44 protein-coding genes, 1 tRNA gene and 11 pseudogenes (1 of these 56 running past the window's edge) are annotated in these 57,671 nt (G+C 68.7%); 31 read left to right on the top strand and 25 right to left on the bottom strand.

Features of this window, described 5'->3' with window-relative positions; translation table 11 throughout:
• Window positions 1-469 carry the 3' end of an IS256 family transposase gene (locus AC07DS_RS40490; RefSeq protein ID WP_479153767.1) on the top strand. The gene continues 785 nt to the left of window position 1, outside the view, so the window shows 469 of its 1,254 coding nt (coding positions 786-1,254); the start codon falls outside the window, past its left edge; its stop codon occupies window positions 467-469.
• A gap of 55 nt (window positions 470-524) precedes the next feature.
• Here AC07DS_RS40490 and AC07DS_RS40485 read toward each other — a convergent pair whose 3' ends face one another.
• Complete coding sequence (locus tag AC07DS_RS40485; protein ID WP_479153766.1) at window positions 525-1,286, bottom strand: PIG-L deacetylase family protein; 762 nt, start codon at window positions 1,284-1,286, stop codon at window positions 525-527.
• 31 nt (window positions 1,287-1,317) lie between these two features.
• Here AC07DS_RS40485 and AC07DS_RS40480 point away from each other — a divergent pair.
• Window positions 1,318-1,518 (top strand): annotated as a pseudogene (locus tag AC07DS_RS40480) (toxin Doc); the annotation flags it as partial.
• Between the two features lie 138 nt (window positions 1,519-1,656).
• On the opposite strand, the gene AC07DS_RS40475 reads toward AC07DS_RS40480, so the two are convergent.
• The 4 genes from AC07DS_RS40475 to AC07DS_RS40460 all read right to left on the bottom strand — a co-directional run bounded on the left by AC07DS_RS40475 (window position 1,657) and on the right by AC07DS_RS40460 (window position 5,833).
• A complete protein-coding gene (locus tag AC07DS_RS40475; RefSeq protein WP_479153765.1) occupies window positions 1,657-2,574 on the bottom strand; it encodes an NADP-dependent oxidoreductase in 918 nt (305 codons plus the stop codon).
• A gap of 506 nt (window positions 2,575-3,080) precedes the next feature.
• Entirely contained in the window at window positions 3,081-3,377 is a 297-nt protein-coding gene (locus AC07DS_RS40470; protein ID WP_479153764.1) for a hypothetical protein, read from the bottom strand.
• A 75-nt stretch (window positions 3,378-3,452) separates the two neighbouring features.
• A complete protein-coding gene (locus AC07DS_RS40465; protein ID WP_479153763.1) occupies window positions 3,453-5,177 on the bottom strand; it encodes an acyl-CoA dehydrogenase family protein in 1,725 nt (574 codons plus the stop codon).
• Between the two features lie 98 nt (window positions 5,178-5,275).
• Window positions 5,276-5,833, bottom strand: a complete 558-nt coding sequence (locus AC07DS_RS40460) for a PadR family transcriptional regulator (protein ID WP_479153762.1) — start codon at window positions 5,831-5,833, stop codon at window positions 5,276-5,278.
• A 620-nt stretch (window positions 5,834-6,453) separates the two neighbouring features.
• Here AC07DS_RS40460 and AC07DS_RS40455 point away from each other — a divergent pair.
• The 8 genes and pseudogenes from AC07DS_RS40455 (at window position 6,454) to AC07DS_RS40420 (ending at window position 11,524) form a co-directional block, all read left to right on the top strand.
• A complete protein-coding gene (locus AC07DS_RS40455; RefSeq protein WP_479153761.1) occupies window positions 6,454-6,618 on the top strand; it encodes a hypothetical protein in 165 nt (54 codons plus the stop codon).
• A 213-nt stretch (window positions 6,619-6,831) separates the two neighbouring features.
• A complete protein-coding gene (locus AC07DS_RS40450) occupies window positions 6,832-6,954 on the top strand; it encodes a hypothetical protein (protein WP_479153760.1) in 123 nt (40 codons plus the stop codon).
• 553 nt (window positions 6,955-7,507) lie between these two features.
• Window positions 7,508-8,053, top strand: a complete 546-nt coding sequence (locus AC07DS_RS40445) for a cytochrome P450 (RefSeq protein ID WP_479153759.1) — start codon at window positions 7,508-7,510, stop codon at window positions 8,051-8,053.
• 580 nt (window positions 8,054-8,633) lie between these two features.
• Window positions 8,634-9,068, top strand: a complete 435-nt coding sequence (locus tag AC07DS_RS40440) for a cupin domain-containing protein (RefSeq protein WP_479153758.1) — start codon at window positions 8,634-8,636, stop codon at window positions 9,066-9,068.
• A 140-nt stretch (window positions 9,069-9,208) separates the two neighbouring features.
• Window positions 9,209-9,569: pseudogene (locus tag AC07DS_RS40435) on the top strand (nitroreductase family protein); the annotation flags it as partial.
• Between the two features lie 99 nt (window positions 9,570-9,668).
• Complete coding sequence (locus tag AC07DS_RS40430) at window positions 9,669-10,397, top strand: SDR family oxidoreductase (RefSeq protein ID WP_479153757.1); 729 nt, start codon at window positions 9,669-9,671, stop codon at window positions 10,395-10,397.
• 101 nt (window positions 10,398-10,498) lie between these two features.
• Window positions 10,499-11,164, top strand: a complete 666-nt coding sequence (locus tag AC07DS_RS40425) for a nitroreductase (RefSeq protein WP_479153806.1) — start codon at window positions 10,499-10,501, stop codon at window positions 11,162-11,164.
• Window positions 11,165-11,320: 156 nt separating this feature from the next.
• Window positions 11,321-11,524, top strand: a complete 204-nt coding sequence (locus AC07DS_RS40420; protein WP_479153756.1) for a hypothetical protein — start codon at window positions 11,321-11,323, stop codon at window positions 11,522-11,524.
• An 846-nt stretch (window positions 11,525-12,370) separates the two neighbouring features.
• On the opposite strand, the pseudogene AC07DS_RS40415 reads toward AC07DS_RS40420, so the two are convergent.
• A pseudogene (locus tag AC07DS_RS40415) lies at window positions 12,371-13,200 on the bottom strand (IS5 family transposase).
• Between the two features lie 95 nt (window positions 13,201-13,295).
• Between AC07DS_RS40415 and AC07DS_RS40410 the strand changes: the two are divergent.
• The 9 genes and pseudogenes from AC07DS_RS40410 to AC07DS_RS40370 form a co-directional block, all read left to right on the top strand.
• Window positions 13,296-13,526 (top strand): annotated as a pseudogene (locus tag AC07DS_RS40410) (Tn3 family transposase); the annotation flags it as partial.
• A gap of 515 nt (window positions 13,527-14,041) precedes the next feature.
• Window positions 14,042-14,389 (top strand): CU044_2847 family protein, encoded by a 348-nt coding sequence (locus AC07DS_RS40405; RefSeq protein WP_479153805.1) that lies wholly within the window; start codon window positions 14,042-14,044, stop codon window positions 14,387-14,389.
• A gap of 4 nt (window positions 14,390-14,393) precedes the next feature.
• Entirely contained in the window at window positions 14,394-18,548 is a 4,155-nt protein-coding gene (locus AC07DS_RS40400) for an nSTAND1 domain-containing NTPase (protein ID WP_479153755.1), read from the top strand.
• Between the two features lie 321 nt (window positions 18,549-18,869).
• On the top strand, window positions 18,870-19,163 hold the full coding sequence (locus AC07DS_RS40395; protein WP_479153754.1) for a hypothetical protein: 294 nt from the start codon (window positions 18,870-18,872) through the stop codon (window positions 19,161-19,163).
• 288 nt (window positions 19,164-19,451) lie between these two features.
• Window positions 19,452-19,525, top strand: a tRNA-Met gene (locus tag AC07DS_RS40390).
• Window positions 19,526-19,630: 105 nt separating this feature from the next.
• Window positions 19,631-19,810: pseudogene (locus tag AC07DS_RS40385) on the top strand (hypothetical protein); the annotation flags it as partial.
• Window positions 19,811-19,863: 53 nt separating this feature from the next.
• Window positions 19,864-20,235, top strand: a complete 372-nt coding sequence (locus AC07DS_RS40380; RefSeq protein ID WP_479153753.1) for an aldo/keto reductase — start codon at window positions 19,864-19,866, stop codon at window positions 20,233-20,235.
• 254 nt (window positions 20,236-20,489) lie between these two features.
• Window positions 20,490-20,684 carry a hypothetical protein gene (locus tag AC07DS_RS40375; protein WP_479153752.1) on the top strand — a complete coding sequence of 65 codons (195 nt, stop codon included), beginning with the start codon at window positions 20,490-20,492 and terminating at the stop codon, window positions 20,682-20,684.
• Window positions 20,685-20,829: 145 nt separating this feature from the next.
• Window positions 20,830-21,537, top strand: a complete 708-nt coding sequence (locus AC07DS_RS40370) for an HAD family hydrolase (RefSeq protein WP_479153751.1) — start codon at window positions 20,830-20,832, stop codon at window positions 21,535-21,537.
• 152 nt (window positions 21,538-21,689) lie between these two features.
• On the opposite strand, the gene AC07DS_RS40365 is transcribed toward AC07DS_RS40370, so the two are convergent.
• Window positions 21,690-22,563 (bottom strand): IS5 family transposase gene (locus tag AC07DS_RS40365; RefSeq protein ID WP_479153750.1). Its coding sequence is split into 2 segments (ribosomal slippage): window positions 21,690-21,885 and window positions 21,884-22,563, totalling 876 coding nucleotides; the frame shifts between segments, so codons are not numbered across the junction.
• Between the two features lie 945 nt (window positions 22,564-23,508).
• Here AC07DS_RS40365 and AC07DS_RS40360 point away from each other — a divergent pair.
• Entirely contained in the window at window positions 23,509-23,952 is a 444-nt protein-coding gene (locus AC07DS_RS40360; RefSeq protein WP_479153749.1) for a DUF8189 domain-containing protein, read from the top strand.
• A gap of 317 nt (window positions 23,953-24,269) precedes the next feature.
• Window positions 24,270-25,442: a PLL family lectin gene (locus AC07DS_RS40355; protein ID WP_479153748.1), complete on the top strand. Its 1,173-nt coding sequence runs from the start codon at window positions 24,270-24,272 to the stop codon at window positions 25,440-25,442.
• Window positions 25,443-25,698: 256 nt separating this feature from the next.
• Here AC07DS_RS40355 and AC07DS_RS40350 read toward each other — a convergent pair whose 3' ends face one another.
• Window positions 25,699-26,499 carry an N-acetylmuramoyl-L-alanine amidase gene (locus tag AC07DS_RS40350; protein ID WP_479153747.1) on the bottom strand — a complete coding sequence of 267 codons (801 nt, stop codon included), beginning with the start codon at window positions 26,497-26,499 and terminating at the stop codon, window positions 25,699-25,701.
• 1,212 nt (window positions 26,500-27,711) lie between these two features.
• Window positions 27,712-28,227 carry a hypothetical protein gene (locus AC07DS_RS40345; RefSeq protein ID WP_479153746.1) on the bottom strand — a complete coding sequence of 172 codons (516 nt, stop codon included), beginning with the start codon at window positions 28,225-28,227 and terminating at the stop codon, window positions 27,712-27,714.
• Between the two features lie 405 nt (window positions 28,228-28,632).
• On the opposite strand from AC07DS_RS40345, the gene AC07DS_RS40340 reads away from it, so the two are divergent.
• The gene (locus tag AC07DS_RS40340; RefSeq protein ID WP_479153745.1) at window positions 28,633-31,566 is read left to right on the top strand and encodes an AfsR/SARP family transcriptional regulator; all 2,934 of its coding nucleotides are present in this window, start codon (window positions 28,633-28,635) and stop codon (window positions 31,564-31,566) included.
• Between the two features lie 123 nt (window positions 31,567-31,689).
• Here AC07DS_RS40340 and AC07DS_RS40335 read toward each other — a convergent pair.
• Window positions 31,690-31,842 (bottom strand): annotated as a pseudogene (locus tag AC07DS_RS40335) (oxidoreductase); the annotation flags it as partial.
• A 48-nt stretch (window positions 31,843-31,890) separates the two neighbouring features.
• Window positions 31,891-32,110: pseudogene (locus AC07DS_RS40330) on the bottom strand (hypothetical protein); the annotation flags it as partial.
• 183 nt (window positions 32,111-32,293) lie between these two features.
• Here AC07DS_RS40330 and AC07DS_RS40325 point away from each other — a divergent pair.
• Window positions 32,294-33,277, top strand: a complete 984-nt coding sequence (locus tag AC07DS_RS40325; protein ID WP_479153804.1) for an IS481 family transposase — start codon at window positions 32,294-32,296, stop codon at window positions 33,275-33,277.
• Here AC07DS_RS40325 and atzF read toward each other — a convergent pair.
• The 4 genes from atzF to AC07DS_RS40305 are packed head-to-tail and all read right to left on the bottom strand — an operon-like array spanning window position 33,274 to window position 39,996.
• Window positions 33,274-34,935 carry an allophanate hydrolase gene (gene atzF / locus AC07DS_RS40320; protein WP_479153744.1) on the bottom strand — a complete coding sequence of 554 codons (1,662 nt, stop codon included), beginning with the start codon at window positions 34,933-34,935 and terminating at the stop codon, window positions 33,274-33,276. The genes AC07DS_RS40325 and atzF overlap by 4 nt on opposite strands.
• On the bottom strand, window positions 34,932-38,519 hold the full coding sequence (gene uca, locus AC07DS_RS40315) for an urea carboxylase (RefSeq protein WP_479153743.1): 3,588 nt from the start codon (window positions 38,517-38,519) through the stop codon (window positions 34,932-34,934). The genes atzF and uca overlap by 4 nt, the downstream gene beginning before the upstream one ends.
• Before the next feature lie 5 nt (window positions 38,520-38,524).
• Window positions 38,525-39,163: an urea amidolyase associated protein UAAP2 gene (locus AC07DS_RS40310; protein WP_479153742.1), complete on the bottom strand. Its 639-nt coding sequence runs from the start codon at window positions 39,161-39,163 to the stop codon at window positions 38,525-38,527.
• Window positions 39,160-39,996: an urea amidolyase associated protein UAAP1 gene (locus AC07DS_RS40305; RefSeq protein WP_479153741.1), complete on the bottom strand. Its 837-nt coding sequence runs from the start codon at window positions 39,994-39,996 to the stop codon at window positions 39,160-39,162. Before AC07DS_RS40305 ends, AC07DS_RS40310 begins: the two co-directional genes overlap by 4 nt.
• 157 nt (window positions 39,997-40,153) lie before the next feature.
• On the opposite strand from AC07DS_RS40305, the gene AC07DS_RS40300 reads away from it, so the two are divergent.
• A complete protein-coding gene (locus tag AC07DS_RS40300) occupies window positions 40,154-40,837 on the top strand; it encodes a TetR/AcrR family transcriptional regulator (protein ID WP_479153740.1) in 684 nt (227 codons plus the stop codon).
• 25 nt (window positions 40,838-40,862) lie between these two features.
• Here the strand turns inward: AC07DS_RS40300 and AC07DS_RS40295 are convergent, their stop codons facing one another.
• The 4 genes and pseudogenes from AC07DS_RS40295 to AC07DS_RS40280 form a co-directional block, all read right to left on the bottom strand.
• Entirely contained in the window at window positions 40,863-42,431 is a 1,569-nt protein-coding gene (locus AC07DS_RS40295) for an amino acid permease (protein ID WP_479153739.1), read from the bottom strand.
• A 521-nt stretch (window positions 42,432-42,952) separates the two neighbouring features.
• Window positions 42,953-43,574: pseudogene (locus AC07DS_RS40290) on the bottom strand (transposase); the annotation flags it as partial.
• A gap of 288 nt (window positions 43,575-43,862) precedes the next feature.
• The gene (locus AC07DS_RS40285) at window positions 43,863-45,143 is read right to left on the bottom strand and encodes an MFS transporter (protein ID WP_479153738.1); all 1,281 of its coding nucleotides are present in this window, start codon (window positions 45,141-45,143) and stop codon (window positions 43,863-43,865) included.
• Window positions 45,140-46,525 (bottom strand): MBL fold metallo-hydrolase, encoded by a 1,386-nt coding sequence (locus AC07DS_RS40280; RefSeq protein ID WP_479153737.1) that lies wholly within the window; start codon window positions 46,523-46,525, stop codon window positions 45,140-45,142. Before AC07DS_RS40280 ends, AC07DS_RS40285 begins: the two co-directional genes overlap by 4 nt.
• A 50-nt stretch (window positions 46,526-46,575) precedes the next feature.
• Between AC07DS_RS40280 and AC07DS_RS40275 the strand changes: the two genes are divergently transcribed.
• On the top strand, window positions 46,576-46,977 hold the full coding sequence (locus tag AC07DS_RS40275) for an ArsR/SmtB family transcription factor (protein WP_479153736.1): 402 nt from the start codon (window positions 46,576-46,578) through the stop codon (window positions 46,975-46,977).
• Between the two features lie 144 nt (window positions 46,978-47,121).
• Window positions 47,122-47,265, top strand: a pseudogene (locus tag AC07DS_RS40270) (IS630 family transposase); the annotation flags it as partial.
• A gap of 30 nt (window positions 47,266-47,295) precedes the next feature.
• On the opposite strand, the gene AC07DS_RS40265 reads toward AC07DS_RS40270, so the two are convergent.
• Window positions 47,296-48,384 (bottom strand): pentapeptide repeat-containing protein, encoded by a 1,089-nt coding sequence (locus tag AC07DS_RS40265; RefSeq protein ID WP_479153735.1) that lies wholly within the window; start codon window positions 48,382-48,384, stop codon window positions 47,296-47,298.
• Window positions 48,385-48,486: 102 nt separating this feature from the next.
• On the bottom strand, window positions 48,487-50,253 hold the full coding sequence (locus AC07DS_RS40260) for an MOSC domain-containing protein (RefSeq protein ID WP_479153734.1): 1,767 nt from the start codon (window positions 50,251-50,253) through the stop codon (window positions 48,487-48,489).
• Between the two features lie 477 nt (window positions 50,254-50,730).
• Here AC07DS_RS40260 and AC07DS_RS40255 point away from each other — a divergent pair, with 477 nt between their 5' ends.
• Window positions 50,731-50,925, top strand: coding sequence for a hypothetical protein (locus AC07DS_RS40255; RefSeq protein ID WP_479153733.1), 195 nt, complete (start codon window positions 50,731-50,733; stop codon window positions 50,923-50,925).
• A 51-nt stretch (window positions 50,926-50,976) separates the two neighbouring features.
• On the opposite strand, the gene AC07DS_RS40250 is transcribed toward AC07DS_RS40255, so the two are convergent.
• Together AC07DS_RS40250 and AC07DS_RS40245 are read right to left on the bottom strand one after the other, a co-directional pair.
• A complete protein-coding gene (locus AC07DS_RS40250) occupies window positions 50,977-51,531 on the bottom strand; it encodes a hypothetical protein (protein WP_479153732.1) in 555 nt (184 codons plus the stop codon).
• 45 nt (window positions 51,532-51,576) lie between these two features.
• Window positions 51,577-51,936 (bottom strand): annotated as a pseudogene (locus tag AC07DS_RS40245) (transposase); the annotation flags it as partial.
• A 56-nt stretch (window positions 51,937-51,992) separates the two neighbouring features.
• On the opposite strand from AC07DS_RS40245, the pseudogene AC07DS_RS40240 reads away from it, so the two are divergent.
• Window positions 51,993-52,838: pseudogene (locus AC07DS_RS40240) on the top strand (IS5 family transposase).
• A 219-nt stretch (window positions 52,839-53,057) separates the two neighbouring features.
• Here AC07DS_RS40240 and AC07DS_RS40235 read toward each other — a convergent pair.
• Window positions 53,058-54,146, bottom strand: coding sequence for an alcohol dehydrogenase catalytic domain-containing protein (locus tag AC07DS_RS40235; protein WP_479153731.1), 1,089 nt, complete (start codon window positions 54,144-54,146; stop codon window positions 53,058-53,060).
• Window positions 54,147-54,247: 101 nt separating this feature from the next.
• Between AC07DS_RS40235 and AC07DS_RS40230 the strand changes: the two genes are divergently transcribed.
• From AC07DS_RS40230 to AC07DS_RS40220, 3 genes are all read left to right on the top strand, one after another.
• On the top strand, window positions 54,248-55,141 hold the full coding sequence (locus AC07DS_RS40230; RefSeq protein WP_479153730.1) for a LysR family transcriptional regulator: 894 nt from the start codon (window positions 54,248-54,250) through the stop codon (window positions 55,139-55,141).
• A 420-nt stretch (window positions 55,142-55,561) separates the two neighbouring features.
• Window positions 55,562-55,810: a VOC family protein gene (locus tag AC07DS_RS40225; RefSeq protein WP_479153729.1), complete on the top strand. Its 249-nt coding sequence runs from the start codon at window positions 55,562-55,564 to the stop codon at window positions 55,808-55,810.
• 380 nt (window positions 55,811-56,190) lie between these two features.
• Window positions 56,191-56,847: a hypothetical protein gene (locus tag AC07DS_RS40220; RefSeq protein WP_479153728.1), complete on the top strand. Its 657-nt coding sequence runs from the start codon at window positions 56,191-56,193 to the stop codon at window positions 56,845-56,847.
• Window positions 56,848-56,983: 136 nt separating this feature from the next.
• On the opposite strand, the gene AC07DS_RS40215 is transcribed toward AC07DS_RS40220, so the two are convergent.
• A complete protein-coding gene (locus tag AC07DS_RS40215) occupies window positions 56,984-57,568 on the bottom strand; it encodes a hypothetical protein (protein ID WP_479153727.1) in 585 nt (194 codons plus the stop codon).
• Window positions 57,569-57,671 lie beyond the last annotated feature (103 nt).

The following is a 57,671-nucleotide window of genomic DNA, read 5'->3' as shown; positions in this document are numbered from 1 at the left end:
TTGGGTTCACAAGGTCCGCAATGTCATGAACGCGCTACCGAAGTCGGCTCAGCCCGGCGCAAAGAAGGCCCTGCAGGAGATCTACAACGCCGAGGACCGCGACCACGCCGAGAAGGCGATCAAGGACTTCGAGCGCGCCTACGGATCGAAGTGGCCGAAAGCGGCCAAGAAGATCACCGACGAGGCCGACGAACTCCTCGTGTTCTACGACTTCCCCGCCGAGCACTGGGTGCACCTGCGCACGACAAATCCCATCGAGAGTACTTTCAGCGCCGTGAAGTTGAGGACCAAAGTCACCCGCGGGGCCGGCAACCCGGCCGCGGCCCTGGCGATGGTGTTCAAGCTCGTCGAGTCCGCCCAGGCCCGCTGGCGCGCGATCACCGCACCCCACCTCGTCGCCCTCGTCCGGGCAGGAGCCCGTTTCGAACGCGGCGTCCTGGCCGAACGCGACGAGGCTCACGCCGCCTGAACCGAACTATGAGACGGGATGCCGGGGATCAGGTATCGCGGCTGAGGCCGGTGTGTCAGTGCTTCGTCGCGACAGGAGCTTCGGCGAACCACTCCCGCCCCATCAACAGGCCGAAAACGGGAGCCGGTAGGCGAGTCAGGATTCTCATCACGGGGGCCGCCCTGCCTGGCCCGTCGATCTGAGAACGGTGCGCGGCCAGCGCTTCTTGCTTCTGCCGGGCGAACTTCCGCACGTCAATCCGGTGCGTGATGGCCGCGCGAGGGGTGTAAGCGGCCCGCATCGCTTCAGGGTCATAGCGGCGAAGGACACCCATCAGCTGGAGTGCATGCACGACTCGGGCGATCGGCTCGCGCGGCAGCGTCGCCTCCAGTACTCGTGGGACGCCCGCCAACTGAGCGGCGCGCTTGCCGACCTCGTGCACTTTGACATGGTCGCGATGTCCGTAACCGCCGTTGGCGTCATAACTGAGCAGGAGATCCACCTTCTCCTCGCGCAGGATCACGGTCAGCCGCTCGGCGGCATCCTCAGTTTCCGCACGGACGAAGCGCGTGCGGTCCGGAGGATCGGGATAGAGGATCGCGCCATGGCCACTGTCCGCATAGCCCAGATGAACGACGCGATGGACGCCGAGCGCCTTCGCGCTCGCGCGCAGTTCGCCCAGTCGAAGCGTGTCGCCGTCTGATGCGGGGCCCATGAGTCCGTCACAGGCGACCACGATCACCACCCGGTGGCCGTCTGCGACGGCGCCGGCCAGGACGCCACCGGTCAGCATGACCTCGTCATCGGGGTGGGCATGAAAGGCGAGGAGGGTTGCCATGGCGGACATCATGGCACTGGCACTGCATCGGTTGCACACGATTGCGCACCTCGAGCCACTTCCACACCGTAATGGACTTTTTGCCGCTTTTGTTGTGGCTCAGTACATGAATCAGTCCGGCGAAGGTATCGACCCGCCTTACGGTGCTCTGTCTGATCTCGTCCGCAAGGTTCGGGACACCCGTCTGCCGATCTACACCATCGCCGAGACCCTGCGGTCCTGGAAGGTCTGAAGCCGGGGTTGTCCCGGGGCTTCAGGGAGCCAGGAGATGCCCGCCGCCCGGATCACTTGCCGTCCGTCCTGACGGCCTGCATGTCCGCCCTGCGACGTTCGGAGACGAGCAGGACAATGAGCTCCGGCTGCCCGGCGCTCACGCAACCTGGATGACCGTCTTGCCCACCGTGCCCTTCTTCGCGCGGAACGCCTCCGGCGCGCGGTCCAGGGGGTGTACGGCACCGACCAGCGGGCGGAACCGCCCCTCCCGGTACCTGCGAACGACCTCCACGAGGTGACCACGGTCGGGTTCGACGATGAAGTACAGGGCCCGGCCGTCCTCGGGCCGCACGTTCGGGGGCTGGGCGATGCTCACCAGCGTGCCGCCGGGCGTGACCACGGCGGCCGAGCGGTCCAGTACTTCTCCGCCCAGGCCGGCGAAGACGAGGTCGACATGGCCCACCGCCTCCTCCCACCCCGGCTGTTCGAGGTCGACGAACTCCTCCGCGCCGAGTTCCAGGACCCGGTCCCGGCTGCCTGCGCGCCCCGACCCGATCACCCGCGCCCCGGCCTCGCGGGCCATCTGCGTCGCGGCCATCCCCACACCGCCGCCCGCACCGTGCACCAGCACGCTTTGGCCCGCCTCCAGGCGCCCGTGGACGAAGAGGCCCTGCCATGCGGTGAGTCCCGGCATCGGCAGCGCGGCCGCCTCCACGTAGTCGATTCCGGCGGGCAGCGGGGCCAGATTCCGGGCCTCCACCGCCACGTACTCCGCGAGCGAGCCGTCCCGGTTCCAGTCGGTCAGCCCGATGACCCGCTGCCCGACCGAAAGCCCAGTGGTCCCGACCGCGACTTCGGCGACCTCGCCCGAGACCTCGTGCCCCGGGATGACGGGCGCACGGCCCCTGCCGCTCCGGTCGACCCAGGAAGCCGGCCAGGCCAGCTCGTCAGGCGTGAAGGAGGCCGCGCGCACCCGCACGACGGCGTCACCCTCGCCCGCGTACGGGTACGGCGCATCTTCCACGACCAGACCGTCCACAGCCGCATCCCGATCGTGAGTCCGTACGGCCTTCATGGCCGCTCCTTCCGGCCGGGGAAGCCCCCTCCACTCCAGAATGACGGCGGGACACGCACCGGGCGATTCGGCGAGTGCATGCTCGGCATGGGCGGGATCCGTCGGCGGATTCTCGGGCGGGTGGGGGCAGGGCGGTGCACACGTCACGGACGGCTCGGCGGACCACTGCGAGGACCGTGGGCTCATCGCGGACCTGCATGCCGCTGTGGGCGAGCGTGGTGAGGCGGCACAGATCAGCTCCCTTACGGCACCCGCGCGGGCGGAGACGGCGATCGGGGCGTGCTGGGACAGGCCGTAGTCGAGCGCAGTCACGGCGGGGGATGGCGTCTCGCGTACGAGACGACTCGGTGCCGGCGGCGACGGCGCCGTGGATCGCGGCCGGGACGCGGGGGGGGGCGTCGAGCAGCCGGTACCTGCGCGCGGCTGATGCCGAAACTCCCCGCCGCGCCAGGCTCTCAAGAGCCGTGGCTGAGCGACTGCGAGTCAACACCGGAGCGGCCGGGCCGTCACTCCTTGCGGTTGCGCACCGCGAGCACGGCGCCCGCGAGCGCGGCGATCCCGCCGCCGATCATGGACACAACCTGGATCGACGCCTTGTGGTCCACGGCGTAGAACCCCAGCCAGACGAAGGCCACGCCGAACCCCACCACGATCGCGTGCTCCAGCAGCCGGAACCCATAGCCCGCCCACTGGTCGAGGCGCTCACGGCGCAGTTGGCGCTCGACGAGGTCCCGCCGCCACGCGAGGTGGCCCGGGGCGATCTCCTGCCACTTGCGCGCCTCGTCGGCCACGGGGCTCCACACTCACCGGCGGACACCTCGCGGAGTACGGCGGCGGGCGCCGCGCTCCGCGAGGCGGTCCGAGGCCGCGTCGGGGCCTCAGGGCATCATCTCGTACGCCCCCGACAGAGCTTCGACGCGCTGCCAGACGCGCTCCGAACGCGCCTCGTCGACCGCCGGACGTCGGACGGCAGCGAGTGCCCAAAGCTGCTGCTCCTCGGTTGCGGAGTCCTTGCCGTGCAGCTCGACGGCGTGCGCGGAGAAGTCCCGTACGAGGACGGCGAACAATTCGTCGAGGACGTCCGCCTCGACGCCGGCCAGGTCTGCCTGCTCCAGGACCAGCTGCCCGTGGACGACAAGCGCGAAGAGCTGCCCGACGGCGAGGAGCAGGTCGAGGTCCCGGCTCTGCTTCTCGTCGGGAGCGGCCGTGCGGACGAACTCGCAGAGCGCGTCTGCCTGTTCGCGGAACCTGGCGACGTTGGCGAGGTGGGCGTACGCGTCGAAGGCCGGCCGCCAGTCGTGGAAGCGCACCGCGCCGAGGCCGCGGGCGGGCCCCTGCCGGAAGAGGAAGTCGTCGTCGGCCGCGTCGAGGCGGGTCGGGACGGGCTCGTACGCGACCGGGTCGAGCAGGTGGTTGCGCATGAACTTGAGGATCAGCGCCAGGTTGACGTGGACGGTGCCCTCCAGCTTCGGCAGGCCGCGGATCTCGACGGCGGCCTGCGCGAAGTAGTTGTCCTTCTCGAAGCCCTTGGCGGCGATCACGTCCCACATCAGGTCGATGACCTTCTCGCCCTCGGTGGTCACCTTCATCTTCGTCATCGGGTTGAAGAGGAGGTAGCGGCGGTCGTCGGGGCCCGCGGTGCGGAAGTAGTCGACGGCACGGTCGCTGAACAGCTTCATGCCGACGAGCCGGACGTACGCGTCGGCCAGCTCGCGCCGCACGTGCGGGAAGGCGGTGACGGGGCGGCCGTAGAGAATGCGGTTCTGGGCGTGGGTGACGGCCTCGTACATCGCGTGCTCGCAGATGCCGATCGAGGCGGTGCACAGGTTGAACTTGCCCACGTTGACGGTGTTGAGGGCGGCGTCGAAGGCGGCGCGGCCGGTGTGCAGCACGTCTTCCGGGGCGACGGGATAGTCCTCGAGGCGGAACTCACTGACGAACTTCGAGGAGTCGACGACGTTCTTCACCAGGTGGTAGTTCGCGTGACGGCTGTCGGCGGCGAAGAAGACGTAGCCGTCGGGGCCCTCGACATCGGTGCGGCGGCCGAAGACGGAGACCAGCCCGGCCGCATTGCCGTTGCCGATGTAGTACTTGGAGCCGGTCGCCCGGAAGCCGCCCGTGCCGTCGGGCTCCAGGAGCATGTCGGTGGAGTAGATGTCGGCGCCGTGGGCCTTCTCGGACAGGCCGAAGGCGAACACCTCGCCCTGGGCGAGCAGTTCGGCCGCTCGGGCACGGGCGTCGGGGTTGTCGCTCTGCCAGACCGGGCCGAGGCCGAGGATGGTGACCTGCCAGGCGTACCAATAGTCGAGGCCGTAGAAGCCAAGGATCTCGTTGAGGGCGGCGATGCGCGCGGTGTCCCACCGCTTGTCGCCCTCGCCCTCCCCGGCCGCGGAGGCGGGCGTCAGGAAGGTCGCGAAGAGCCCCTCCTTGGCTGCGAAGGCGAGGAAGTCGCCGAGCCAGGCACGGCTGCGGTAGTCCTCGATCAGCCTGCGCTTGCCCCGCTCCTCGAACCAGTCGACGGTGGCGCGCAGCAGCCTGCGGGTCTCCGGGTCGAAGTGCGCGGGGTCGTACGTTCGCGGGTTGAAGAGCAGCGCGTCGGCCATGGGTGCCGCCTTTCGGCTGGGAGGGGGGAGGGTGGGTCCGGGCACGGGTCCCGGGGGCCTGCTCGGCCGGTCGGTGATCGGTGATCAGCGATGGGTGATCAGTGACCGGTGCCGAAGCCGGCGAGTGTGGCGAGGACGTCGTCGAGCCAAGCGATCATCATGCGTTCGTAGGCGACGCCGCCGCGCAGGACGACGTGCTGGAGTTCCCGCTCGGCGTCGGGCGGACCGTCCGCCGGGGGTTCCCCGAAGTCGCGGGCCTCGCCCGCGAGGTAGTGGGCGAGGCGGTCGGTGTGGGCCTGCCGGTGCCGCTCGACCTCGCCGATCAGGGCGGCCGGATCGGCGAAGGCCGCGCCTCGGACCTTCACCGCGAGGTCGTGCCGCACACTCTCGGGCTCGGTCGGTTCGTGGAGCCACGCGGAGAGTGCTTCCCGTCCGGGGCCGGCGACGGAGTATTCCTTCTTGTCCGGACGCCCGTACTGCGGGACGTCCCGGACGTCGACCCAGCCGTCGCTCTCCATGCGCTTGAGCACGCGGTAGATCTGCTGGTGGGTGGCGGTCCAGAAGTACCCGATGGACCGTTCGAACCGCCGGGCCAGCTCATAGCCTGAACCCGGCTTCTCCAGCAGGGACACGAGGATCGCGTGCTCGAGCGCCATGCCCACGATCTTCCTATGCACCTCGTTGCATAGCAACGCTGCCGCGGTGAGACACGGCTCACCCGGTGCAGGTCGCGTAGATCATCGCCGACGGCAGCGTGCCGGGGACGGGGGAACACGGCCGGGCGTGCTCGGTGGCCGCGGTGTCCTCGCTAGAGGACACCTGCCTCACCGAGCGGGCTGTCCAGGAGACGCGCTAGTTCAGCAAGCAGAGACGGCGCCGCGCCGAGAGTACGGGGCCGGTACCCGCCGGTGCCCTCCAGCCTTTCAACACTTCGGCAGGAGAGTTCACCGTCTGCGGACCGGACGACCGCAAGATCCTGACTGAGGTCGGCACCTTCCTCACCGGCCTCGGTGCCGGGCAGCCCTTCCTGCCGGCGGTCGGCGACCGCGGCGTGCACCGCCGTGCCGCTGGCGACCAGCGACCCCGGCAGCACCCGCGCCCTGTACCTCCGGGCCGTGCGACGGGAGTCGGCCGGGGACCGGGATGGCGCCGAAACTCTTTACCGGCAGATCGCCGACCAGCCGGAACTAGCGCGGCGTTCTCGCTCACGCAGGAGAGCGGGCGCGGTGAGACGCAGACGCCCAGCCTGTATGCGGTCCCGCGGAGGAAATGGAACATGACCTTCGCCGTGCCCACCGACTTCTTCCTCCACGGCTGGATACAGGTTCTGCAGCCGGCGGAGGCCGCCACCTGGCTGATCTTGCAGTGGCTGGCGCAGACGATGCCGAAGCGCCATGCCGAGTCCGGCGTGTACCTGTACGCCAACACGCGCAACGACTAATTCCGACTCCGCCGTGACTCCTACGAAGACGCCTGCAACCGGCTCCTGGAGTTCGGACTGGTCCGATACGCCCAGCCGGGTACTGCTGCTGACGCGGATGCTGAGCCATCCTCCGAATCTTCATCTCCGCAGGGGCTGAACGCTGCGCGGGTCGCCGCGTTCCCCCAAGGGGGATGGGGGCCCAGCGATCGCTACGAGCCCGACCGCTACCAGGTGACCGACCGGGGTCTTTCCAAGGACGCCATGGAGAAGTGCCACAAGGAGTCCCTCCTGCGGCGCAGGGCGCTGGAACGACGCTGGGAAGCGAACGCCAAGGCCCCGAAGCAGCAAGACTGATGCGGGCCGACCTGTGCTCTGAAGGCCTTGCCGCTGCTGCGGTGTCGCACCCGGGCGTGGAGGAAGCGTTCACGTTCAGCACGTGTCACACGGTGACGGGCTGGAGCTGATGCCACGGGGCCGGGGGCGGAGCCATTAGCCGTACGGCGGCGTGGCAAGCCGTGACCCGCGGGTCCCCGGGCGCGTTGTCTCCGCGACACGTGCACCTGTTCCGATGCCCCCCGACAGCGGGACTCGTGTGGGTGACGGCCCCGATACCCGCCCGGCGTCGGGGCCGCCGTCGCCTGTGCCCGGCCGCCGACGGCAGCCGCATCTCTATCGGCGGCAGCCGGGTCCCCATGCGAGCGCACGTGCGGGAGCACGAGCTGGCCCGTGAGGAGAGCGAGGCCGCCCTCCGGCGGGCGCGGGAGGCGACAGCCGTCTCACCCGGCCTCGCGCACGGCCAGGAAAAGACACAGCGGTCACGCAGGAGCTGGACGCCTACCTGGCTGACCTGATCGAGACCAAACGCCGCCACCCCGGCCCCGGCATCCTCAGCGCGCTCGCCCCCGAGATGACACCGGCAGACCTGGAAGCCACCGCAGTGCTGCTCCTGGTCGCCGGCCACGAGACCACCGTCAACGCGATCACCAACACGACCCTCACCCTGCTGCGCCACCCCGACATCCTCGACCGCTTCCTGAAGGATCCGGACCTCGCCGTCCCGCTCATCAAGGAAGTACTGCGGTACGAGCCGCCGGTCCAGTTCGTCCCGTGGACCACCGCCCTGGACGACATCGACGTCGCCGGCACCACCATCCCCAAGGGCTCACCGGTCTGGCTCATGCTCGCCGCCGCCAACCGTGACCCCAAACGCTTCAAGGACCCCGACCGCTTCGACCCCGACCGCAAGGACAATGAGCACCTGGGCATGTACACCGGCATCCACTACTGCTTCGGCGCCCCTCTCGCCCGTATCGAACTCCATCTGGCCGTGCCCGAACTGTTCCGCCGGGTCAAACTCTCCCGGCTGCTCGAGGACCCACCTCCCTACCGCGCCAACGCGGTGCTGCGCGGCCCACGCCACCTCCCCGTGGCGATCGAAGGGGTCACGCCCTGACCACCGCCGCCCTTCGCCGGCGCAGCACCGCTCCACCCAGATCGCCGTTCGTCTCAGTTTCCGTCTCATTCAGCGCGGGTCATCACCGTTCAAGGGAGTCCGGCCGACGACTCTCGCTGAGGAGGCGAACGGCCATGAACGGTGATGACCCGCTAGGAACGTGGTCCGCTAGGCCGCCAACAGACTCGGAAAGCGTGTGGGTCGACGGCGGACGGGATGACTGCGGAGCCGCCCTCTTCCGAACAGGGCGAAAGCCAAGGGACCGGAACCAGTCGTAGGAACTGACGCGCCACAGAGAACGCCGATGCCGTAGCGCCGTGCGGTCTCGATACCGTCGGCTCCCGGATTGTGGCGGCCGCCGCCGGGAGGCAGTGTGGTCTCGAGACCGTTCGGGCGAAGCGGACCACATACGACCCGTCACGGATGCGGGCTGTGGCCTGTCCTCATCACGGAGCGAGTGGTCTGAACAGGGACCCGGCGGACTCGATCATCGCGGAACGAGCGCATCGGTACACAGGCCCGGAATGCGAGGGCCGACGCAGGATCGTCTCTTCCAGGCTGGTTTACGGAGGTATGGTGCATGTCGGAGAAGAACCCAGAGCGCGGCAGACCCGAGGTCTCCTTGCCGCCTGAAGTCAAGTTGCTGCAGGAAGTCACTCCGCCCTTCTTTCCCGAAGGCGGTTCGGGAATGACTATCCTCGTCGAGTGGCCTCCCGGTCACCCCGGACTCCCTCCGCATCGTCACTCTGGTCCGTCGTTCGGCTACGTGATGGAGGGCGCGCTCCGGTTCGAACTCGAGGGCGAACCGGAGCGTGTCGTCGAGGCCGGTGGGACGTTCTGGGAGCCAGGCGGTGACGTGATCCACTACCAGGACGGCAATGCCCTGTCGGACGCATCGACCAAGTTCGTGGTGACCATGCTGTGCGCGCCGGGCCGGCCGATGCTCACGTTGGTCGACGAGGAGGAGCTCAAGGAACGGGCGCACCTGCGCGCCCCACGCCCCTCCGGAGGCTGACCTGCGGGATCGCCGAGGGTGTGGAGCCCGGAACACCGATCCCGGCGCCGAGAGCGGACGAGCCGGACGAGCACACTTAGTTTCGTTCGATACCATATCGAATGAGCGGATGGCGTACTGTTGACCTCATGGCCACCCCCGGCGTCGCTCGGGAGGACTGGGAGGCGCGTCAGCGGGCCGCTTCCGCGAACTGGGACTGTTTCGGCGCACCCGTTGCCCTGTTCTGCTCCATCGACCGCGAGCTGGGGCGGTCGCAATGGTCCGACATCGGCATGTATCTGCAGACCGTCATGCTCGCTGCTGCGCGCCGAAGGGCTGCACAGCTGCACACAGATGGCCTGGGCGAAGTTGCACAAGACCGTCGCGGAGGCCCTGCCGCCCCCGGGTGAACTCGTCTTCTGCTGCGGCATGTCGATCGGGTTCGAAGACGTCACGGCACGTGACGCCCGCACAGGCCGGGCCCCGCTCGACGAGACGGTCACCTTCGTCGACGGTCTCTGACAACGCCCCTCCTCAGCCGATCGAGGCGCATGTTGCCACAATTGCACAGTGCCCCTATATGCCATATTTGGCCATATAGTCCCAAGGGAAGGGCGCCTGATGAAGATTGCAGTCATCGGCGGCACCGGGCTGATTGGCTCGCAGGTCGTCAGGAACCTGAACGCCGCCGGACACGAGGCGGTAGCCCACTCGAAGTCCACCGGCGTCGACATCATCAGCGGCCGGGGAGTGGACGAGGCGGTGGCCGGCGCCGACGTCGTCGTCAACGTGACGAATTCGCCGACCTTCGACGAAGCCTCGCTCGCCTTCTTCCAGACGTCGATGGACAACCTGCTGGCCTCCGCCCAGAAGAGCGGCGTCGGCCACTTCGTCATCCTGTCGATCGTGGGCGCGGACCAGGTGCCGGAACTGGACTACTACCGGGCCAAGGTGTTGCAGGAGAAGATCCTCGCGGACGGTCCGATCCCCTACTCGATCGTCCGGGCGACGCAGTTCATGGATTTCATGGACGCGGTCCTGTCCTGGACCGCCGACGGCGACACCGTCCGGCTGCCTGCCACGCCGATCCAGCCCATCGCTTCCAGGGACGTGGCCGACGCGGTGGCGCAGGTCGCCGCCAGGGCTCCGCTGAACGGCATCCGCAACATCGCAGGACCCGAGATCTTCCCCCTGGACGAGCTGGGCCGGATCACCCTGGCCCACGAGGGCGACAACCGCACCGTCGCCACCGACCCCACCGCCGGCATGTTCGCCGTCGTCAAGGGCGACGTCCTCACCGACACGAATGCCCACCTGGCCCCTACCCGCTACGCCGACTGGCTCTCCTAACCCGCTCGCACCCTGTCAGGTGTGCATGACGCGAAGAGCCACTTGTTCCCAGGCCTGTCCACGAGTGGTCACACGGAGCAGATGAGGGAGGTGAATGAATCCTGGACGTCTATGAGGCGGTCACGAGCCGACGAGCGGTCCGCGGGTTCACCGACCGGGAAGTCCCGAGGGCTGTCCTGGAGCGCGTTCTCTCCGCTGCGGCCTGGGCGCCGTCCGGATCGAACCTCCAGCCGTGGCGTGCCTACGTGCTGACCGGCCGACCGCTGGCCGAGCTCAAGAGGCGCGCTGGCGAGCGCGTGGCCGAAGGAGACCCCTGGGACGAGCGGGAATACGAGATGTACCCGGCCGCACTGAAGTCCCCGTACCACGAGCGCAGGTCCGCCTTCGGCCATGAGCGCTACAGCGCACTCGGCATCGAGCGCGAGGACTGGGAGGCGCGCCAGCGGGCCGCCTCCGCCAACTGGGACTGTTTCGGCGCACCCGCCGCCCTGTTCTGCTACATCGACCGCGACATGGGCCGACCCCAATGGTCCGACTGCGGCATGTATCTGCAGACCGTCATGCTGCTGCTCCGCTCCGAAGGACTGCACAGTTGCCCGCAGATGGCGTGGTCGGTGTATCGCAAGACCGTCGCGGAGATCCTGGCACCCCCGGACGAACTCATCCTCTTCTGCGGCATGTCCATCGGGTTCGAGGACGTCACGGTGGGCTACAGGCGTACGGGCCGTGCGCCGCTCGGCGAGACCGTCACGTTCGTTGAAGAATAGGATCAGCGCGCTCCGGCTTGTTCGTAGCGCTTCCTTGTCCTCCTTCGGCGCCTCTTCCGACTTATGCACTGGAGGCAAGACGCTCCAGGCCGAGTTGCTCCAATAGCCAGGCTGCGCTTCACCCACCGCGCGCTAGCCTGTCACCCAGGGGTGTTCATGAGCGATCGAGAACTATCCGAGTACGAGCGGATGTGGACCACTGAACGCGATCAGTGGCAGCTTCTCCGAACCGACGCAGGCTACTTGCCGATCCTGAAGGGTGATCCGCCGATAGCTGAGGTCATCTGTGATGACGACCTGGCGGACCTCGTGGTCGAGAGAATGTTTGCCGAAGGAATCGCAGTCGTTGACTCTCCCTGAGCCTGTCAAGGCACCAGCTGATGCCCGACATCAACAGCGACGAACGAGGCCGGACGAGAGCGGCCTCCAGCGGTCATCGCACTCTCACCGAGCCGGGATCCCTCCGACCTCCAGGGGCTCCGTGATCGGCCTGATAATGGAGTCCAGTTCGGGGCCTGGAGGTGAGCGTGTTGCCGGTGTGCGCTCCCCCACGCCGTCTTCACCGCCGCGCCACGGCCCAACGAGCAGGGAGCACCCTGCGCTGGCCGTGCGTGAGGTAAAGCCCCTGTTCAGGCCTGCCCGGCGGCCGTAACCCGCGCGGTCGGTGTCCGTTGCGCTGGGCATGGACAACCTTCTTGATCCCACGGCTGGTACGCCCGAGCTGTACGAGCCGCGCCTGGCGCTGTTCACGCTCAGCGCGGCGCACCAGCTGCTTGACGTCCTGCAGCACTTCGGCGCGATGGATCACGACCGGGGAGCTCAAGCCCGTCACTTCGCCGCCGAGCTCGCAGCGCGCGTCCCCCCACGTGACGCCTACGGAGTGTCTCTCAGATCCGGCCGCCGTGGATCCGACAGCAGCGGCCGTACCCAGTCGGTTGTAGGCGGACAACTCGCCCGACAGGTCTCGGGAGGCCACGGCCCGCTGCACGGGGTTGGGTCAAGCGGGCCCGTCTCCTGCGTGATGGTGCGGTCGCACCAGTCACAGAGCACTGTCGTGCGGGCACCGGCAGCCTCAAGGACACCAGCCGCGTCCTGGGCGGCTTCGAGCCAGTCAGGTTCTGTGACCGCTACGGGCGCACTGTCCAACAGAAGCTTGCTCTTTCAAAGACTGAGGAGCCTTCCAGCAGGTGAAGGCCATGGGGCAGGCTACCTCCGAGCCCAGATGAGGATGGCGGCGAGGTGGAGTGCGGCCTGGTAGGCGATGGCGAGCTTGTCCGTTCGCATGGCCAGGCCGCGCCATTGCTTCAGCCGGTTGATGCACCGTTAGACGGCATTGCGCTGCTTGTACGCCTCGGCGTCGAAGGCTGGTGGTCGGCCTCCCTCGCGGCCTCGCCGCAGCTGGTGGCCTACCTGGTCGGACGGCTGAGGAATGACTGCGCGGATCCCGCGTCGGCGGAGGTGGTTACGGATCGCGCGGGATGAATACGCGCGGTCCGCCAGGACGGCATCAGGTCGGGTCCTCAGTCTTCCGGGTCCGCTTCGCGGAACACGGATGGCGGCCATGACGGTCTCGAAGGCCGGTGCATCACCCGCCTGGCCTGCGGTGACGCGAAGGGCCAGGGGCCGTTCACGGCTGTCGCTGGCGAGGTGGACCTTCGTAGTCAGGCCACCGCGGGAGCGTCCCAGCGCGTGGTCGCCGGGCTCGGCCCGGTCCGGTGCCCCCTTTTCCTGGCTCCGGCGGCGTGCTGATGGGCCCGGCAGACGGTGGAGTCCACCGACACGGTCCAGCCGATGTCGTCAGCGCCCTCGGCCGCTGCCAGCACCGCGGCAAGGATCCGTTCCCAGGTGCCGTCCACGGCCCACCTGATCAGCCGTTTGTGGGCGGTCTGGAAGGAACCGAGCTCGTCCGGCAGATCCCGCCAGGGTGAGCAAGTGCGGTACTTCCACGCGATGGCCTCCAAGGTTCGGCGGTGGTCGGCCCTCCGCCGACCACGGACCGGATCGGCCGGCATCAGCGGCTCGATCCGGTTCCACATCGCATCAGTGATCACTAATCGGACGGACACGTCCGATCAACTGACCATCCGATCAAAGAGACACGCTCTAGTTCGGATAAGACCAGCTCGACGCCCGCGGACTCGCCCTGAACGCCGTGGTCCTGTGGAACAGCGTCTACCTCGACCGTGCGGCCAAGCAGCTCGCCGCCGACGGCTTCCCCGTCACCGACGAACTCCTCACCCGTCTCTCACCTCTCCAGTTCGACCACATCAACTTCCTCGGCCGCTACGCCTTCTTCCGCCCCCAGGAACCCGGCCGCCGGCCCCTGCGGGACCCGGCCGAAGCCAAGAGCCCGCAGGAGTAGCAGGGGCTGAGAGGACGGCCGGGCCAGACAGTCTGTACTGGCCGCGGCCACCGGGGATTCGTGGGCGGACGGTGCGTACGATCTCCTGACCACCGTGCTCGGCGGTCAGGAGCGCTGCCTCGGCGGCGCGTACAGCGGGGAGCCGTAGACGCCGCGATGGCGTCTACGAACCCCTTCCGGAAGCCTCCACGATGGTTCCCATCCCCGGGGTACGTCCTCGATCGGTCACCTCCGCGACAACCTCGCCGCCGCGTCACTGGGGCTGTCGGCGGCGTACTTTGACGGCGGGCCGTACATGGGTACGGGCGGGCGGTCCCACGCCCTGACACGGCGCGTCGTCCACCGAACTGGCGGACCCGCTCACGCATGCGGCCTACCCGAGGATGCGGCGGCGTCGGCTGTTGACGACGCTGTACAGGGTGCCTGCGCAGAACGGGACCGTGTACTCACCGCCTGTCGGCATGCGGGAACGAATGCAGCATCGCAGCACCCAGAAGGAGGCCGTCTTGGCACCGGTGACCCGACTTCCGCTCGATGGCGGGGGCTGCATTCTGGTCGAGGAACCAGCAGGTGTGCTGGAGGGACCAGTGAAGGCCAGCCGCCTCGGCGAGGCCATTGGAGAGCTGCCCAGGACGCTGCAAGAAGCACTTGCGCCGGTCACGGAGGCGGCTCGCGTCACACTCGACGAACTGCGCAAGGCCCGGCCCGATGAGATCGCGGTCGAGTTCGGTGTCGACCTCGCCGCCGCGGCCGGGGCAGTGATCACCAAGAGCCAAGCGAGTTGCCACCTCAAAGTGATCATGTCGTGGAAGATGAAGGATGACACGGGTCGTCCTCCTCATCCAGACACAGGCGCAGGCTGATCCGATGGCCGACACCTCGAAGACACCCGACGGGGGCATGGCGGGGGGCCTACCCGCTGCCGTAGCACAGGTCCTCGGACCGGACGGAAAGGTCGCCGGGGCCGGCTTCCCGGTGGCCGACGGACTGCTGGTCACCTGCGCCCACGTCGTCGAGCTTGCCGGAGGGGGGCCCGGTACAGAGGTACAGCTGCGCTTCCCCCACCTGGATGGTGGCCCCCGGGTAAACGGGCTTGTCCTGAAAGCGTTGTGGCGTGCCTCGGAGGACGAGGATGTGGCGGTCGTCCGCCTGAGCAACACCCCGCCCGATCTGAGGCCGCTGCCGCTGGGCTCTGCGGCCGGTTGCAGCGGCCACAAGGTGCGCTCGTACGGGTTCCCCGCACAGGCCCCGCAGACGGGGCACCTCGGCTTCGGTGAAGCCGGGGATCTGCTACCGCCCTCCCCCCAGCGGGGCACCCACCTGCAGTTGACCGATGCTAACGATCTCACCACCGGCTTCAGCGGCGCGCCGGTCCTGGACGAGGAAACCGGTCTGGTCATCGGCATGCTCACGGAAATCACTGCCCCCGACGGCTACCAACGGGGGCAAGGGGTCGCCTACGTCACTGCCACGCAGACGTTGCGGGAGATCGTGCCGGAACTCGCGGTGCAAGAGGTGTGCCCCTATCGGGAACTGGAGCCCTTCACCGCAGAACATGCCCGATGGTTCCAAGGCCGAAAAGACGCGGTGCGGCAGGTGGTTGCGAACCTGGCCGGGCAACGGCGGCTGACACTGCTGCTCGGCCCCTCCGGCTCGGGCAAGTCGTCCCTGGTCCAGGCCGGTGTCCTGCAGGCGCTGGCCGCTGGTGAGCTGCCCGGCAGCGACCGCTGGCTGCCCGTCATCGCCCGGCCTCGGCAGAACCTGTTGGCGGAGATCGAGCGCGCCGGACTCCCCGGGGCAATCACGCAGGGCATCGCTGCGGCTGTCAGCCGCAGGCTCTCGGCGGAGAATGATTACGAGCGCGTTCTCCTGGTCGTCGATCAGTTCGAAGAGCTGTTCACCCAGCCCTGCCATGGCCAACGGCAGGACGGCCTTTCGGCCGTGGAACAGATCACCGCGGCCGTCGCCACCGCGGTCGGGCTGAGCGTCATCCTGATCATGCGGGACGACTTCTACCCCCAGCTGGCGGCCCGGGTACCCAAGCTGCTGGAAACCGCAATGCCAGGTCTCTTGAATGTCCCGGGCACCCTGAGCCAGCAGGACCTGTACGACATCATCACCCTTCCCGCCCAGGACGTGGGACTTCGTTTCCAACCAGGTCTGGCGGAACAGATCGTCACGGATGTCCTGGCCGTCACCCCCGAAGCGGCCGCGGCCCGCCAAGCACCCGTCACCGTATTGCCGCTGCTGGAACTCACGCTCAGCCAGCTGTGGTCGCGGCGCCAGGACGGATACCTCACGCACGAGGCCTACCGGCGCATCGGAGCGGTGAGCGGAAGCCTGACCACGTGGTGTGATAGCGCCCTGAACCGGCTGCCTCCCGAGCAACACCCGATCGCGCGGCGCATCCTGACCTCTTTGGTGCATCCTGACGATCCCAGCCGCAACGTACCCGCCGTACGTGCCCAGCTGCCCCTCGATGAACTGCGCGACCTGGCGGCCGACCCCGACGATGCAGCCGACGGGCACGTCGACGACGTCATCGGCGTCCTGACCCTCCATCGCATCATCACCACCCAACTGCACTCTCCTGAAGGGCCTGATGCCCCTCCGGGCGAGCCGGTGGCCGAACTGGTCCACGACGCACTCATCCGTGAGTGGGGCACTCTGCGCGAATGGGTCGCCCAGGACCGTCTCTTCCATGAATGGTTCAACCGGATCCGTGAGCGGCGAGCCCTCTGGGCGGCGACATCCGACCCGGGAGAGCTCCTGAGCGGAGCAGCACTCGCCGCAGGGCTCGACTGGTCACGCGAATGGCGCCTGCCAGGCGACATCAAAGCCTTCCTCAAGGCCAGCGAGCAGCGGCAGCAGGCCGCCATCCGACGCAGCAGGCGCCTCAACGCCATCCTCGCGTCCCTCCTCGTCCTCACGCTCCTCGCCGCGGCAGGCGCATTTTTGCAGTGGCGGGCAGCCGTCGACGAGCGACAGGCAGCCCTGTCCCGACAGCTCGCCACCCAGTCCGGCACCCTCATCGACACGAACCCCGACCTCGCCTCGCTGCTCGCCATCCGGGCCTACCGCGCCAGCCCCACTTCCGAAGCCCTCGCCAGCCTGGAAAACGCGGCAGCCCTGCCATTGAAGCAGCGCCTGTCGGGCCATACAGGTGAGGTCGCGGCGGCGGCATTCAGCCCCGACGGGCACACCCTCGCCACCGCTGGCCAAGACACAATGGTCCGGCTGTGGAACCTGTCCACCCGGAAACTCCGCGCCACACTGCCCGGCCACAACGACAGGGTCTCGTCCTTGGCGTTCAGCCCCGACGGACGCACCCTCGCCACCGGCAGCGACGACAAGACGGTGCGGCTCTGGGACATGGCCACAGAGGAATTCCGTGCCACCCTCACCGGCCACACCAAAGCCGTGACATCGGTGGCCTTCAGCCCCGACGGCAGCACCCTCGCCACCGGCAGCGACGACGCGACCGTGCGGTTCTGGGACGTGACCAAGGAAGAAGGTGTCTCCACCCTCCCCGTCAGCGCCGACTACACCGTGACGTCGGTGGCTTTCAGCCCCGACGGAAGCGCCTTCGCCGCCGGCAGCGCCGACGCGACGGTGCATTTGTGGGACGTGAACTCGGGGGAAGGCCTCGCCGCGCTCACCGGCCACACCGCGCCCGTTTTCGATGTTGCCTTCAGCCCCGACGGCAAAACCCTCGCCACCAGCAGCCACGACTACACCGTGAAACTGTGGGACCTGACCACCAAGAAACCCCGCAGCACACTGACCGACCACCTTCAACGTGTGTTCTCGGTGGCCTTCAGCCCCGACGGCAGCACCCTCGCCACCGCCGGTGAGGACAAGACAGCACGGCTGTGGGATGTGAACACGGGGAAGGCCCGAGCCGTTCTCAGCGGGCACACCGACGAGGTGACATCCGTGGCGTTCAGTCCCGACGGGAGCACCCTCGCCACCAGCAGCGCGGACGCGACGGCGCGGTTGTGGGACCTGACCAGCGGATCTGCCCGCGCCCCCCTCAGCGGTCACAGTGACCGTGACATCCCCAAGTCCGTGGCGTTCAGTCCCGATGGGGACACGCTCGCCACCGGCAGCACCGACAAGACCGTACGGCTGTGGGACCTGGACACCGGGAAACCCCGGGCCCCACTGACCGGTCACACCGACGAGGTGACATCCGTGGCGTTCAGCCGCGACAAGCGCACCCTCGCCAGCGGCAGCATCGACAACACGGCACGGCTGTGGGACCTGACCACAGGGGAAATGCGGGCCAAACTCACCGGTCACCCCAACGCAGTTCTGTCCGTGGCGTTCAGTCCTGACGGGAACACCCTCGCCACCGCCGGCGGAGACAAGAAGGTGCGACTGTGGGACGCAGCCACCGGAAGGCTCCGTGCCACTCTGCCGGAGGCCACCAGCGGTTTGTGGTCCGTGGCATTCAGCCCCGACGGCCATACCATCGCCGCCGCCGCCGATGACAAGACGGTGTGGCTGTGGGACGTCGCCACCAGAAAGGCCCGGGCCCCACTGACCGGCCACACCGACAGCGTCCGGTCCCTGGCGTTCAGTCCCGACGGGAGCACCCTCGCCACCGGCAGCACCGACAGGACAGTACGGCTGTGGAACGTCGCCACCGGCAAGGCAAGAGCTCCCCTGACGGGTCACACCGGCAAGGTCTATTCCGTGGCCTTCAGCCGCGACGGGCGGACCGTCGCCTCCGGCAGCGACGACTTCACGGTTCGACTGTGGGACGTACACACTGGAAAGACCCGCGCCACCCTCACCGGTCATACCAACGCGGTGACGTCGCTGGCGTTCAGTCCCGACAGACACACCCTCGCCAGCGGCAGCGGGGACACCACCGTGCGGCTGTGGAACGCGGTCCTTCCCGAGCCCGATGCAGCGATCCGGAAGATCTGCCAGGCCGTCCATCGCGATCTGACCTCAGACGAACAGGTGTCCTACCTGTCCGGACAGCCTGATGGGCAAGTCTGCCCATCAGGCTGATACGTCAAGGTATGGAAGGGCGGGCGCTTGGTTAGGCACGGTGGCCGGCCACCGGTTATCACCGAGGACATGCTCCACACCGTGCTGCGGCGCCGGGTGCTCGGGAATCCGTCGAGCAGATCCAGTCCGACCTGATCATCCCCACCGGCAAACGCAAGTGGAACAGTCTCTCCGTGGCCAGCATCTACAGAGCTCTCGCGGACCTCGGGAGGCACCCCGCCGCCTCCCCGTTGCGACCGCCCTGGCGGCGCTCGCCGATGACGGCCGCTCCAGCACACGTAACTGCAACCAAAGCGTGGCGTTGAACTGATCATGAAGAAGATGAACATCACGAAGGTTCTGGCCGGCGCGGCTTTCACGATTGCCGCCACGATGGCCGTCGCCGCACCCGCATCGGCCACAGGCTTCGGAACCGGCAACGGTGACACCGTCACCGCAGGCGGCCCAAGCGGCGTCCTCAACAGCCATGACGCTCCGTTCGTCAACGCCGACCTCCGCTGCGCGGTACCGCTGCCTGAGGGCGAGGGCATCGGGGGGCACGCGCTCGGCGGGCCCAAGGCCGCGTGCAACATCGCGCCCGTCGACCAGTTCCAGGCACCGCAGAAGCTGCTCTGACAGCAGCACCGTCCTCCCCGCCATCGCTCCGCACATCGGCCAAGTCGTACTCGGCGACCGCACCGCTGAGGAGGAACGGCAACGGAGGCAACTGAGGGGAAATTCGCCGATGGCTGGGCTTCCAACCGTCCACCGGGCCGTGAGTGGCTCCCGAACTCATCGGCATTGATCAAGCGACGAGGCTACGCAGCGACTCCCGAGGCCGCCGACAGACGCCTCCCGTTCTCGCGTACAAAGCGAGGGTGGTGGCCGTCTGCTCACGCGTATGCCGTAAGCTGGGCGTATCGACGCGGGGTGGAGCAGCTCGGTAGCTCGCTGGGCTCATAACCCAGAGGTCGCAGGTTCAAATCCTGTCCCCGCTACTAACGACACCGGCTCCCCTCGACACCAACGTCGAGGGGAGCCGGAGGCATGTGGGGCCCTGGGCCTACGGGGTGGGCGAGGATCCCGCGGCCGGCCGGGTGGTCATGGACGCCTACGAGTCCCGGAACGAGCCCGACGGTGCCCCCTGGGGGGACGCCCTGTACCCGTACCCGGAACACGTACTGATCGCCACGAAGGTCGGCTTGGTCCGTCCCGCGCCGGGACAGTGGAGGCCGCTGGGCAACCCGTTCTACCTTCGCGCCTGCGTCGAGGCGAGCATTCGCCGCCTGCGGATGGAACGCCTGGAGCTGTGCTACCTGCACCGCATCGACCCGAAGTGGCGCTCGACGACCAGATCGCCGTCCTGCAGGCCATGCAGCAGGAGGGGAAGATCGGGCACATCGGCCTGTCGAAGGTCACGCCCGAAGACCTCCGCCTGGTCGTCAAGCATCAGCCCGTCGCCGCGGTACAGAACGTCCTCAACACCCACGACCGCTACGACCCCACCGTGGAGTTCTGCCGGGAACTCGACATCCCCTACGTGGCCTACCGGCCGCTCGATGCCGGCGTACTGGCCCGAGGGCACGGGCCACAGGAACCGCTGAACTGGCTCCTCAACTACGGGCCCCACATCGCGCCCATCCCCAGTACCAGCAAGCCCGGCCATCTCAACGAGATCGTCGCGGCCGTCCAAGGCGGTCCGGCCTGATGCCTGCCGCAACTGCGCACTCCGACGATTCACTGCGCATAGAGCTTGTCAGAATCTAACAGAGTTTTGCCCGTATTGAACCTTCTATCCTGTTGATGCCGCTACGTGGGGCCCTGGCCATACACCCCGGCGGTAGAAGGACGAGCGACCCACGTCGCTGACCACTTCGTATGCCCCCAGCGGAAGGTCAGTGCCATGACCGGATTCCCGGCCGAGCCCGCACGCTCCCCCTCTCCCGCGGGGAAGGAGCCACGATGAGCGCGAATCAGAAGAGGCTCATCGCGTATGCCATCTGCAGCCTGCTCTCCATCATCTTCGGAGGCACCGCCGCCCTTGTCGTCGGCATGCTCAGCGCCCCCGCCCTTGCCACTGCCGGCGCGTTCGGTGGCGGCTTTGTCAGCCTGATGGGCATTGGCGTTGCGGTGATCGGCCCCTTCGACTTCACCTGACGGCAATGACTCCCTCTCCCGAGGCTCAAGAGGGCCGAGCACATTCCGTCACCCCGCGAACCACATTTTGCGAGAGAATCCGGTCGTCTGGATCGTTTGGGTTGGAGATCTTGATCGATCTGAGGCTTGCCGCTGCCTCGTCGGCATGGTCAAGATCGGCGGCATGATCAAAGGTGTGATGTTCGACTTCTCCGGAACCCTCTTCCGGATCGAATCGGCCGCGCAGTGGCTGGACGCGGTGACCGCGAGTGCCGGTCTGGTTATGCCCGGCGAAGAACTCGATGCGTGCGCCGGCCGGCTGGAAGAGGTCGGGGCTCAGCCAGGAGGGGTGCCTCCACGCCGAGTGCCGCCCCATCTGGAGGCACTGTGGCGGGAGCGTGATCTGACTGCCGAACGGCACCGGGCCGCTTTCACGGCCCTCACCCGGGAAGCCATGCTGCCGTTGCCTGACCTGGCTCAGGCTCTGTATGACCGGTCTCAAGTGTCCGGGGCATGGCAGCCGTATCGCGACACCGAGGAAACCCTCCATGCCCTGCGTGGGCGAGGCATCCCGGTCGCTGTCGTGAGCAATATCGGCTGGGACATGCGCCCCGTCTTCCGCGACCACGGTATCGATGACCTCGTGGACGCCTACTTCCTCTCCTTTGAGTGCGGGGTGGAAAAGCCCGATCCCCGGATCTTCCAGATGGCGTGCGACAAGCTCAAAGTCGCGCCCGGCGACGCGCTCATGGTGGGAGACGACCGCGTTACGGATGCCGGCGCCGGCGCGCTGGGGTGTCGGGTCCACCTGGTTGATCCTCTACCCGTGGACCAGCGTCCCAGTGCACTGGCCGAAGTACTCCGACTCCTTTGACACGACCAGACCGAGTGGACTGCCGGCGAGAGGTGAGAGGTCCGCCGATCGTCGGTCGGCGGGGTGATCAGCGTGGGCAGACGGAATTGGCCACGAAGGAGGCGCGCAGGGCCGGGGCGATCCGGGAACTAAGCTCTGTTGCGCGGTGCTGATCACAACCACTCATTGATGGCCGCGATGAGGACGGTCGCCTCGTAGCGGACCGCCAACTTGTCGTAGTGCATGGCGACAGCGCGATGCCTCTTGAGACGGTTGATCCCGCACTCGACCGCGTACCGCTCCCGGTAGTCAGCCGAGTCGAAATGCGGCGGCCGGCCGCCGCGGGAGCCGAGCTTTGGGCGGTTGCGCTTGGTCGGCCTTGTCCGGAATGGTGCAGCGTATCCCGCGGCGGCGCAGGTAGACGCGGTTACTTCGGGAGGTGTACGCCTTATCAGCACGCACCCGATCCGGGCGGACCCGTGGTCGGCCCGGCCCGATGCGAGGCACGCGGACCTTCTCCAGCACGGGTTCGAACTGCGGCGAGTCTCCACGCTGCCCCGCCGTCACCACGATCGATATGGGCTTCTGACCCTGCTCAACTGCCAGGTGAAGCTTGGTGGTGAACCCACCGCGCGATCTGCCCAGCCCATGATCACGGGGCTCCATGAAGATGCCGCCCGGTGGTTCCTTCTGCAGATCACGCTGCTTGCAGGCCCCAGTTGCGTGCTGATGGGCGCGGCCGACCGTGGAGTCGACGCTCAGGTCCCACGTGATAGCACCCTTCGCGTCGGCCAGCGACTGGAGCTGAGTGAGGATCCACTGCCAGGTGCCGTTCCGCTGCCAGCTCCGGAACAGGTCGTAGACACGGCTCCACGGTCCGTACGCGACGGGGACGTCCCGCCACGGAACACCGGTCCGGACCCGGAACCGTATGCCGTGGATCAACTGCCGCCGAGGCCAGACGGGCGGCCGCCCCGTCCTGGCCCCCTTCGGCAACAACGGCTGTAGCGCCGCCCGCTGCTCGTCCGTGACATCTCCCCGACCCATGAGCCGTGATCATTCGCAACCCAAGATCCACTTTCGACACACTGCCCAGTACGGCATAGGCGTGGGGACGCACGGACGCCCGGCTGTCGGCAGCAGGGGCAGCGGCGGTCTACCTCACGGTGGGCGCACTCGCGGTTCGGGGAGAGACGGTGGGCCATGACCTCGGGCTGTCTGAGAGTTACGACTCGGTCGGCCAGGTCATCAACACGGTGCCGGTCTCCTCGTCGGTGAGGGTGATGCGGGCGCCGGGCAGGCGGCCGCGCTCGCCGACCCAGGTGGAGAACTGGCGGCGCGCATTGCGGACAGCGACCCTGGCCCGGTACTTGCCGCTCTCCTCTCTGACATCACCGGTGCCGGTTCAACCGATCAGGAACCGGGCGAATGCAACGGTGCCAGCGAAGGCGCCACCAGCAGCCGGCACAGCGACAGCCCACGTGTTTCCTGCCAGCACCATCAACACGCCAGCGGCCACAGCGATCTGCAGGCCCATCCCTACGGGAGACGGGCCGAGCCAGGGTTGACCGCCTGACCCGGGTCGTGGTCCACCTCGGCGGCTCCAGCCGCGCGGATGTGGTCTTGGCGTCCCGTCAGGGAGGGATCCAGGATCCACGTCATCGACGACCGCCAGCCGCAGCGCCGGGCAGATGGCGCCACCAAGGATGAGCTGGGCCTGCCACCCCGGCATCCTCGTTGAAATTGCCCGGTTCCGGACCCGTTGCCAATCGGCGACCGCCTCGGCGAGAGCACTGCGGGCACTCGCGTTCCTATGAGCTTCGCGATGCATCCCTCGCCGGGCGTCCTTCACCCGCATGGTCGATTAACCCAAGCCCCCGGCTTGCGGAACCGCGAGGGCTGCTCGAACGCTTGAACGGAGGGAGGGGTGTGGGGGCGTTAACGCCCGCCTGGGCGTTGGAGAGGAGACAGATTCACATGTCCGTTCGAAGCATGACGTCAGCACGACTCACAGACGGCCGCCCGCAGATGTTCGCGGGAAGCAACCACGGGCTGTTCACCCGATGGAAGGTGAGCGAGCTCCCGAGCGCCGCCTGGACCGGCTGGCAGCCCTTCGATTTCATGCACGGCCACGTGGTGTCGCTCGCCGCGGCCCCGCTCACGGACGAACGCCCGCAGATATTCGCCGTGACCGACGGCGGTGAACTGTGGACCACCTGGAAGGTGACCACCGACGCGAGCGCCGCCTGGGCCGACTGGACGAAGTTCAACAACCTACCGGGATCGGCCCGCAGCGTGGGCGTGGCCACCCTGACGGACGGCCGTCCGCAGATCGTGGTCGGCACCGACACCGGTTCGGTGTCCGCATGGAAGGTGAGCACCAACCCCGACGCCGCCTGGACTGACTGGTCCTCCTTCGACGGCCCGCCCGCCTGACCCCTGGGCGCACGGCGTCACCCGACCGCAGCCGCCATCCAGGTCACACTCGTACCCGTGGCCTGGACGGTGCTGCGCCGGATCACCGAGCCGGGCAGCACCGCCTCCCACGACGACCTCCAGAGGCACTTCGCCGGACACCCGACAACGACGATCCCGCCGGACACCCACGACGAGCTCAGCAAGGCACAGCCGGAGCCACGACCTGCAGCGGTCGCGCGGCGCCCTCGCCCTCCGGCGATGCCGCTGGCCTGCTGCTTTCAGCCATCCAACGCCCTCATAGTCCCGACAGCACGGGACCCGAGGACTTCCGCAACATGGAAGTCCTGCGCCGAGCTTCACCTTCATGCCCCCGCTGGGACAACCGCTGGGGCGGCCCGGCCATCGGCATCTCAAGGCAGGGAGAAAGCGACATGACTTGGCATTACACCGACCTTACGAGAGTCAGCGATACACCACCGTCGGCAGGTGATCCCGCCGAATACACCACCGACGCCGACAAGACCAGGCGTGTGGTCTACCGCGGCACGGACAGTCACATTCACGAACTGTCGTTCAACGGCGCCTGGCGTCACACCGATCTCACGAGCACCGCACAAGGTAACCCCCCGAACCCGGCAGGCGACCCCGTTGGCCTGGCAACGGGATTCGGCACGACAGCCGCGGCGTGTGTGGTCTACCGCGGTACGGACAATCACATTCACGAACTGTCGTTCAACGGCGCCTGGCGTCACACCGATCTCACGAGTACGACACAAGGTAACCGCCCTAACCCGGCGGACGACCCCCTCACCATCTACCGCCCCCCAGTGAGGGACGAACCCTTTGTGCTCTACCGCGGCACCGACAGCCGCATCCACGAACTGTCGGCCGATCCAGATCTCACCACGACCTTCGATCCGCCGGGTCCTCCGAAGGCAGCCGGCGGCACGACCTCCGCCTACTACTGGGCGCAGGTCAACGGCATGAACGTGGCCTATCGTGGCATTGACGGCCATGTCTACCTTCTTTCGCTCCACAGCCACTTCGGCAACCAGTACGAGGACATCACCGCTGCGGCCACCGGTAACCCACCGGCCGCAATCGGCAACCCTGTCGGCACCGCCCTGAGAGACAAGGGAGAACAGCACGTCGTCTACCGCGACAGCGACGGTCACCTCCACGACCTCGCCTTCGACGGCCAGTGGCACCACAACGATTTGTCCGGCGCCGGTGCATCGCCGAGTGCGGCTGGTAACCCTGCCGTCTACGCCTGGGACGTCGACAAGACGCTGCACGTGCTCTACCGCGGCACCGACAACCACATCCACGACCTCGTGTTCGACGGCCAGTGGCACCACAACGATTTGTCCGGCGCCGGTGCATCGCCGAGTGCGGCTGGTGACCCTGCCGTCTACGCCTGGGACGTCGACAAGACGCTGCACGTGCTCTACCGCGGCACCGACAACCACATCCACGAATTCTGCTTCAAGGCGGACCAGGATCGTTGAAGGTGAGCTCGCAGACCGACGCTGAGACCGTACTAGCGTTTCCGACGGGTGCCAGTCCTGGGTGATCGCCCAGGACTGGCATCACATCACGGAGGCGACAGACCAGGTCTGACCTTGACGTCCAACCTAGCCGCCCCAGGCCAGGGCCTCGCACCGGACCAACTTGGTTGTCAAAGGACACTGACCTGCGTGGAAATCAGTCCGCTGTGAACCACTCGTGGCGCGTCGGTAAGCCTGCCGATGTCGATCTAATCGGTCAGGCGATGACCGTGAAGCCGTGCCGTCGGCCGAGCTTGATCAGGGATGGCTGATCGGGGACGCCGTCCGCCGCGGCGCCTTCGTAGCCGAGGCGCCGCTGCCACGCCGCGTACGCCGTGATGGTGAGGAACTCGAAGTCGCCGTCGTTGTTGATGTTGTCGAGCAGACCCTCGGCGTGCAGCGCTCCCTCGACGAGGCGGACGCCGTCGGGGTAGGTCGGGTGGTCTTGCGCGGCACCCGGGTCAGAACTGGTCAGGGTGATGAGGCGCCGGAGGTCGATGCTGGGCTCTCTGTCTGTTTCGAGCGCCAGGATCTCCGTCGCGCGGGCGATGATCCGGCCGCGCTGTGCTTTGCGCTTGTCGCCGGGGCAGTGCGGGTGCCCGCCCCAGGCGTCGCCGCCCACACCGTGCCAGGTCAGGCCGGGCTGGGTCGTGCTGTCCACGACGTGCAGCGGCCAGCCGAAGGTGGAGTTCCCCCAGGCGTAGATGTGTGCCACCCCCTCCACCTGGGCGGCGGTGAGCGGGGTGTCCGGGTGGCCTTCGGTCTCCACGCTGGCGTAGTACGGGTTGCCCAGATGCTGCGCGAAGGCGTAGTCGACGCCGGTCTCGACGTACTGCTCGATCCGGCCCATGGTACTGACCCAGAAGTCGGAGCTGACCTGCTTGGCGGGATTGTTGAAGTAACCGTAGGGACTGTTGGTGCCATCCTGGACGTGCAGGACCAGGCCTCGATGTTCGAGGACACCGTTCTTGTGGGCGTTGACGACGGGCCGCCAGGCAGCGCCGGGCATCCGTGACATAGGTTCTCCAGGGCATGACCGAGGCTCCGGCCGGGACGGCGCCGGAGCGTACAAGGGCGGGACGGCTCGCTCCGAGCGTCCAGCGGGGTGCAGCTCAGAATCTGCATGCTCTGGCCGCGGACTCTGTGGACGACACGGACCGCATTCGGGTGGATGGAGCCAGGCCCGTCACACAGTCCCGCAGCGGAGGCCGACGCCGCCCGTGTACCGGATCCACGTGAGACCACCACTCAAAGCACGTCCTTGCGTGATCCGCCCCAGCCGGTACAACCATCCAGCACCGCCGGCACCCTCAACGGTGCGACTGGGTTCGCTGAGACGGAAGCCCGAACTGCTCGGTTCGTTGAGAAAGCGACTCAATTGGGCGAGACAGGACACTGGCGGCCGCAGAGGTCGCGCTCCTGAGTGATCCGGATCAGCAGTGGCTCGAACCCGCCTTCAGCCCGCGACGCCGCATACAAAAGTTCAGGCCATCGCTGCTCGCCCGGCGGGTGGGACCTGGCCGGACGCAGGTTGGCTTCGACATCCTCTCTGCGCCTGGCAGTTCCATGGCTTCCATGCGGCGAACAACTCGCCATAGCGCCGGTACAACTCAGCCGCGGTCGCCAGATCGCGCTCGAGTCGTCGCTGCGTCTGCTCTCACCGGGACGTGAAGACAATTGTGATCACCAGCCCCATCAGAGCTGCGCCCCCCCACCCACCACCGCGCCTGCGACGATGGTCTCCCCGAGGTTGAGGGCAGCCTCCATGGGCGGTCTCCAGTGCAGCGTCCGAGCCTGAGATCCCCACCCATGGCCGAGCCGTCCCGCAACCGCCGTACGAACATGCGCGGCTATACCTGCAAGTCACCCGGCCGGCTCTATCACCGTCACCAAGGCGGCACTGCACGTGCGTTTGGACGAAACGGCGGTTGGGATGGTGAAACTGGGCGCCGGCCAGCTCCACGAACTTGTGGGGTTCCACGGCCCCTCGCAGTGAGTCGCTGTGCGTTGAGCGGTCCGGGAGCCGAGCGGCTGTCAGGGCCTGGCCACGCGCTTCATGGACGACAAGAAGCTGCCAGGGTGTAGGGGGCGGGGCGTCAGCCCTTTGTGGAGGTTCTCGCCGATCGCCTCGGCAGCCGTGCTGGGAAGGCGTCTTCAGGCCAGGGCCCTGGAACGGGCGGGCGGCCGCCACCTTGTGCCTCGGGGCGGCGGCCGCTCGGCCCTGGTGGGGCTAGTGCGCTCCGATGGTGGTCCTCGGGCTCTGCACGTCGCCGTAGTAGTGGCCGTTCAGCCAGAACCCGGTGGAGACCACGTAGGTGCCCGCCGGTGCATTCCAGTATTCGCTGTACCCGGGCGCCCCTCCACCGGTTCCCGCGATCGTGGTGCCCTGCCCGGTGGAGACTCCGGACCCGCAGCCGAAGTCGTGCGCCCAGCCACCGGTGTTGACGTTGATCGCGTGCGCGCAGTACACCACGCCCGTGCCGGAGTAGTTCTGGAACGGGATCGTGGCGGAGATGGTGTAGCCGTTGTTCTCGACCCAGTAGCAGGAGTCGATCGAGATGTTGTTGGTGATGTACGCGTAGTTGTGCGTGGTCCACGACCGGCACGCGTAGGCGCTGTACGCCGGGGAGACGGCGTGGGTGCTGGACGACGCGGTGGCGGCATGGGCGCCGGACGCCGTGAGGAGGCTGCCGGCCAGGGAGGCCGCAACGGCTGCCGCGACGGTGAGTGCCTTCTTGAAACTCATAGGTGCCTTCCAGTGTCGACGCTTTCGCGTAGTTCGCGAGACCAGTGAGCGTGAGCCTCGTTCCTCATCCGGCGCGTTCCTGCGTCGGTGACGGACTTCGGCTCGGATCGACCGTGCTGCCTCGGCTCGCGTGGCCGCTTGGCCGGTGAGAAGCTGCGGTTCTACTGACCCATCGGTCAGTCATGGGTCTGGGCCACTCCGGTAGGGGTGACAGTGGCGACGGCCGTCGTCGCGACCGCCACTGCTGCCTTGACCGGACGTTTCATTGCTGCGCCTTTCGTTGCGCGGGAATGGCTGAGTGACCCACGGTGACGCTATGGACACGGGTCCGTCGGCCGTCCTAGGTTCGTCCTAGTGCCAGGTCAGCCAGGGAATCCGCGCTGAGCGCGAAGTGCCGGGGGGAACATGAGATTTGCCGTGCTGGGGCCGTTACATGCCCAGATCACCGGGCGCGACGTCCGGCTCGACGGACCGCGACAGGCCAAGATGCTGGCCGCGCTCTTGGTCGACGCCAACAACGTTGTTGCCATGGAACGGCTGGTCGCCGTGATGTGGGATGAGAAAGCACCTGCCACCGCGGTCCGTCAGGTCCAGGACGCGCTCTCCGGGCTGCGCCGCAACCTTGCCGCATGCGGAGCACCCGGCTCTTTGATCAGCACGCGGCGCGGCGGCTACCAGATTCACCTGGCCCAGGATCAGCTCGACCTACTGGAGTTCGACCACGAGCGGTACCTCGCCGAACGGCACAAGGCCCCGTTCGAGACAGTTGTCGCGCTGCGGCGCGCGCTGGCCTGCTGGCGCGGGGACGCCTTGGTCGACATCTCCAGCCGGGTCCTGGAGTTCGATGCGGCGCGGCTGAACGAGAAGCGCGCTGCCACGCACAAACTGTGTCTGAGCGTCGAACTCGACCTGGGGCGTCATCGTGAGGTCATCGAGGAGTTGACCACCCTGCGACGCGAGCACCCGTACGACGAGCACGTCGCCGAGCACCTGATGGTCGCCCTCTACCGGTGCCAGCGGCAGGGCGAGGCGCTACAGGTGTACGAGCAGCTGCGCCAGGCACTGGCAGGCGAACTCGGCGTCGACCCCACCCCGTCGATCCAGGCGCTGCATCGGCGCATCCTGGTCGCCGATCCCACCCTGGCGGCCTCTGCCCCGGCAAGTGGCACCTCGGACACACGACCGGAAAGTTCTGGCGCGGCGGCCACCGAACCGGACATGGCTATGCCGGTGCGTCAACTACCCCTCGATGTACCTGACTTCGTGGGCCGCGCGGATGCGCTGGCCGAGGTCGCCCGATTACTCGACCCGTCGGCGCCGAACCGGGCCCCGGTGGCCGTCATCGTGGGCGGTCCCGGTGTCGGCAAGTCCTGTCTGGTGACGCACGCCGCGCGGCTGGCGCGCGCCGCCTTCCCCGACGGCCAGCTCTACCTCAACCTCGCCGGGACGTCGGACGAGCCGCGGGATGCGGCGCTGATGCTGGCCGAGGCGCTGCGTGCACTCTCGGTCGCCGGCAGCGCGATCCCGAACGGCCTGTCGGAACGGGCGGCGCTCTACCGGTCGTTGCTGGCGGACCGCCGGATGCTGGTGGTGCTGGACGATGCCGGTCAGGCCGATCAGGTGCTGCCGTTGCTGCCGGGGGCCGACGGCTGTGCCGTGTTGATCACCAGCCGCACTCTGCTGACGCAACTTCCCGGCGCCCGGCACATCGACCTGGACGTGCTGAGCCCGGCAGAGGCGCGGGAGTTGTTCACCGGCATCGTCGGGCGGCGGCGGGTCGAGCAGGAACCGGCGGAGGCCGACGCGATCCTCGACTGCTGCGGCAACCTGCCGCTGGCAATCCGGATCGCCAGCGCCAAGCTCACCGGCCGCCCGGCCTGGACCCTGCAGGTGCTGCGGGAGCGGATCGAGGACGAGTCCCGGCGGCTGGCCGAGCTGAGGATCGGGGATCTCAGCGTGCGAGCCAGCATCGAACTGAGCGTGCGGCTGCTGCCGGCCGACGCGGTGCGCGCGCTGAGCCTGCTGGGTCTGCTCGGCCCCTACACCCTGCCCGGCTGGGTGTTCGGCCCCCTGCTGGACCGCTCGGACGCCGAGGAGGTGCTGGACACCCTCGTCGACGCCAGTCTGGTGCGGCTCACCGCCACCGACGCCATCGGCCAGCCGCGCTACCGCCTGCACGACCTGATCAGGACCTGTGCCGTGGAGATCGCCGCCCAGCTGCCGGCGGCGGACAAGAGGGACGCCATGGTCCGGGTGCTGTCCGCCTGGCTCGATCTGGCCGGGCGCGCCACCGATCGGCTGCCGGCCGGGCTGCTGGCCGGTGAGCCCGGTTCGGCGCCCCGCCTGTCGCTGCCCGACGCGGTCGTGGACCGGCTGATGGCCGACCCGGTCGGCTGGTTCGACGTGGAACGCGACACCCTGCTCGGCGCGGTGAAATTGGCCGTGGACTGGCAACTGCACGAGCTGGCCTGGGAGCTGACGGCCGGCACGGTGACCTACTACGACCACCGGTGCCTGTATCAGGACTGGGAGCACGGGCACCGGCTCGCGTTGGAGGCAGCCGAGGCCGCCGGCAACCGGCGTGGCGCATCGGTGCTGCTGCGCGGGCTTGGCCAGCTGCACATCTACCGAGACGAGTTCGACGGGGCAACCCGTGCTCTGCAGTCCTCCGTCGAGCTGTGCCAGGAGGGCGGGGACAAGCGCGGAGAGGCGTTGTCGGTGGCGATGCTGGGCACGGTCAGCCGGGTGCAGGGCCGTTACGACGAAGCCACCGATCGTGTCGAGCAGGCCCTGGCCATCGCCGTCGGTGAGGGCGACCGGCACCTCGAAGCGCAGCTGTCCTGTTCGATGGCCGTGATGCGGCTCATGCACGGCGAACTCGACGAGGCGGAGTTCTGGTTCGCCGAGGCTTTGCGCCAGGCCAGGGCCCTCGACGACGGGCATCGAGTGGCAGTCGTGCTGCGGCGGTTCAGCCGCCTGCACGATCAACGCGGTGATCCGGACGAGGCGCTGCGCTGCCTGCGGCAGGCATTGGCCACCTTCGAGGAACTGGCCGACGAGCGGTGCGCCGCGTACACGCTGCTGGAAGTCGGCCGCGTCTACGCCGGTCAGGACGACCGAAACCAGGCGAGTCCGGCGTTGGAACGCGCGGCGGACCTGTTCCACCGGCACGGCGACCGCCAGGACGAGGCCGCGTGCTGGCAGCTGATCGGCGACCTGGACGCCGCCGCCGGCGTCCACCACCTGGCGCGCCGGCACCACGAGCGGGCGCAGCGGTTATGGCAGACGATCGGTGACATGCGCCAGACGAAAGCTGCAACGCCACCATCGTCACCATGACCCGGCCGGGTTCGCCGTGCCGTCCCGCGTGCGCTGCCCGAGAGCTTCGAAGGCCCCGTCGGGCCGGGATGCGCTGCACCATCAGCTTCGAGCTCTGCCAACCGTTCGGCAGCCCCCACGGGATCAAGGTCGCCATCGGACGCCTGCGGCGGGACGGAGAACACTTTCGTTGACGTCGACCTGCGAGGGCCTGGAAACGGCGAAGGCGATGGTCTCCGCGATGGCGGAGGCGGGCAGCGCCACGGCGCGGTAGGTCTGCATAGCCTCTGCCCCTCGCACTGCGGGACTGTTACCGAACACGCCGACGAGCGAGAGGAAGTCCACCACGAAGCCGATCTCGCCAGCACTCAGAACCAAAAGCTCCGCCGGCACAGGCCACGCGCTCGCTTCGGCGCGGCGCCAGCCGAAGCGCACCGTCCGTTCCGACCACGAAGGTGAACGGTTCGGCCAGCTCCGCCGCTGATCTCTCAGCGATCCAGCCGCCGAAGTCAGCCGCCGAACTGATCCGGCAGCCGCCTCTGCCAGGCCGGACCGCAGCCCTCAGCTCGACCGGTCCGACATATCGGTAACTCCACCCCTGCGCACTCACGTCAGCCAACCTGGAGCACTTCCGACACACGCCCTAGGTGTATTGATCACGAGCGTTGTTAACAGGGCCGGGGTCTTGATCATGGCGAAGACCTCCGGTGTGGTGGAGGTGTCTAAGCTGCACCGCACGGAGGTCTTCGTGTCCCACCGTAATGCCCGTCTGACCGTTCACGGCAGACGGATCCTGGTCGAACGTGTCCTGTCCGGCCGTCCCGTCGCGCATGTGGCGGCCGAGATGGGCATATCGCGGCCCACCGCGCACAAGTGGATCCGCCGCTGGCGGGCCGAGGGCGAGGCCGGCCTGCACGACCGTTCCAGCAAGCCGCGAACCACACCCCATCGCACCCCGCCCGCGGTCGAGGCCCAAGTCTGCCGTCTGCGGTCCGACCGCAAGCTCGGCCCAGCCCGCATCGGACCGGTTCTGGGCCTGCCCGCTTCGACCGTGCACCGCATCCTGACCCGCCACGGCCTCAACCGCCTTGCCTGGCTGGACCGGCCCACCGGAGCAATCGTCCGCCGCTACGAACGCGCCCGACCGGGCGAACTCGTCCACGTCGACATCAAAAAGCTCGGCAACATCCCCGACGGCGGCGGTCACAAGATCATGGACCGCCGCCAGGCGATGGACAACAAACTCGCCACCACCGACCGACGCCGCAGCTGCAAGCCGGTGATCGGCTACTCGTTCATCCACTCCGCCGTCGACGACCACTCCCGCCTGGCCTACAGCGAGGTCCTCACCGACGAGCGCAAGGAAACCGCCGCCGGTTTCTGGCAGCGGGCGAACGCCTTCTTCGCCGCCCACGGCATCACCGTCGAACGGGTCCTGACCGACAACGGCTCCTGCTACAAGTCCAGACTGTTCACCCAGACGCCGGCCACATCCGGCATCACCCACAAGAAGATCCGGCCCTACCGGCCGCAGACCAACGGCAAGGTCGAACGCTTCAACCGCACCCTGCTGGACGAGTGGGCCTACCAGCGGCCCTACCAGACGAACGACGAGCGGACCCAGGCCCTGGCAGACTTCCTCCACACCTACAACCACCACCGGTGCCACACCGCACTGGGCGGACACCCGCCCATCAGCCGCGTCAACAACGCTGCGGGTCAATACACCTAGGGGTGGGGCAAAGCGGCCGTGTATGCGCGCCAGCTGCCATATGAAGTGATCTCGCGGGCACCCTTGAGCGCCTGGGGCTCGCAGAGGAAGCCCGTCACGAAGCTTCCGTCCGCGAGTTCCACGCTTCCGAGTGCCATCGGGCGGGGCAACGCCGCGAGGAGGGCACCCAGCCCCTCGGCGGGCAGTTGCCACACCTCGGCCTCGATCGCGCCACCGCCCTCGCCGACCCGGACCAGCCCCGGCTTCGGAGGCAGGGTGTCCAGCGCGTACAGCCGGTATACGGGCGCGGTCGTGGTCGTACGCACCAGCCGTCCGCCCACAGCGAGCAGCTGCCCGTTCAAGGGCTGTCCGGACAGGTGCGCGCCGATCACCGCGAGTTGCAGTGGCGGAGCGGTGACCAGCCCGGCGATGCGGGCGAGCCGCCCGTCCGTGAAGGCCGGGCCGATCAGCATGACACCGAACGGCAGCCCGTTCACGTCGCCTGCGGGAACGGCCACCGCCGCCAGGTCGAAGAGGTTGGTGGAGTTGGTGAAGCGGCCGAGCCGGCCATTGGCGCCCAGCGGGTCGGCCTCGACCTCGGCGATGGTCGGGTGGCCCGGTGCGGTCGGCAGGAGCAGTGCGTCGGCGTCGCCCAGGGAGGCCAAGGCCCGGGCGCGCAGGGATGCCAGCTTCCGCTGGTCGGCGTAGAGCTGGTGCGCCGGGATGTCCCTGGCCCGGGAGATGATTCCGGCCACGGTCGGGTCGAGGTCCGGCGAGCCTTCGTGCGCGTCGACGAAGGCGCCGACGGCGGTGTAGCGCTCGGCGACAAACGCGCCCTCGTACAGCATCGCCGCTGCCTCGGTGAACGGTGCGAGGTCGACGGGCAGGAGCTCGGCGCCCGCGTCGGCGAGCCGCTGCGCTGCCGTTTCGAACGCATCGGTCCAGCCTGCGTCCAGTCGGCCCAGTTGCGCAGGTTCCGGGACGGCGATCCGCCACGGCCCGGGGCGGCGCAGGGCCGGAGCGGACAGTGGGCGCCCGGGCGGCACTGTCATGAGGGACAGCGCCCGCTCGGCTTCCGGGAGCGTACGGGCGAAGACCGTAACGCAGTCGAGCGAGGCGCAGGCCGGGACGACGCCCTCGGTCGGGACCAGCCCGATGGTCGGCTTGAGACCGACGATGCCGTTGAAGGCCGCCGGGATCCGGCCCGAGCCCGCGGTGTCCGTGCCGAGCGCGATGTCTGCGATACCGAGCGCGACAGCGACCGCCGAGCCCGACGAGGAGCCGCCGGACACATGCTCCGGGGCGACGGCGTTGCGGACCGGACCGTACGGGCTGCGAGTGCCGACCAGACCGGTCGCGAACTGGTCGAGGTTCGTGGTGCCGAGTGCCACGGCGCCCGCCGCCTTCAGACGGGCCACGGCCGGGGCGTCGGCGTCCGGCTCGTACGCGTAGGCGGGGCAGCCGGCGGTGGTCGGCAATCCGGCGACATCAATGTTGCCCTTGACCGCGAACACGGTTCCGGCCAGCGGCAGCCGCTCACCGGCGGCGGCTTTCGCGTCGACCGCTGCGGCGTCCGCCTCGGTCTCGGCCTGCGGGCGCAGGCCGATCCATACTTCGGGCCGGTTCACCTGCGCGATGCGTGCGTAGGCGGCCCTCACCCGCTCAACTGCGGTGATCACGCGGCTGCCTCCACGGTCTCGGCGGGAGCGAGGACGACGAGCGCGGTGCCCGCCTCGACCTGGCTGCCCGGCTTGGTCAGGATCCGCGCGACGATGCCGTCGGCGGGGGCCGGAACCCGGGACTCCATCTTCATCGCTTCGAGCGCCAAGAGCGGCTGTCCGGCCGACACGCGGTCGCCGATCGCGACGTTGACCTGCCAGACGGAGGCGGTGAACTCGGCCTCGACCAGGTGGCCGCCGTCCGGGACCTCGACGTCGGCGGTCGGCGGGGCCACCTCGGCGGCCCCTTCGGCGCGGGCGAACTCGCCCGCCGCCTCCCAGGCGTCGCGCTCCGCGTCGAACGCGGCGCCCTGTCTGGCGCGGAACTCGCAGATCGACTCGGCGTTCTCGGCGAGGAACCGCTGGTACGCGGCGAGCGAGAAGGAGCCCTCCTCGATCCTGGGTACGAACCGGCCGGACATGATGTCCGCGCGCAGCTCCTGGAGCTCGTCCGCGTCGACCGGGTACCACCTGATCCGGTCGAAGAAGCGCAGCAGCCAGGGTGTGCCCGGCTCGAAGGCGCCGCGCTGCTGCCAGCCCGACCACACCTGGGTGGTGCGGCCGACAAACTGGTAGCCGCCGGGGCCCTCCATGCCGTAGACGCACAAGTAAGCGCCGCCGATGCCGACCGAGTTCTCCGCGGTCCAGGTGCGGGCCGGGTTGTACTTGGTCGTGACCAGCCGGTGCCGCGGGTCCAGCGGAGTGGCGACCGGCGCTCCCAGGTACACGTCTCCCAGCCCCATGACCAGGTATTCGGCATCGAAGACGGTGCGGTACACGTCGTCGACCGTCTCCAGACCGTTGACGCGGCGGATGAACTCGATGTTCCAGGGGCACCACGGGGCGTCGTCGCGCACGCCCGCCATGTAGCGGGCGATGGCCTCGCGAGTCGCCGGATCGTCCCAGGACAGCGGCAGGTGAACGATGCGGCTGGGCACCACCAGCTCGTCGGGGGCGGGAAGTTCCTGCTCCACGCGCCGGGCGATCTCGAGGAGCTTCTCCTGTGGCAGGACGTCGGGGTCCGTCCGGACCTGGAGGGAGCGGATACCGGGGGTCAGGTCGTCGATGCCGTCGAGATGCTGTCCGGCCAGTGCCTCCGCGAGCGCGTGGATCCGCATGCGCAGCGCCAGGTCGAGCTGCATCGGTCCGTACTCGATGAGGAGGTTGTCGTCGCCGCTGCGCCGGTAGGTGACCGACGGGCGGGCTTCGGTCTGCTCCAGTCGGGCGAGGATGCCGCCGTCGACGACGGCCTCGCGATCGGCGCGCGGGGCCGCGGCCGGGTTCCGCCGCAGCCCGGCGGCGACCTCGGCGGTCACCGGGACGAAGCGGACCTTGTCGCCGGGGCGGAGCTGGCCGAGTTTCCAGCGCTGTCCGGTCACGATCGTCGCGGGGCAGACGAAGCCGCCCAGGGAGGGGCCGTCAGGGCCGAGCAGGACGGGCATGTCGCCGGTGTAGTCGACGGCGCCGACGGAGTACGGCGTGTCGTGGATGTTGGACGGGTGCAGGCCCGCCTCCCCGCCGTCCGTACGCGCCCACCGCGGTTTGGGGCCGACGAGGCGTACTCCGGTGCGCGCCGAGTTGAAGTGCACCTTCCAGCGTGCGGAGTAGAAGTCGCGGATGTCGTCGTCGGTGAAGAACTCGGGGGCGGAATGCGGGCCTTCGACCGTGCCGATGTGCCATTCGTCACCGAAGGCAGGGCGCCGGTCGAGGGGCACGACGGAGGTGTCCGTGCGCTGCTCGCCGCCGTGCAGCACGTCGCCCGCGCGCAGGGCGCGGCCGCCGTGTCCGCCGAACCGGCCGAGGGTGAAGGTGGATGCGCTGCCCAGGAACTCCGGTACGTCAAGGCCGCCTGCGAAGAGTACGTAGGTGCGCAGGCCGTGTTCGTCGGGCGTCCCGACGGCCAGGGTCTGTCCGGCCTCGACGGTTGCCGGCTCCCACTGGGGTACGGCGATGCCGTCGATCGTCACTCGTGCGGGGGCGCCGGTCACGCAGACCGTTGTCGGGTGGGTGAAGCGGAGGGAGGGGCCCTGGAGGGTGCACTCGAGGCCGGGCGCGCCCTCGGCGTTGCCGAGCGCGGTGTTGCCGAGCCGGAAGGAGAGATCGTCCATCGGTCCGCACGGGGGGACGCCGACCTGCCAGTGGCCGGTGCGTCCGGGCCAGTCCTGCACGGTGGTCAGGGTGCCCGGCGCGACGACCTCGATGCGCGACGTCGGGTCGCTGAACGTGGCGAGCGAGGCGGTGGAGTGGGACGCCAGGCGCACGTCGGCGTCCTGGAGTGCGGCGCGCACCAGGCCGAGGTTGGTCTCGATGCCGTCGAGGCGGGTCGCGGCAAGCGCGGCGTCCAGCCTGTCGAGCGCCTCGGCGCGGTCGCTGCCGTGCGCGACGACCTTGGCCAGCATCGGGTCATAGGAGGTGGTGACCTCGGTGCCGGTCTCCACCCAGGCGTCGACGCGGACGCCCTCGGGGAAGGCGACGCGAGTCAGCAGTCCCGCGCTCGGCCGATGGTCGCGGGAAGGGTCCTCGGCATAGATACGCGCCTCGACGGCGTGGCCCTTCGGCGCCGGGGGCACGGTGACGACCGCCGTGTCGCCCTGCGCGAGGCGCAGCATCCACTCCACGAGATCGACGCCGTAGATCTCCTCGGTGACCGGGTGTTCGACCTGGAGGCGGGTGTTGACCTCAAGGAAGTACGCCTCCTCGCGGTCGGCGTCGTACACGAACTCGACCGTCCCTGCGGAGCGGTAGTTCACGGACGCGCACAGGTCCCGGGCCGAGGTGGCCAGCTGCTCACGTACCGCCTCCGGGAGGCCCGGGGCCGGGGCCTCCTCCAGGACCTTCTGGTTGCGGCGCTGCAGCGAGCAGTCGCGGTCACCGAAGGTGACGACGCGGCCCCTGCCGTCGCCGAAGACCTGCACCTCGACGTGGCGGGCGCACTCGACGAGTCGTTCCAGGAACACGCCGGCGGAGGAGAAGGAGGCGGCGGCCACGCGCTGCACCCGCTCCCAGGCATCTTCGAGGGCGTCAGCGCTGCGGCACGCCTGCATGCCGATACCGCCACCCCCGCCGGTCGCCTTGAGCATCACCGGGTAGCCGATCTCCTCGGCCGCCGCAAGGGCCGCCTCCACGGAGGGCAGCAGGCCGGTGCCGGGCGCGAGCGGGACGCCCGCCGCATGCGCGGCGCCGCGCGCCGTGTGCTTGGCGCCGAACAGCTCCAGTTGTTCGGGGGTGGGGCCAACGAAGACCAGACCCTCTTCGGCGCAGCGGCGAGCGAAGCCGGCGTCCTCGGACAGGAAGCCGTAGCCGGGGTGGACAGCACCGGCTCCGGTGTCCTTGGCGGCCTTCAGGACCAGGGAGGCGTCGAGGTAGGAGTCCTTGGCAGGGGCCGGGCCGAGCCGTACGGCCTCGTCGGCCAGTCGAACGTGCTCGGCCCCGCGGTCCGGGTCGGAGTAGACCGCGACGGTGCGCAGGCCGAGCCTGCGGGCGGTGCGGATGATGCGCGACGCGATCTCGCCACGGTTGGCGACCAGCAGAGTGTCGAACGTCATGGGCTTCAGCTCTCGTCCGGCTCGGTGATCGTCACCTGCAGGGCGCTCGGGTCGAACCCGTTGCAGGGGTTGTTGATCTGCGGGCAGTTGGACAGCAGCGCGATAACGTCGGTCTCGGCGCGCAGTACGACCTTCAGGCCCGGGGCCGAGATGCCGTCGACGATGCCGAGGGTGCCGTCGCCCTCCACGGGTACGTTCATGTACCAGTTGATGTTGGACACCAGGTCGCGCTTGCCGAGGCCGTGCTCGCTGCCCTCGGCGAGGAAGTTGTCCACACAGGCGTGCTGCGACCAGGTGTGGTGTCCGTAGCGGAGGGTGTTGGACTCCTTGGAACAGGCGCCGCCGACGGTGTCGTGCCGCCCGCAGGTGTCCTCGACGACGGTCATCAGCGGGGTGTGCTCGTTGGACAGCAGTACCGAGCCGGTGGTCAGGAAGATGTTGCCCTGGGCCTGGACGGTGTCGGGGGCGCTGTAGCGCACGGTGGTGTCGTGCGCGTCGTAGACGAGGAAGTCCGCGGCCTGGTTGCCGTGCAGGTCCGTGATGGTGAGCAGTCGGCCCCTGCGGACGACGGCGGACCATGCGGCGCGGGCGGGGACCGTCTGGTCCAGGACGACGCGGCGTGTGACAGCGGATGCAGCGGTCATGCGATCCCCCTGGCGTTGAGGTGCTCGGCTGTGTTGAGGAAGGCGCGACGGCCTTCGGGGGTGGCGTCCCACAGCACGTCGCCGGGGGCCGTCGGCCTGGCCCGGTACGCGACGACCTCGAGGTGCCCGCAGATGTAGGCGGCCCGCGGGTCCAGCGGGTGCGAGACGTTGGCGATCAGCACCGTCAGCGGCTGCTCGGCGCGCAGCGTGACGCAGGCGCCGCTCCCCGCGGAGCCGGTGAACTCGGTGGTGCCGTCCTCGCCGATCCGTACGCCCTGGAAGAAGGAGACCGACGGCGGGATGTCCCGCGGGCTCAGGCCGTTCTTGAGGGCGGCGAGCTTGAACAACTCACGCCCGGCCGGAGAGGCGGACTGCACGGTCCCGTCCCCGTACCGCTCGGTGTTGCGGGCGAGGGTTGAGGTGCCGGTGAGGGCGTCGTGCCGGCCGGAGGTGTCCTCGATGACGGAGGCGAGGACCCGTCCCTGGTCGGACAGGAGCAGGTGTCCCTCGCCGAGGTAGGCGTTCCAGAGCACCTTGACCGTGTCGGCCGTGTTCAGCCGCTCCCAGGGGCGGTCGGCGCTGTACAGCAGGACGTGTGCGCACGCGTCGCCGGTGACGTCCGTGAGGCGCAGCTCGGTGCCACGGGCGAGGACCTTGTGGGTGTAATTGCCGCCTGCCACCGTCTCGGCCCACACGAGATCCTCGGCGGCGATGCCCTCAGGGGGCGTCGGCCATCCGCTCGCGGGGAGTACGGGCATGGTGTCCGACTTCGTGCCGCCCTGGGCGCGGGCATGGGCGCGGGCGCCATAGGCCGACGCTGTCGCTGTCTCCACGGCTGAACCTCCGGCTCGACGCTATTTCTGTCGTACGACAGAAATTAAGGGCCGGACGAGTCCGGGCCGTTGCCCGTATGTGTCGGGGTGGTAACCGGTGCCTCACTGAGACAGTTCGGCCCGCAGGAATCTCGCGGGCCTGTGCGAGGATCATGGAGTGAGCCCGCCCACCAGCAGAAGAGTCGGCCGCCCCCGCGCCCAGGAGCGTCCCGCCAGTGGGCTGGAGCCGCGCGAAGAGGTTCTGGCCGCCGCGGCCGAGCTGTTCACCACACACGGCTACACCGCGACGTCCACCCGGGCGGTCGCCGAACGGGCCGGACTGCGGCAGGCCTCTCTCTACCACTACTTCGACGGCAAGGAAGCGATCCTCGCGGCACTGCTCGAGGGGACCGTCCGCCCCTCGCTGGAGGTCGCGCGGGAACTGGTGGGCCGTTCCGGGGCAGCCGCCGAGGCACGACTGTGGGCCCTGTGCCACTCCGACGTCATGCTGCTGTGCCGTGGCCCGCACAACCTCGGGGCCCTGTACCTCCTCCCCGAGGTGCAGACGGAACGCTTCGCGGTCTTCCATCAGGTCCGGACCGAACTGAAGGCTTCCTACGGGGAGTTGCTTGCCGGTACGGGGCCGGGCGCGGCGCTGGGCCCCCAGGAACTCGCACTCCGTACGGACCTCCTCTTCGGCCTCACCGAAAGTGTGATCCTCATCCGGCGCGCCGCCCCCGCCCGCGACCCGGCTGCCCTCGCGGTGGCTACGGCCGACGCGGCACTGCGGATCGCGGGCGTGCCACAGCGCTCCCTGGCACTGCTGCGCCGCGAGGGGCAGCAGCTCCTCGCGGCGCAGTGACGACACGCTCGGGGCGTGTTCCCGCTCAGATACGCACGGCCCCGGCCGGATCCCTACGGCCCGGCTTCCTCGCCGCCGGGACAGTCCCTCGCCGGCAGCGGTAGACCGCACCGGCGGCGACCGTGGCCCCGACGAACAGGACGGTGAACCACTGGAAGTACCAGTGGCCTCCCGCCGGGTCGTACACCTCGGCGCGCGGCCAGGAAAGATTGACCGTCATGAACAGCCCGTAGACGACCGCGAGTGCGTTGACGGGGAGACCCCAGCGGCCGAGCGAGAACAGTGGCCTGCCCAGCTCGTCACGGTCGCCGCAGTCCGTCGCAGGCCACCGGCCCTGCAGCCGACGGACCAGCATCGGCACGGTCACCCCGGCGTACGCGAGGTACAGCATGGCGATGCACGTGGTGCCGATGGCCACGAACGCCTCCGGGGAGGCGAGGTTGAGCAGCGAGAGCGCCGCGGCCAGGATGCCCACCGCCAGGGCCGGGACGAAGGGCATGCCCGTGCGTGGCGAGACCTTGGCCAGCCGTGAGGAGAACGGCAGCATCCCGTCGCGCGCCATCGAGAACAGCATCCGGCTTCCGGCGGTCTGAATGGCGAGCGTCGCCACGGAGACGGCCACCGCCACGTCGGCGAGGAGCACCTTGCCCACGCCGTCGCCCAGGCTGCTGGTGAGCACGTAACTGAGTCCCTCGGTGGCGAGGCGGCCGTCGGAGAGGCTGGGCGCGGCCAGGACACCGCCGAGCAGCAGCAGGCCGCCCAGGGCACCCGCCGAGGCGAGCGCGCTGAGAATGGTGCGGGGAGCGGTGCGACGGGGGTTGCGGGTCTCCTCGCTCATCTCGCCCGCGCTGTCGAAGCCGATGAGGACGTATGCCGCGGTGAACGAGCCCACCAGCAGCGCCGCTACCGTGCCACCCTGGCCGCCTGTCTGCAGCGTCACTCCGGCACCGCGCTCGACGTGGGTGAACAGCAGCACGACGATGAGAACCGCGCCGATGATCTCGGCAGTGACGCCGATCCGGTTGACGGCCGACATGATGCGGTTGTCGAGCACGTTCACGACCGTGGTCAGTACCAGCAGGACGAGAGCCAGGAGACCGGCGTTGGCCGCCCCGGTCTGCGTGGTGGGCGCCGGATCGCCGCCGACGAGCTGGAAGCCGGACCAGATCGAGGGCAGCACGACCTGCAGCGCGAGCGCCGCGGCGGCGACGACGACCACCTGGCCGATCACCATGATCCACCCCGTGAACCATCCGAAGACCGGGCGGCTCAGCCGGGTCGACCACTGATAGATCGCCCCGGAGATCGGATAACGGGCGGCGAGTTCGGCGAAGCAGGCGGCGACGAGCAGCTGACCGACGAGCACGGCCGGCCAGGTCCACAAGAACAGCGGCCCCCCGAAGGAGTAGCCGAAGGAGAAGAACTGGAAGACCGTGGTCAGGACGGAGATGAAGGAGAATCCGGCGGCGAAGGACGCGTAGCGCCCCATCTGACGCCGCAGCTCTTGGCGGTAGCCGAAGGCGGCGAGTGTGCCGTCGTCCGTGGTGTCGGCGGATGGAGGGGGCGGCGGTGTGGGATCGGTGGTCACGGTCATGGCGGTCCCCTGTCGCGGAGGCGTGTTCCTTTGGAGTTCCTGTCGTGCGACAGAAATTAAGGACGCCCCGTTTCTGCCGGATATCCCGGCGGTGTCCGCCCCGTTAGTGACTCCTCTCCGTGGCGGCATGCCCCTCGCCGGCGGAGGGCGCCCCGCCAGGGCGCTGCCGAAGGACGTGGCGATGCAAGGCGGGAGGGTCGCGACCTCGAACCCACGTACCCGGTACGGCTCGTCTGCTCCAGCGAACGGCTGGGGGGAGACAACGTCCTCCGATGCGCCGCCGCAGCAAACCAGTGGCGGCGGACCGGAGGATGGGTTCCGGGACGTGCGAAGGCGAGCCGGTACCGGCGACCCGGTGGTCGGCATCCGGAAGGCGGGCGTCGCTCGGCCCTGATCAAGGAGGGGGCAGACCGCCCACGGGGACGGCCCTGATTCCGGGAGATCGCATCCCGGCCGGCGGCCACCGACCTTCATGAGCGAAATGACGTCCTGTCGTGGCTCATGCACGCCGGGGGGTGCCTCTATGTCTTTCGTCCAGCGAGGCGTGGGGTTCGGGGTTCGTAGAAGGTGCCGCCGCGGAGCATCGCGAACAGCACGTTGACCCGCTGGCGGGCCAGGCGGAGAAGGGCCTGAGTGTGGGTCTTCCCTCTGGCTCGGCATTTGTCGTAGTAGATGCGGGAAGCGGGGATCGTGCAGGGCGCGGTGGGGAAGCCGGCGCCGTCGCCGACGGTGACCAGCAAGGTGGCGGCGGTCCTGACCGCGCCCCCCGGAATCGAGATCAGGACCGCGGAAAGAGGGTGAGCCTCCAGCAACTGCCCGATCCGCGCTTCCAGGGCGCGTCGCTGTTCTGGGCGGCCGCGAGCGAGCGGGCCGGGGACGGGATCACGACGTCGAGTGTGCCGGTGCCCGGGACCACGACGGTCTGCTCGTCGAGGCGTCGAAGACGTCGTCGATCAGCCGCTGCGCCATGCGCGGGGCCTTGGGCCGGATCACCACAACCAGCTTGCGGCGACCGACTTTCCGTAGGGCCTGCGGGGATCCGTAGCGTTCCAGCAGCCAGGTCACTGCGGGATGGTCCAGGCATGGTCCGAGGACGCGCTCCAGGCTGGGGTGGAACCGCACGCGTTCCGCCCCGCAGCGGTTCTTCGGAGCCGACCCGCCGACCCACACCCGGCCGCCCTTCGGCGGCCGGGTCCGCCGCTGCCTGGGCGCCGGCTTCGCCCTCACCGAAGGAACGGTCATCCTGTCGGGGAGCCTCACGCGCCGGGAACTCACTGCAGCGCGAGTCTCGGAAGCGGCACACGTCCGCGACATCACCACCGTCCCACGGCACACAAGGTGGTGATGCGGCTCGCGCCCACGGCACCACGGCAATGCCGCGGCTGCCCAACACCCGCTCGCTGAGCGCTGTTTTGCGATTCGAGTCAGAGATCAGGCGTCCGGAGCCGACTGAGGATGGGTCTCGTACATCCGTACCGCGACCACGACACCCGCTGCTGCGGTGAGGGCGGCGACGGCCCAGATGGCGGTGGTGAGGCCGTAGGCGTCGGCGAGGGCTCCGGCGAGCAGGGCTCCGACGGCGAAGCCGCCGTCGCGCCAGAGCCGGTAGACGCCGACGGCGCGGGCGCGCCAGGCGGGGTGGGCGACGTCGCCGATGACGGCGAGCAGGGTCGGGTACACCAGCGCGGTGCCGGCACCGAGCAGGACCTGGGCGAGCGCCCACACCGGGAAGGAGGTGCCGATCGCGATGAGGGCGATGGCGGCGGCCTGCAGGAGCATGCCGGCGGTGATGAGGTGTTTGCGGCCGATGCGGTCGGACCACCAGCCGGTGAGGATCTGGCCGAGGCCCCACACGGCGGGGTATAGGGCGGCGAGCAGGCCGATCCGGCTCACGCTCAGGCCGTGCGCGGCGAACAGGAGAGGGAAGATTCCCCAGGCGAGGGCGTCGTTGAGGTTGTTGACCATGCCGGCCCAGCTGGCGGAGGACAGGGCCTTATCGGTGAGGCTGGTGGTGCGGGCGATCTGGCCGGTGGTCAGTTCGGCGTGGTGGTCGGAGTTGGCCGGTGCGGGGTGGAGGGCGGCTTCGGTGCGTGCGTGTTCGCGGGTCTCGCGGACGGCGAGGGCGGACAGGCCGAGGCCGAGGGCGGCGTAGGCGATGCCGAGGAAGAACGGCTGCGGTCGCAGGCCCCAGTGGGCGGCGATGGCGCCGGTGGCCATGGCGGTGCCGGCGAGGGCGAGGTAGCCGGCGGCCTCGTTGAAGCCCATCGCGAGTCCGCGTCGGGCGGGGCCGACCAGGTCGATCTTCATGATGACGGTGGTGGACCAGGTCAGGCCCTGGTTGATGCCGAGCAACACGTTGGCGAAGACGACCCAGCCCCAGGAGGGGGCCCAGATCAGCAGGAGCGGCACCGGTAGCGCCACAACCCAGCCCGCGATCAGGACAGGCTTGCGGCCGTACCGGTCGGAGAGGGTGCCGGCGAAGAAGTTCGTGATGGCCTTCGTCGCGCCGAACGCGACGATGTAGGTGAGCGCGGCGGTGTAGGCGGACAGGTGGAAGGTCCGGTCGGCGAGCAGTGGCAGGACGGTGCGTTCCTGGCCGAGCATGCCGCCGACCAGGGCGTTGACCGCAACGAGCAGGGAGAACTGGGCGAGGTTGGCGCGCAGGCCGAGCCGGATCCCACCGCCGACGGGGGTGGAGTCGGTGGCGGTCACGAGCCGTCCTTCAGTCGGCGACCGGTGACCTGCTCCCACTCGCCGACGCCGCCGGCCAGCACCGCGAGGTCGTGGGCGCCGTGGCGGGCGAGGAGGCTGGCGGCGGTCATCGCGCGTTCGCCGTGCCCGCACATCACCACCGAACCGTCGACCGCGTCCTGGCCGTCGGCGGCGAGGTTGCCCAGCTCGCGGTGGGCGGCTCCGGGGATGTGCCCGGCGGTGTACTCGGCGGCCTGGCGGACGTCGAGCACCGGCCGGGTGCCGATCCGATCGGCGGTGACCAGCTCGATCGTCTCGACCGGGCCGCCGTTGGCGCGCCAGGCGTTCATACCGCCGGCGAGCTGTCCGGCGAGCCGGTCGTAGCCGATCTTGGCACATTGCCAGGCGAGGTCTGCTCCGTCCTGGCCGGGACCGAGGACGAAGGCGAGCGGCACGTCCGGCGGCAGCAGCCAGCCGATCCAGGTCGCGAACGCAGGCCGCAGCGGATCGGAGATGGCGCCGGGGATGTGTCCGGCGGCGAACTCGTCGATCGGCCGGGCATCGACCAAGTGGCCGCCGTTGGCGAGCAGGGCGCGCACCCTCTCCGGGTTCAGCGGGTCGAGGCCCGGTGCGGCGGCCAGGAGGGCCGGGCCCCGGCGGTTGATCTCGCCCAGGCGGTCGAAGTAGGCGGGGTAGGAGTCGAGCGAGCCCAGCAGCCTGCGGACGAAGGCGTCCTCGTCCGGGGCCGCGAGCAGGTCGTTCGCCGTCTTCTGGGCGCCGATGGTGGTGGTCCGCTCGGCTCCCGGCGGGGCCGAGCAGTACGAGCCGGCGCCATGGGTCGGCCACACCGCGGTCGTATCCGGCAGCTTCGTCAGGCGCTGGAGGGAGCGGTACTGGGCGCGGGCCAACTCCTCCGCCCGGTCGGCGCCCTGAAGGTCGGTGCGGGCGGCCGCGCCCACGATCAGCGATCCCCCGGTGAACACCCCGAGCTCCCGGGCGCCGTCCAGAAGCAGAAAGGACACGTGCTCATCGGTGTGGCCGGGAGTGGCGAGCGCCCGCAAGGTCAGGCCGCCGAGGTCCACCTCGTCGCCGTCCTCCAGCGGGGTGTGCGGAAAGGCGCGTTTCCCCGCAGCGGAGGCGAGCACGGTCGCCCCGTCGTCGTGCGCGAGCTGCAGGGCGCCGGTGAGGAAGTCGGCGTGCAGGTGGGTGTCGGCGGCGAAGGCCACCGTCAGGCCACGCCTCGTGGCGGCGGCCCGCAGGGCCCGCAGGTCACGCGCGGCGTCCACGGCCAGGGCCCGGCCGTTGCCGAGGTCCACCAGGTAGGCGCTGTTGCCGAGCCCCTCGTCGACCAGGGGTATCAGGTGCTCGTCGGCGAAGCCCATGGCATCCTCCAGAATCGTCACAAGGAGGGTGGCAACCCACCCGGGCCACTAATACAATATTCCATGGATTCATGGAGGATTCTAGGGGAGGCTCCAGCCGTAAGGCCGCCCTGTTCGACGCGCTCGCGACCACCGGCAAGGCGCCGCCCAACGGCAAGCGGCTGGCACTGCTCAACCTGCTCGCCCAGGGCGAGCGCAGCATCGACGCCCTCGCCAAGGCCCCCAGACTCGGCCTGACCACCGCCTCCGCGCACCTGCAGAGCCTCAAGCAAGCCGGCCCGGTCACCACCCGCCGCGACGGGGTGCGCATCCACTACCGGCTCGCCGCCGACGACGTCGCCGCCCTGCGCGCGCTGCTCCAGCAGGTCGCCCGCACCCACCTCGCCAACTGCGTCCGCTCCCACGACGCCGTCCGCCTCCTGGCCGCCCGCGGCCGCACCGCCAGGCGGCTGGCCGACGGCATGCTCGAATGACGCCTCGCGGCCCTACCCGTCGGGCCCGGCGCCGCTTGACCGCCGCCTTCACCGCCGAAGACGGGCCGGTCGTCTACGGGCCGGTCGTCGTGGACGGCACCGGCATGCTCTGCGTCACCTGCTACTGCACCCGCGCCAACGCATCGCGCCCTGCACGCCTACCTGCGCTGGCGGAACAAGAACGCTCGGCACCCCGACGTGTTGGCCGCCCAACGCAAGGAGTGCGCCCGCATCCGCAGCGAGAAGGACATCAGCTGGGGCGGACGCCCCCTCGACTCGGCGGCCTGATCAATCCAATGGATGAAGTCGAACCAAGCATCAGGCCGACATCAGGAGCGGGACTGGCCTCGTGATCGCGGCAGCCGGCAGCAGAACGTCAGGTTCGGCACCGGGGTCCTCGGTGATGACGAGGCCAGCCGCGTCGATGTCGAAGCCGTTCGGCCAGATGGTCAGGTCGCTCGCCAGCGCGCCTTCGAGTCTCGCGTGCCGCAGGTCGGCACCGCCGAGGTCGCAGCCCCGCAGATCGGCCAATCGCAGATCCGCACGGACGAACACCGCCCGATGGGCCCGAGCCTTGCGCAGGTTCGCCTCCCTCAGGTCCGCACCGGAGAGGTCCGCCTCCCGCAGGTCGGCCTTGACCAGGCGCGCGCCGCGCAGATCGGCTTCGAGACACCGGACCTGATGGAGTATCGACGTCCCGAGTTCGGCATGCCGCAGGTTGGCCTCGATCAGCGACGCCCCGCTCAGGTTGACCTGGTACACACTCGCCGCTTCCAGGCACGTGGCGTCGAGATTGACGCCGTTCAGCCACAGCCCGTCGCAGTCGGCCCGACGAAGGTCGGTGAAGCTGACGTTGACCCACCCCGGGCTGCGTTCCTGACCAAGCACCCCGAGGCAGGTGAGCGCCACCTGAGCATCGGCGGCACGGGTCTCCAGCGGGCGCACTGAGTTGATCGACACGTCCGCCGCCGGAGCGCCCGGCTCCTGCGGCGGCCACGGCAGGTGCGTCCGAAGGTACGCCGCCATGATCGAGATGACCGCCTCGTGGTCGCGGGCGGAGTGGTCCGCGATCCGCCACAGTGCGTAGAGGCCACCGATCCGCACGTCCAGCTTGTCACTGCCGAGCTGTTCCACGGCCCGGCTGAAGCGATCGGTGACCTGGCCCTCCCGAGTGGCGTTCAGCCCGTCCTGGCTGACACGCAACTGCCGCCAGGTGGCGTAGGCACCGAACAGGACGACTGCGCCACCGATCGCTTGCAGGAGCGTGGTGCGCACGTTGTTCACCGCGTTCATCCGGTCCGCGGCGGAGAGGTGGGCACCGGCGAGATCGTGGTCCACCACCATGCCTGGAAGGACCAGGAGCACGACGAACAGCACGGCCAGTGCGGCCACCACGACCGACGCCATGGCGACCGCGCGAGTCGCACGCCAGCGGCTATGAACAGATCCCCCCATAGCCATCGGATCCTAGAGCAAGGCCGAACCCGGCGAACCTATGCGGTCACGGCACTAGAGGTCGAGGACGACTTCGGTGGTGGGCCGGCTGCAGCAGACGAGAACAGTGCCGGGCTCGGGAAGTTCGAGGGGTCGGGTGGTGTAGGTGATGTCGCCTGTCACTAGGTGGGTGATGCAGGTGTGGCACACGCCGGTGCGGCAGGACCAGCGGGTTGGGATGTCGCAGGCTTCGGCGAGCTCCAGGAGGGACGCGTGGACGGGTGACCATGGAGTGGTGATGCCGCTGCGGGCGAAGGTGATGAGGGGGCCGGTGCCCGAGGGCCCGGGTGGTTGGTGCGGTCGGATCGCGGCGGAGGGTGTGACGCCGGGGTTGATGGCGGGGAGGGCGCTGAACTGTTCCGTATGGATCTGCTCAGGGCGCAGGCCGTGCTCTCTCAGGAAGCCGCCGAGGTCGTCCATGAACGTGGTCGGTCCGCACAGGTAGGCGTCGGCGTCGGTGGGAATGCCCAGGGCCATGAGTGATTGAGCGGTCGGGCGGCCGTGGGCGATGTGGGGCTCAGGGTGTGGGGCGGGTTCGTCGGCTGCGGTGTAGTAGACGTGCTCGTGGGCGTTCGGAAGTTGCGACAGAAGGGCGTGGGTCTCGTCCGCAAAAGCGTGGTGGGCGACGTCGTGGGCGGTGTGGATCCACCACACCGGGCGTGGGTCTCGTGTGGCAGCGAGTTGGTGCAGCATGGCCAGGACGGGCGTGGCACCGATCCCCGCGGAGATGAGGACGATGGGGCGGGTGCCTTCTTCGAGTACGAACGTTCCGCGGGGGCTTGCGATCTCCACGAGGTCCCCGGGGCAGAGAGTGGCGTGGATGTAGCCGCTGACTTTCCCGTGCGGCTCGTGCTTGACGCTGATGCGGTAAGTGCCGGCCATGGGCACGGAGGACAGGGAGTAGCTGCGCACCGCGGGGGCGGTATCGCCGACGACGAGGCGGAGGGAGAGGTACTGACCCGGGCGGGCCTCGGGTAGGGGTGTGCCGTCGGTGCTGTCGAGGTAGATCGACGAGACGGTGGGCGTCTCGGGGACGATACGGCCCACGCGCATGGCCTTGAAGCCCGGCCATCCCGGCTCTTCCCTGGGCTGCTGGGTGGCGGCGCGTTCGCCCGGCCATCCCGGTTCCTGTCTGGGCTGCTGAGCTGCGGCGAGTTCACGGAAGGACTGCTGCCATCCTGGGCTGAGCGCAGGGATGTTCAGTGCTTTGCGCAACTTCGCGGGGTCTCGGTCAGGCAAGTAGAGCAGCGCATCGGTGTCGGCGACGCTCAGTTCCTCCGGGCCCTTGCGGGTCAGGGTGATCTCATCGCCGGTCTGGACGCGTCCCTCGGTGATCACGCGCAGATAGAAGCCGGGACGGTGATGGACAACCAGCAGGGAGGCCATGGTGGGTTCGTCCAGCCGCATGCCGACGCGGTAACAGGTGACGCGAGGCTGGGTCACCTCGAACTCGGCTTCGCCGATGCGGTACCGGTCGCCGATGCACACTTCGTCGTCGGACAGACCGTCGACGGTGAAGTTCTCTCCGAAGATCCCGAAGGTCAGGTCGTCGCGACCGAGCTGTTTCTGCCAGTACTGATAGGACTGCAGCTGGTAGACGAGGACAGCACGCATTTCACCGCCGTGCCCGGCCAGATCTCCTTGACCGTCTCCCTCGACGTTCAGCCGCCGCACCATCCGGGGACCGTGCACGGGTGACTTCCAAGCACCGGTGCGAACGGTCCTTCCCTGCCAGGACACGTCCCTGGGCATCCCTACGTTGACGGACAGCAGCGTCGCCATTGTGGACCTCCTGCGGGTGGCCGGCCCTGGTCAGCCCCTCATGGCGCTGTGATCTGTGCGCTCAGTTCATTTGCTGGTGCTGCCGCAATTCCGTGATCACGAATCATGTGGTGCGTTCGCTGAGATGCCTCGATCGAAAGGGTCGACGCGAAGGGCTATGCGCATTCGATTTTACTCGGTAGATCATTCATGTCGCGCATGCCTGTAAGGCGGCGACGCCGCCCTGCGCCGCACCAGAATGATCAAATGGAGTACAAGCTCAAAGTCGTCATACTGCCTGTGAGCGATGCCGACCGCTCTTTGGCCTGCTGCACCGACATCTGGGTTTCAACCTGGACGTGGACGACGGACCCAGCCCGGATCTCCGTCTCGTGCGACTGACCCCGCCCGACTCCGCGTGCTCGGTGCAGAGCGGAGTGGATCTCGCCGAGGCCGCGCCTGACTCGGTGCGGTGGCTGCATCTGGTGATCCCCGATCTTGAAGCTGCGCGGGCCGAACTGGGACCGCGGCATCGCCGTCGGGGAAATCTGCCACAGGGCGCTACTCGACACGTGGCAGGGCGGCTTCGCGCCTGACGTCGATCCGGAGCGCCGCGACTATGCGAGCTTCGCGGAGTTCACCGACCCGACAGCAACGCGTGGACGCAGCAGGAGCGCTTTTCATCCCTCGTGAGGTGCAGTCGGGCATCCGGCTTTCTGGTTTGTCAGACGTCGTTGTAGTTGGTCAGCTGCCCTGGTTTTGCTGCCCCAGCAGGCGGGCCTGTTCGTTCTTCAACGCGGAGAATCGTTGGCGTGCATAGGCGGCTAGCTCCTCGCTGGGGAACGACACCACCGAGAGGTGCTGGTCGTGGTTTCCCTGCGCCCACCGGGCTGCTGTGATCTCGTAGCCCGACACATGCGCGCACAGTTGGAGCAAAAGGGGCGGCATTTCTGGTTCGCTCAACAGATCCGCATGTTTGACGACCAGGTTGCGCATGGCCTGGATGTTCGGAAGAAAGACGGTAGTCACCCACAGCCGCCACTCGGTGAGCTCTTCTGGGGTGGGCGGGGTTTCATGAGCAAACGGTGACGTTCCGCCAGGGCGGGCGTGACGTTCCACGAACGCGCCGAAGGTGCGGCTGTTGGCTTCCGTGAGGGCGAACAGGGGCCCGTAGAAGTCGCTGAGCTGGCGATTCACGCGGGCTAGACGTTCTTGACGCTGCGACAGTCGCAGGCCGTTGAGGTAGGTGACGACATAGCCGACGAACGCCAGCCCAATAGTGACGACCACTGCGATCATGAGGGGTGATGTTAGCGAGCGGTGCTCCCCCCTGGTCAGACGGCCCTAGCAGATAGAGGTTGCCGCGGTACCTGCGATGGCCAGGAAGTGTTCGGCCTTGCGTTCGTAGCGGCGGTGGAGTCTGCGGAGTCCGCCGAGCCAGCTCACCGCCCGTTCGACGGTCCAGCGGTGTCGGCCGAGCCGGGCCGAGGAATCAACGCCCTTGCGGGCTGTCCGGGGCACGATGCGGCGGCTGCGGAGCCATTGACGCAGGTGGTCGTAGCCGTATCCCTTGTCGGTATGGAGCTCAATCGCGCGTCGCGACCAGTCCAGATCCCCTTGCGAGCCGAGCTCGTCCAGGACCAGGCGATGCAGCTCGGCCCATACCCGAGCCTGACTCCACTCGGCGAAGCGCCGATACCCCGTTGACCACGTGCGTGGAAAACACTGGCCCGCCGCCTGCGGTCTGTTGGGGTGGTGGGGTGAGTGAACGCAAGCCGTATCCGAGTGGCTTAACGGACGAGCAGTGGTCGTTGATCGAGCCGGTGATCACTGCGTGGAAGGCCCGGCACCGTTCAGTCAGCGGCCATCAGAGCACCTACGAGATGCGGGAGATCGTTAACGCGATCCTCTATCAGGGGCGTACCGGCTGCCAGTGGGCCTATCTCCCACACGATCTTCCCCAGAAGAGTGCGACGTACTACTGCTTCGCCGTTTGGCGTGACGACGGGACCGACCGGATCACCAAAACTGTTGCGCTGCCAGGTCCGTGAGCGGGCCCGCCGATTTGAGGACCCGAGGCTGGTGGTGCTGGGCACCCAGAGTGTCCATGTGGCAGCCGGGGTCCCCGCCGCCACGACCGGCCGGGATCCGGCCAAGCGGGTGCCGGGCCGCAAGCGCGAACTGGCCGTGGATGGTCTCGGCCTTGGTCATTGCGGTCGTCGTCCTCGCCGCGAACACGCACGACAACACCGCGGGCATCATCCTTCTTGACCAGGTCGCCGAACACGCCGACGACACTGTCCGCAAGGCGCTGGTTGAAGGGCTTCAAGAACCAGATGGTCCTGCACGGCGCCAACCTGGGCATCAACGTCGACATCGTCGGACGCAACCCTCAGGACAAGGGGTTCGTGCCGCAGCCGAAGCGGTGGAGGGTCGAGCAGACCTACGGGGTCTTAATACTGCACCGGCGTCTTGTCCGCGACGACGAGCGCTACCCTTCGTCGTACGCCTCCCGCGTCTATTGGCCGATGTCCCACGTCATGATCCGCCGCCTCACCGGCGCGAACGCTCCCAACTGGCGCGAAACTCAGGCGGTGACCGAATGAACCACAGCCTGCTGCCGAAGAACATTGAAGGCACCCGAGCCAAGTTGAAACGCCTGGTCAAACTCGGCATCCTCACTGAGGTCGACACTGGCAGCTTCGCCACGAAGCAGTAACCGGCCGAGCCCCGATTGACTTCGTTCACGTCAAACAGCAGCAGTACGGCTGCCTGTGCTCGTGAGGGTGGCGGGTCGTGCGGGTGGTGGGAATCAGTGGGCCGTGTCAGCCAACTGATGGGGTGAGGCTGGTGCGGTCGAACGGGCCACCGTGCGTGGCGGCATAGGCGATGGCGTCGTTGACGGCATCGAGGCCGAACGACCGGACCCGTTCGGGGGCGAGATCCAGAGTGCCCGAGGTGAGGAGCCGGATGATGCCGACATTGGCTGTGCGCGGGTACATCCACTGCCCGCGCACGGTGATGGAGTTGCGCATGATCCATGGGTACGGGAGTGCGAGGTCGTCGCCACCGAGCATGCCGACGCCGCCCATGAGGACGACGCGGCCGTACTCGCGCACGGTCATGGCCGCCGCGCGCGAGGCCGAGCTGGGTGCGCTCGGCGGGAGCAGGTCGATCACCATGTCGATCGGGCTGTCGGCCGCCATGGACATCGCCGCGCGGTCGGTGGCCTCGTCTCCGGTCAGCAGGATCGGGCGCAGCCGCGGACCGAAACGGTCGGCGAGGAGGTCGAGCGCGGCCTGGCGGCGGCCTGGGGCGACCACGCGGCCCGCGCCCATCGCGAGCGCGACCGCGACCGCGCTGCTGCCGAGGTTGCCGGTGGCCCCGCTAACGAGCAGCGTCTCTCCGGCTGCGAGCGCGCCTGCCAGCAGCCCGCCGTAGGAGATGGCGTGCACCGTGAGTGCGGCCCAGCGGGCCGGATCGTCCCCTGCCATGGTGGGCAGCGGGAAGGCGTTCTCCGTCGGGACCCGCATGAGCTCGGCGAACGCGCCGTCGTGCAGGTACCCGGCGAGCCGCGCGCCGCCCTCGCCGCGCGAGCTCCAGCCCTTGAGCGTGATGTCGGGCGTCAGGGCGTCGTCCCGCGAGCGCACCGTCGAGTCGCACCACACCAGGTCGCCGACGCGCAGCCGGGTGGCGTCAGGGCCGACGTGGATGATCCGCCCCACTCCACCGACACCGGGCACGACGGGAGGGACAAGGGGGTACTTCCGCTTGCCGCTGAAGACTTCGGCCGCGTAGGGCGCCACGCAGGCGGCGAGGACCTCGACCACCACCTCACCGCGCTCGGCCTCGGGGTCGGGCACCTCCCGCACCGTGAGCGGGGCGCCGAACTGCGTCAGAACTGCTGCTCGCACGTGATGACCTCCGTGTTCGTCGGTGCTCGTGGCATCGACACTAGGAGCTGGGTGAGTATGCGGGAAGCGATGATCTGGCATCTGTGGTATGCGTATGCCGCATGGATGTCTCCAGCGCGGGACTGCGGGTCCTGCGGCAGATCGCTGAGTCCGGCAGCTTCACCGCGGCAGCTGCCCGACTCGGCTACACGCAGTCGGCCGTCTCACGCCAGGCCGCCGCCCTCGAACGCAGCGTCGGCACCATCCTGTTCGAACGCCGCCCAGATGGGGTACGGCTCACTCCGTCAGGCTTGACCCTGCTGCGGCACGCTCACACGGTCCTCGCCTCGCTCGCAGCGGCCGAGCGTGAGCTCGCCGGCACCGTCCCGCGGACCGAACTGGTGCGGCTCGGGGTAGTCCTGAGCGCGGGCTCCGCGATCCTGCCCGCCGCACTCGCACACCTCGCGGCGGCCGACCCGCAGATCACGGTCACCACCCGCGAGGGCACCACGCCCATCCTGATCCGGGCGCTGCGCGCGGGCTCGCTCGACCTCGCCGTACTGACGTCCCGCCCACCCCACCGGCCCTTCGACGGCGACTCGCCGCGCCTGCACGTCGAGACCGTCGCGGACACCGAACTGGTCGTGGCGGTGCCTGCGACCGGAAACTTCGCCGGACGCACCACGGTGCACGTCGACGAGCTGATCGACGCCGCATGGATCGCCACCCCGTCATCAAGCTCTGAGCCGCTGCTCGGCGTCTGGCCCGGCCTGCCCGGACGGCCGCGCATCATCCACTCCGCGCGCGACTGGCTGACGAAACTCCAGCTGGTCGCCGGCGGCTTCGGCGTGACCACAGTGCCCTCCCGGCTCTCACCGGTCCTGCCGCCCGGGGTAAACCTGCTGCACGTCGACGGCACACCCCCCGAGATCCGCCGTGTGCTCGTGGCACGCCTCTGCGGCCACCCCGCCCCGGCGATAACGGCCGTCACCCAAGCGATCACTTCGACCGCCTGAACCGCCGCCAAGGCCGCGCACAATCGCGTGTGCCCCTTCCCTCTCGCGGATGGGGCACCGCGGTCCCCGTCGGCCTGTTCTTCGCGGTACTGGCGATCGGCTTCGCCGTCGTCACAGCCCTGCACGTACTCCTCACTCCCCGCGGCCGCGCAAAACAGCCGCCGGGCAGCCGCCTTCCGCCGAGGCCAGCGGACTCGTTACCCATGGACAACGTGGCACTGGTCGGGGTTTCGGGTTCAATTTCTCACCAGAACCTCTCAAACCACCCTCTTGGAAGTCATCTCAATTGGGTGTGGCTCTCCCAGGTAGTGCGGACGGGATGCAGAGGATGAGCCCTTGCCGCCGCCAGGGTCGACGTACGCGGTGCAACATCAAGCCCGGTGCCAGGCTTTGACGTCAGCACTCGTAGACTGCGCGGTCATGCCACAACGATGGCCCTTCATCCACCACGTCACCGTCATCGCCTCGGACCTCAAGGCGAGCACCCGCTTCTACACTGCCACGCTCAAGCCTCTCGGTGTTGTCGGGGAAGTGGCTGACGGCGGAGCGGAGTTCTGGGAAGAGGAGCTGGACACTCCTTCCTTCGGTCTGTACCCCGCGGGCGACGCCACGGTGACCTGGGGGGCGTGGCCCTCACTCAAGGAGAGCCACACCCAACTCAATTGGTGACCGCGCCACCTGTGAGAGTCAGGCTGTCAGGCCCAGGCGCGATGACTCGACTGTGATGTGAGACTTGCAGCATGGGCATGGGGCGTGAGTCGCGGCGGGAAAAGGGCTCAATGACGGTGGAGATCGTGGCGACGACACCCAGCGCGATGTAGGTGTCCTGCCGGCTCTGTCGGCGGCTGGGACGCCGGGTGGTGCGCCGTCTGGCGGGCCGGTGCCGGGTCATCGCCCACCTCCCAAGGCGGAGAGGTCGATCGGGTAGGACACCGTCGGTGTGGGCGCCGCGTTTCGCGGCTTCGGGGTGTCGAACTTGATCGGGTACGACACCGGTCGGGCGCGGCACGGCGTCGCCCGAGACTTCGCGTGTGGTCTGGTCGAAGCGGATGGGATACACGAATGGACTGCCGGTCTACTTCGTTACGCCGGCGACCCTCTCGGGGATCGAGAGCGCCACAGGTCTGGCCCAGGTGCTGCTGAACACGGCGGGAACCGTGCTTCTGCTCCTCGTCGGCTTGTCGTACCGCCGACGGCTGCGCGGCGGCTGCCCGCGCTGTGGGCAGCCGCACGCCGGCCCCAGCGACGGCCCGCTCGACCACCCGGCCGTCTCCCCGGCCTCGAAACGGACCCGCAGAGTGGTCCACCTGCTGTTGTGCGGGCTCCTGCCGCGGGCAGGAGTCAAGACCATCTGGACGCTGGGCGGTGACGCACTCGGTGTCTCGGCCGATGACTGGCAACGGACGAAGAGCGTAGGCGCGTCGGGACTGTCGAAGGCTGCCGCTTCGGTGGGTATCGATGTGACCGTACTGGCTGCGATGGTCCGGGTCTTCCTGCTGCTGGGGCTGCTGCACGCGTGGGGGCAGGTGTTCCCCCGTTGGACGCCGGTCCTGCCCGGACGAAGGGTCCCGCGCCTCACCTGGATGGTCGAGTTCGGCGGCCTGGCATTCGCCGGTCTGGGCATCGGCCTCGTCGTGGCCGCTCACTCCTATGCCGCCCGCACCCACCCCGTCTGTGCCGGCGCCACGGTGGCATCAACGGTCTGAACTGGCCCCATTTTTCCGGCTCCAGGTGGCCCCATGTCGTCGTGCTAGGGGTCTGCGTTCCGGCTTGACGCGGCCCCGGCTTCCGGTCTCGCGTGGCTCCAGCCGATGATGGGTCGGCGATCTCCTTCACCCCTCGTCACGAGTCACACCACGTCAGGTCGTTGACTGACCGTGGCGGTACTCCTCCGAAGGCATCGAGTCCCATTCGGTATTGGCGCCGTCGCGCGTCACAATGAACAACGGACGCGATCAGGACCTGCCCGACGAGTTGCCCGCGCAAGACGACCCCGGGATTATCCGGTCCTGCGTATCCCTCGGGCGTGTAGCGAAAGTGCCCGTCCACTGCCTCGGCATGCGCGATTTCGTCGCTCTCCAGTTCCAGTGGGTCCCTTCCGACCAGCGAGATTCCGTCGTGCCCGACCTGGGGACCGTGGACGGCGTCGGCTGCGATGCAGAACAACCCCACAGCCTGGCTCACGTAGGCCGTGACGGCAGGCGGAGAAGGGGCCACCCCGCGACGGACCTCGATCTTCCAAGTCGGCGAGAAGATCGCGTGGCCCCGTGGGCAATCGCTGACCTTTGTCTGGCCGAGAACCTGAGCCGCCTCGACCACTTCGTCGACGGTCATGCCGAACCGGAGCGGTCCGACGCCCTCCGTGGGTGCGTAGGACCACTCATCCCGATCGCCGACTCCGGAATCGGCTTCGGTCTTGAACGTCATAGTCGCCCCTTAGAAGCCATTTCAGTTGGCGTGATCTTGCGGCAGTCTGGGGTGATGACTGCTGCGCTTGTCGGGCGGATGGCGCCGGATGACCTGTGGGCGT

It is taken from the genome of Streptomyces sp. NPDC044064, assembly GCF_056434245.1.
Note: the sequence above shows the minus strand (reverse complement) of the source record. Positions and strands in the feature narration are given on the sequence as shown.

Excerpts from the sequence above, each read along its gene's own strand:
- AC07DS_RS40475 (WP_479153765.1), bottom strand. The coding sequence starts at position 2,574 with ATGAAGGCCGTACGGACTCACGATCGGGATGCGGCTGTGGACGGTCTG.
- AC07DS_RS40375 (WP_479153752.1), top strand. The coding sequence starts at position 20,490 with ATGAGCGCGAATCAGAAGAGGCTCATCGCGTATGCCATCTGCAGCCTG.
- AC07DS_RS40400 (WP_479153755.1), top strand. The coding sequence starts at position 14,394 with ATGGCCGACACCTCGAAGACACCCGACGGGGGCATGGCGGGGGGCCTA.
- AC07DS_RS40485 (WP_479153766.1), bottom strand. The coding sequence starts at position 1,286 with ATGGCAACCCTCCTCGCCTTTCATGCCCACCCCGATGACGAGGTCATG.
- AC07DS_RS40430 (WP_479153757.1), top strand. The coding sequence starts at position 9,669 with ATGAAGATTGCAGTCATCGGCGGCACCGGGCTGATTGGCTCGCAGGTC.
- AC07DS_RS40460 (WP_479153762.1), bottom strand. The coding sequence starts at position 5,833 with ATGGCGCTCGAGCACGCGATCCTCGTGTCCCTGCTGGAGAAGCCGGGT.
- AC07DS_RS40445 (WP_479153759.1), top strand. The coding sequence starts at position 7,508 with ATGACACCGGCAGACCTGGAAGCCACCGCAGTGCTGCTCCTGGTCGCC.
- AC07DS_RS40220 (WP_479153728.1), top strand. The coding sequence starts at position 56,191 with ATGGGATACACGAATGGACTGCCGGTCTACTTCGTTACGCCGGCGACC.
- AC07DS_RS40345 (WP_479153746.1), bottom strand. The coding sequence starts at position 28,227 with ATGAGTTTCAAGAAGGCACTCACCGTCGCGGCAGCCGTTGCGGCCTCC.
- AC07DS_RS40465 (WP_479153763.1), bottom strand. The coding sequence starts at position 5,177 with ATGGCCGACGCGCTGCTCTTCAACCCGCGAACGTACGACCCCGCGCAC.
- AC07DS_RS40440 (WP_479153758.1), top strand. The coding sequence starts at position 8,634 with ATGTCGGAGAAGAACCCAGAGCGCGGCAGACCCGAGGTCTCCTTGCCG.
- AC07DS_RS40230 (WP_479153730.1), top strand. The coding sequence starts at position 54,248 with ATGGATGTCTCCAGCGCGGGACTGCGGGTCCTGCGGCAGATCGCTGAG.
- AC07DS_RS40275 (WP_479153736.1), top strand. The coding sequence starts at position 46,576 with ATGGAGGATTCTAGGGGAGGCTCCAGCCGTAAGGCCGCCCTGTTCGAC.
- uca (WP_479153743.1), bottom strand. The coding sequence starts at position 38,519 with ATGACGTTCGACACTCTGCTGGTCGCCAACCGTGGCGAGATCGCGTCG.
- AC07DS_RS40455 (WP_479153761.1), top strand. The coding sequence starts at position 6,454 with ATGACCTTCGCCGTGCCCACCGACTTCTTCCTCCACGGCTGGATACAG.
- AC07DS_RS40265 (WP_479153735.1), bottom strand. The coding sequence starts at position 48,384 with ATGGCGTCGGTCGTGGTGGCCGCACTGGCCGTGCTGTTCGTCGTGCTC.
- AC07DS_RS40260 (WP_479153734.1), bottom strand. The coding sequence starts at position 50,253 with ATGGCGACGCTGCTGTCCGTCAACGTAGGGATGCCCAGGGACGTGTCC.
- AC07DS_RS40295 (WP_479153739.1), bottom strand. The coding sequence starts at position 42,431 with ATGACCGTGACCACCGATCCCACACCGCCGCCCCCTCCATCCGCCGAC.
- AC07DS_RS40225 (WP_479153729.1), top strand. The coding sequence starts at position 55,562 with ATGCCACAACGATGGCCCTTCATCCACCACGTCACCGTCATCGCCTCG.
- AC07DS_RS40350 (WP_479153747.1), bottom strand. The coding sequence starts at position 26,499 with ATGTCACGGATGCCCGGCGCTGCCTGGCGGCCCGTCGTCAACGCCCAC.
- AC07DS_RS40420 (WP_479153756.1), top strand. The coding sequence starts at position 11,321 with ATGAGCGATCGAGAACTATCCGAGTACGAGCGGATGTGGACCACTGAA.
- AC07DS_RS40360 (WP_479153749.1), top strand. The coding sequence starts at position 23,509 with ATGACGTCAGCACGACTCACAGACGGCCGCCCGCAGATGTTCGCGGGA.
- AC07DS_RS40370 (WP_479153751.1), top strand. The coding sequence starts at position 20,830 with ATGGTCAAGATCGGCGGCATGATCAAAGGTGTGATGTTCGACTTCTCC.
- AC07DS_RS40310 (WP_479153742.1), bottom strand. The coding sequence starts at position 39,163 with ATGACCGCTGCATCCGCTGTCACACGCCGCGTCGTCCTGGACCAGACG.
- AC07DS_RS40395 (WP_479153754.1), top strand. The coding sequence starts at position 18,870 with ATGAACATCACGAAGGTTCTGGCCGGCGCGGCTTTCACGATTGCCGCC.
- AC07DS_RS40215 (WP_479153727.1), bottom strand. The coding sequence starts at position 57,568 with ATGACGTTCAAGACCGAAGCCGATTCCGGAGTCGGCGATCGGGATGAG.
- AC07DS_RS40355 (WP_479153748.1), top strand. The coding sequence starts at position 24,270 with ATGGAAGTCCTGCGCCGAGCTTCACCTTCATGCCCCCGCTGGGACAAC.
- AC07DS_RS40340 (WP_479153745.1), top strand. The coding sequence starts at position 28,633 with ATGAGATTTGCCGTGCTGGGGCCGTTACATGCCCAGATCACCGGGCGC.
- AC07DS_RS40250 (WP_479153732.1), bottom strand. The coding sequence starts at position 51,531 with ATGATCGCAGTGGTCGTCACTATTGGGCTGGCGTTCGTCGGCTATGTC.